This window comes from Halosimplex halobium, from assembly GCF_051414055.1.
Lineage (GTDB): Archaea > Halobacteriota > Halobacteria > Halobacteriales > Haloarculaceae > Halosimplex > Halosimplex halobium.
In genome coordinates this window covers 1-57671 of the sequence record NZ_JBLKNX010000026.1, presented here as the reverse complement: position 1 = coordinate 57671, position 57671 = coordinate 1, and the positions used below count along the sequence as shown (strand labels likewise).

The 57671-nt window shown below is 60.3% G+C and carries 53 protein-coding genes and 3 pseudogenes (1 of these 56 running past the window's edge); 37 read left to right on the top strand and 19 right to left on the bottom strand.

Features of this window, described 5'->3' with window-relative positions:
* On the bottom strand, nt 1-327 hold part of the coding region annotated (locus ACMGFG_RS22225; RefSeq protein WP_436932478.1) for a hypothetical protein (this coding region is incomplete at its 3' end). Its footprint begins 75 nt before the window's first position; 327 of 402 annotated nt are visible.
* Between the two features lie 264 nt (nt 328-591).
* Between ACMGFG_RS22225 and ACMGFG_RS22220 the strand changes: the two genes are divergently transcribed.
* Together ACMGFG_RS22220 and ACMGFG_RS22215 are read left to right on the top strand one after the other, a co-directional pair.
* Nucleotides 592-2874, top strand: coding sequence for a bacterio-opsin activator domain-containing protein (locus ACMGFG_RS22220; RefSeq protein ID WP_436932477.1), 2283 nt, complete (start codon nt 592-594; stop codon nt 2872-2874).
* 62 nt (nt 2875-2936) lie between these two features.
* A complete protein-coding gene (locus tag ACMGFG_RS22215) occupies nt 2937-3602 on the top strand; it encodes a DUF7344 domain-containing protein (protein WP_436932476.1) in 666 nt (221 codons plus the stop codon).
* On the opposite strand, the gene ACMGFG_RS22210 is transcribed toward ACMGFG_RS22215, so the two are convergent.
* Nucleotides 3599-3853, bottom strand: a complete 255-nt coding sequence (locus tag ACMGFG_RS22210; protein WP_436932475.1) for a HalOD1 output domain-containing protein — start codon at nt 3851-3853, stop codon at nt 3599-3601. The genes ACMGFG_RS22215 and ACMGFG_RS22210 overlap by 4 nt on opposite strands.
* A 284-nt stretch (nt 3854-4137) precedes the next feature.
* Here ACMGFG_RS22210 and ACMGFG_RS22205 point away from each other — a divergent pair, with 284 nt between their 5' ends.
* From ACMGFG_RS22205 to ACMGFG_RS22175, 7 genes are all read left to right on the top strand, one after another.
* Entirely contained in the window at nt 4138-4533 is a 396-nt protein-coding gene (locus tag ACMGFG_RS22205) for a DUF7567 family protein (protein WP_436932474.1), read from the top strand.
* Between the two features lie 291 nt (nt 4534-4824).
* The gene (locus ACMGFG_RS22200) at nt 4825-5775 is read left to right on the top strand and encodes a helix-turn-helix domain-containing protein (protein ID WP_436932473.1); all 951 of its coding nucleotides are present in this window, start codon (nt 4825-4827) and stop codon (nt 5773-5775) included.
* Nucleotides 5772-6641, top strand: coding sequence for a hypothetical protein (locus ACMGFG_RS22195; RefSeq protein WP_436932472.1), 870 nt, complete (start codon nt 5772-5774; stop codon nt 6639-6641). Before ACMGFG_RS22200 ends, ACMGFG_RS22195 begins: the two co-directional genes overlap by 4 nt.
* Before the next feature lie 708 nt (nt 6642-7349).
* On the top strand, nt 7350-7577 hold the full coding sequence (locus ACMGFG_RS22190; RefSeq protein WP_436932480.1) for a winged helix-turn-helix domain-containing protein: 228 nt from the start codon (nt 7350-7352) through the stop codon (nt 7575-7577).
* A 297-nt stretch (nt 7578-7874) separates the two neighbouring features.
* Entirely contained in the window at nt 7875-8084 is a 210-nt protein-coding gene (locus ACMGFG_RS22185) for a toxin-antitoxin system TumE family protein (RefSeq protein WP_436932471.1), read from the top strand.
* 3 nt (nt 8085-8087) lie between these two features.
* On the top strand, nt 8088-8492 hold the full coding sequence (locus ACMGFG_RS22180) for an HVO_A0114 family putative DNA-binding protein (protein ID WP_436932470.1): 405 nt from the start codon (nt 8088-8090) through the stop codon (nt 8490-8492).
* Between the two features lie 394 nt (nt 8493-8886).
* Nucleotides 8887-9441, top strand: a complete 555-nt coding sequence (locus tag ACMGFG_RS22175) for a hypothetical protein (protein WP_436932469.1) — start codon at nt 8887-8889, stop codon at nt 9439-9441.
* An 834-nt stretch (nt 9442-10275) separates the two neighbouring features.
* Here ACMGFG_RS22175 and ACMGFG_RS22170 read toward each other — a convergent pair.
* The 5 genes from ACMGFG_RS22170 to ACMGFG_RS22150 all read right to left on the bottom strand — a co-directional run bounded on the left by ACMGFG_RS22170 (nt 10276) and on the right by ACMGFG_RS22150 (nt 14708).
* Nucleotides 10276-12429: a type B DNA-directed DNA polymerase gene (locus ACMGFG_RS22170; RefSeq protein ID WP_436932468.1), complete on the bottom strand. Its 2154-nt coding sequence runs from the start codon at nt 12427-12429 to the stop codon at nt 10276-10278.
* Between the two features lie 5 nt (nt 12430-12434).
* Nucleotides 12435-12734: a DUF8156 family protein gene (locus tag ACMGFG_RS22165; protein ID WP_436932467.1), complete on the bottom strand. Its 300-nt coding sequence runs from the start codon at nt 12732-12734 to the stop codon at nt 12435-12437.
* 2 nt (nt 12735-12736) lie between these two features.
* Complete coding sequence (locus ACMGFG_RS22160) at nt 12737-13675, bottom strand: hypothetical protein (RefSeq protein WP_436932466.1); 939 nt, start codon at nt 13673-13675, stop codon at nt 12737-12739.
* A 300-nt stretch (nt 13676-13975) separates the two neighbouring features.
* Complete coding sequence (locus ACMGFG_RS22155; RefSeq protein WP_436932465.1) at nt 13976-14194, bottom strand: hypothetical protein; 219 nt, start codon at nt 14192-14194, stop codon at nt 13976-13978.
* Nucleotides 14195-14309: 115 nt separating this feature from the next.
* On the bottom strand, nt 14310-14708 hold the full coding sequence (locus tag ACMGFG_RS22150; protein ID WP_436932464.1) for a MarR family transcriptional regulator: 399 nt from the start codon (nt 14706-14708) through the stop codon (nt 14310-14312).
* A 219-nt stretch (nt 14709-14927) separates the two neighbouring features.
* Here ACMGFG_RS22150 and ACMGFG_RS22145 point away from each other — a divergent pair, with 219 nt between their 5' ends.
* Nucleotides 14928-15389, top strand: a complete 462-nt coding sequence (locus tag ACMGFG_RS22145; RefSeq protein WP_436932463.1) for a hypothetical protein — start codon at nt 14928-14930, stop codon at nt 15387-15389.
* 114 nt (nt 15390-15503) lie between these two features.
* Here the strand turns inward: ACMGFG_RS22145 and ACMGFG_RS22140 are convergent, their stop codons facing one another.
* Nucleotides 15504-16532 carry a Cdc6/Cdc18 family protein gene (locus ACMGFG_RS22140; protein WP_436932462.1) on the bottom strand — a complete coding sequence of 343 codons (1029 nt, stop codon included), beginning with the start codon at nt 16530-16532 and terminating at the stop codon, nt 15504-15506.
* Nucleotides 16533-16959: 427 nt separating this feature from the next.
* Here ACMGFG_RS22140 and ACMGFG_RS22135 point away from each other — a divergent pair.
* Nucleotides 16960-17881 (top strand): annotated as a pseudogene (locus tag ACMGFG_RS22135) (ArdC-like ssDNA-binding domain-containing protein).
* 176 nt (nt 17882-18057) lie between these two features.
* Here the strand turns inward: ACMGFG_RS22135 and ACMGFG_RS22130 are convergent.
* Complete coding sequence (locus tag ACMGFG_RS22130) at nt 18058-18267, bottom strand: hypothetical protein (protein WP_436932461.1); 210 nt, start codon at nt 18265-18267, stop codon at nt 18058-18060.
* Nucleotides 18268-18391: 124 nt separating this feature from the next.
* Here ACMGFG_RS22130 and ACMGFG_RS22125 point away from each other — a divergent pair, with 124 nt between their 5' ends.
* Nucleotides 18392-18979 (top strand): DUF429 domain-containing protein, encoded by a 588-nt coding sequence (locus ACMGFG_RS22125; protein ID WP_436932460.1) that lies wholly within the window; start codon nt 18392-18394, stop codon nt 18977-18979.
* Nucleotides 18980-19056: 77 nt separating this feature from the next.
* Here ACMGFG_RS22125 and ACMGFG_RS22120 read toward each other — a convergent pair whose 3' ends face one another.
* On the bottom strand, nt 19057-19245 hold the full coding sequence (locus ACMGFG_RS22120) for a hypothetical protein (protein ID WP_436932459.1): 189 nt from the start codon (nt 19243-19245) through the stop codon (nt 19057-19059).
* On the opposite strand from ACMGFG_RS22120, the gene ACMGFG_RS22115 reads away from it, so the two are divergent.
* A complete protein-coding gene (locus ACMGFG_RS22115) occupies nt 19244-22900 on the top strand; it encodes an Eco57I restriction-modification methylase domain-containing protein (RefSeq protein ID WP_436932458.1) in 3657 nt (1218 codons plus the stop codon). The two genes, ACMGFG_RS22120 and ACMGFG_RS22115, sit on opposite strands and share 2 nt — an antisense overlap.
* A 19-nt stretch (nt 22901-22919) precedes the next feature.
* On the opposite strand, the gene ACMGFG_RS22110 is transcribed toward ACMGFG_RS22115, so the two are convergent.
* Together ACMGFG_RS22110 and ACMGFG_RS24295 are read right to left on the bottom strand one after the other, a co-directional pair.
* Nucleotides 22920-26717, bottom strand: a complete 3798-nt coding sequence (locus ACMGFG_RS22110) for a helicase-related protein (RefSeq protein WP_436932457.1) — start codon at nt 26715-26717, stop codon at nt 22920-22922.
* Between the two features lie 127 nt (nt 26718-26844).
* Nucleotides 26845-27174, bottom strand: a complete 330-nt coding sequence (locus tag ACMGFG_RS24295; protein WP_495849358.1) for a PD-(D/E)XK family putative nuclease — start codon at nt 27172-27174, stop codon at nt 26845-26847.
* 279 nt (nt 27175-27453) lie between these two features.
* Between ACMGFG_RS24295 and ACMGFG_RS22105 the strand changes: the two genes are divergently transcribed.
* Nucleotides 27454-28134, top strand: a complete 681-nt coding sequence (locus ACMGFG_RS22105) for a DUF8081 domain-containing protein (protein WP_436932456.1) — start codon at nt 27454-27456, stop codon at nt 28132-28134.
* Nucleotides 28135-28772: 638 nt separating this feature from the next.
* Here the strand turns inward: ACMGFG_RS22105 and ACMGFG_RS22100 are convergent.
* Entirely contained in the window at nt 28773-29456 is a 684-nt protein-coding gene (locus ACMGFG_RS22100; protein WP_436932455.1) for a homing endonuclease associated repeat-containing protein, read from the bottom strand.
* Nucleotides 29457-29588: 132 nt separating this feature from the next.
* On the opposite strand from ACMGFG_RS22100, the gene ACMGFG_RS22095 reads away from it, so the two are divergent.
* A complete protein-coding gene (locus tag ACMGFG_RS22095; protein ID WP_436932454.1) occupies nt 29589-31013 on the top strand; it encodes a GIY-YIG nuclease family protein in 1425 nt (474 codons plus the stop codon).
* A 55-nt stretch (nt 31014-31068) separates the two neighbouring features.
* Here the strand turns inward: ACMGFG_RS22095 and ACMGFG_RS22090 are convergent, their stop codons facing one another.
* Entirely contained in the window at nt 31069-31329 is a 261-nt protein-coding gene (locus ACMGFG_RS22090; protein ID WP_436932453.1) for a DUF8139 family protein, read from the bottom strand.
* A gap of 170 nt (nt 31330-31499) precedes the next feature.
* Here ACMGFG_RS22090 and ACMGFG_RS22085 point away from each other — a divergent pair, with 170 nt between their 5' ends.
* The 3 genes from ACMGFG_RS22085 to ACMGFG_RS22075 all read left to right on the top strand — a co-directional run bounded on the left by ACMGFG_RS22085 (nt 31500) and on the right by ACMGFG_RS22075 (nt 36544).
* A complete protein-coding gene (locus ACMGFG_RS22085) occupies nt 31500-31940 on the top strand; it encodes a DUF6884 domain-containing protein (RefSeq protein WP_436932452.1) in 441 nt (146 codons plus the stop codon).
* Between the two features lie 207 nt (nt 31941-32147).
* Complete coding sequence (locus tag ACMGFG_RS22080) at nt 32148-34025, top strand: hypothetical protein (protein WP_436932451.1); 1878 nt, start codon at nt 32148-32150, stop codon at nt 34023-34025.
* Complete coding sequence (locus ACMGFG_RS22075) at nt 34022-36544, top strand: phospholipase D-like domain-containing protein (RefSeq protein WP_436932450.1); 2523 nt, start codon at nt 34022-34024, stop codon at nt 36542-36544. The genes ACMGFG_RS22080 and ACMGFG_RS22075 overlap by 4 nt, the downstream gene beginning before the upstream one ends.
* Before the next feature lie 30 nt (nt 36545-36574).
* On the opposite strand, the gene ACMGFG_RS22070 is transcribed toward ACMGFG_RS22075, so the two are convergent.
* Nucleotides 36575-37975 (bottom strand): transglutaminase-like domain-containing protein, encoded by a 1401-nt coding sequence (locus ACMGFG_RS22070; protein ID WP_436932449.1) that lies wholly within the window; start codon nt 37973-37975, stop codon nt 36575-36577.
* A 136-nt stretch (nt 37976-38111) separates the two neighbouring features.
* Between ACMGFG_RS22070 and ACMGFG_RS22065 the strand changes: the two genes are divergently transcribed.
* The 18 genes from ACMGFG_RS22065 to ACMGFG_RS21980 all read left to right on the top strand — a co-directional run bounded on the left by ACMGFG_RS22065 (nt 38112) and on the right by ACMGFG_RS21980 (nt 54325).
* The gene (locus tag ACMGFG_RS22065) at nt 38112-38819 is read left to right on the top strand and encodes a GIY-YIG domain-containing protein (RefSeq protein ID WP_436932448.1); all 708 of its coding nucleotides are present in this window, start codon (nt 38112-38114) and stop codon (nt 38817-38819) included.
* A 149-nt stretch (nt 38820-38968) separates the two neighbouring features.
* The gene (locus tag ACMGFG_RS22060) at nt 38969-39604 is read left to right on the top strand and encodes a DUF6735 family protein (RefSeq protein ID WP_436932447.1); all 636 of its coding nucleotides are present in this window, start codon (nt 38969-38971) and stop codon (nt 39602-39604) included.
* A gap of 132 nt (nt 39605-39736) precedes the next feature.
* Nucleotides 39737-39970 (top strand): antitoxin VapB family protein, encoded by a 234-nt coding sequence (locus tag ACMGFG_RS22055; protein ID WP_436932446.1) that lies wholly within the window; start codon nt 39737-39739, stop codon nt 39968-39970.
* A complete protein-coding gene (locus tag ACMGFG_RS22050) occupies nt 39967-40368 on the top strand; it encodes a type II toxin-antitoxin system VapC family toxin (RefSeq protein ID WP_436932445.1) in 402 nt (133 codons plus the stop codon). Before ACMGFG_RS22055 ends, ACMGFG_RS22050 begins: the two co-directional genes overlap by 4 nt.
* A 198-nt stretch (nt 40369-40566) precedes the next feature.
* Nucleotides 40567-41202, top strand: coding sequence for a DUF6735 family protein (locus ACMGFG_RS22045; RefSeq protein ID WP_436932444.1), 636 nt, complete (start codon nt 40567-40569; stop codon nt 41200-41202).
* Nucleotides 41203-41547: 345 nt separating this feature from the next.
* The gene (locus ACMGFG_RS22040; RefSeq protein ID WP_436932479.1) at nt 41548-41838 is read left to right on the top strand and encodes a toxin-antitoxin system TumE family protein; all 291 of its coding nucleotides are present in this window, start codon (nt 41548-41550) and stop codon (nt 41836-41838) included.
* Nucleotides 41822-42286, top strand: coding sequence for an HVO_A0114 family putative DNA-binding protein (locus ACMGFG_RS22035; protein WP_436932443.1), 465 nt, complete (start codon nt 41822-41824; stop codon nt 42284-42286). Before ACMGFG_RS22040 ends, ACMGFG_RS22035 begins: the two co-directional genes overlap by 17 nt.
* A 407-nt stretch (nt 42287-42693) precedes the next feature.
* A complete protein-coding gene (locus ACMGFG_RS22030) occupies nt 42694-43635 on the top strand; it encodes a transcription initiation factor IIB (RefSeq protein ID WP_436932442.1) in 942 nt (313 codons plus the stop codon).
* Nucleotides 43632-43781, top strand: a complete 150-nt coding sequence (locus tag ACMGFG_RS22025) for a hypothetical protein (protein ID WP_436932441.1) — start codon at nt 43632-43634, stop codon at nt 43779-43781. The genes ACMGFG_RS22030 and ACMGFG_RS22025 overlap by 4 nt, the downstream gene beginning before the upstream one ends.
* A 68-nt stretch (nt 43782-43849) precedes the next feature.
* Nucleotides 43850-44305, top strand: a complete 456-nt coding sequence (locus ACMGFG_RS22020) for an SWIM zinc finger family protein (RefSeq protein ID WP_436932440.1) — start codon at nt 43850-43852, stop codon at nt 44303-44305.
* 607 nt (nt 44306-44912) lie between these two features.
* Nucleotides 44913-45344 (top strand): hypothetical protein, encoded by a 432-nt coding sequence (locus tag ACMGFG_RS22015; RefSeq protein ID WP_436932439.1) that lies wholly within the window; start codon nt 44913-44915, stop codon nt 45342-45344.
* Nucleotides 45341-47074 carry a DUF8186 domain-containing protein gene (locus ACMGFG_RS22010; RefSeq protein WP_436932438.1) on the top strand — a complete coding sequence of 578 codons (1734 nt, stop codon included), beginning with the start codon at nt 45341-45343 and terminating at the stop codon, nt 47072-47074. Before ACMGFG_RS22015 ends, ACMGFG_RS22010 begins: the two co-directional genes overlap by 4 nt.
* A complete protein-coding gene (locus ACMGFG_RS22005) occupies nt 47071-47913 on the top strand; it encodes a twin-arginine translocation signal domain-containing protein (protein WP_436932437.1) in 843 nt (280 codons plus the stop codon). Before ACMGFG_RS22010 ends, ACMGFG_RS22005 begins: the two co-directional genes overlap by 4 nt.
* Nucleotides 47906-49444, top strand: a complete 1539-nt coding sequence (locus tag ACMGFG_RS22000; protein WP_436932436.1) for a TrbL/VirB6 family protein — start codon at nt 47906-47908, stop codon at nt 49442-49444. Before ACMGFG_RS22005 ends, ACMGFG_RS22000 begins: the two co-directional genes overlap by 8 nt.
* A gap of 2 nt (nt 49445-49446) precedes the next feature.
* Nucleotides 49447-50463, top strand: coding sequence for a TraC-like domain-containing protein (locus tag ACMGFG_RS21995; protein ID WP_436932435.1), 1017 nt, complete (start codon nt 49447-49449; stop codon nt 50461-50463).
* The gene (locus tag ACMGFG_RS21990; protein WP_436932434.1) at nt 50460-52478 is read left to right on the top strand and encodes a VirB4 family type IV secretion system protein; all 2019 of its coding nucleotides are present in this window, start codon (nt 50460-50462) and stop codon (nt 52476-52478) included. The genes ACMGFG_RS21995 and ACMGFG_RS21990 overlap by 4 nt, the downstream gene beginning before the upstream one ends.
* A gap of 102 nt (nt 52479-52580) precedes the next feature.
* The gene (locus ACMGFG_RS21985) at nt 52581-54035 is read left to right on the top strand and encodes a lamin tail domain-containing protein (protein ID WP_436932433.1); all 1455 of its coding nucleotides are present in this window, start codon (nt 52581-52583) and stop codon (nt 54033-54035) included.
* On the top strand, nt 54032-54325 hold the full coding sequence (locus ACMGFG_RS21980) for a DUF3006 domain-containing protein (protein WP_436932432.1): 294 nt from the start codon (nt 54032-54034) through the stop codon (nt 54323-54325). The genes ACMGFG_RS21985 and ACMGFG_RS21980 overlap by 4 nt, the downstream gene beginning before the upstream one ends.
* A gap of 47 nt (nt 54326-54372) precedes the next feature.
* Here the strand turns inward: ACMGFG_RS21980 and ACMGFG_RS21975 are convergent.
* A pseudogene (locus ACMGFG_RS21975) lies at nt 54373-54570 on the bottom strand (hypothetical protein); the annotation flags it as partial.
* A gap of 656 nt (nt 54571-55226) precedes the next feature.
* Here ACMGFG_RS21975 and ACMGFG_RS21970 point away from each other — a divergent pair.
* Nucleotides 55227-56132: a hypothetical protein gene (locus tag ACMGFG_RS21970; protein ID WP_436932431.1), complete on the top strand. Its 906-nt coding sequence runs from the start codon at nt 55227-55229 to the stop codon at nt 56130-56132.
* 23 nt (nt 56133-56155) lie between these two features.
* Here ACMGFG_RS21970 and ACMGFG_RS21965 read toward each other — a convergent pair whose 3' ends face one another.
* From ACMGFG_RS21965 to ACMGFG_RS21955, 3 genes and pseudogenes are all read right to left on the bottom strand, one after another.
* A complete protein-coding gene (locus ACMGFG_RS21965; protein ID WP_436932430.1) occupies nt 56156-56923 on the bottom strand; it encodes a CBS domain-containing protein in 768 nt (255 codons plus the stop codon).
* A gap of 351 nt (nt 56924-57274) precedes the next feature.
* A complete protein-coding gene (locus tag ACMGFG_RS21960) occupies nt 57275-57451 on the bottom strand; it encodes a hypothetical protein (RefSeq protein WP_436932429.1) in 177 nt (58 codons plus the stop codon).
* Between the two features lie 124 nt (nt 57452-57575).
* Nucleotides 57576-57671: pseudogene (locus tag ACMGFG_RS21955) on the bottom strand (IS5/IS1182 family transposase); the annotation flags it as partial.

The following is a 57671-nucleotide window of genomic DNA, read 5'->3' as shown; positions in this document are numbered from 1 at the left end:
CCCGTGGCGGGATTCCCGCGTCTTCAGGCGCGGGAGGTGGTCAATGAGATCCATGGTGGTGTAGATTCGTACCTCCTCGGGTGTGATGACGACTCGGTAGCCCCAAATCCGTGTACTTAGATACAGCGGGCGGTCAGAGGTCCAGCGAATGGACTCGAGCACGTCAGTGTTGACCCAATCATCAAGCCGTGTCGATTTCTCAAATATATCAATGTTGGCCGCATGGAAGGCGTTTACTATGGCCACACTCATCTCCTCTCCACTACTGAACGAGTAGCACACCACGAGATCGAGTTGTTTCTCGTTCAATTGCGGTAAGGAGTCCATTAGAAATTGGTATTAACTTAACAATAAAGACACCTTCGTTTTTCATTCAGTTGTTCAATTCTAATAAGATCAATAGATGGCAGACAATGAGGGGCCGCTGTTGGTGTCACCGAAGTGGATGGCTTCGTTGCCCGTGTGTGCAGACATCGTCTTCGCTGCTAGTGGCTTGGTATCGGTTTTGTAGGGTCATCTCGGGTCGATGGTCGCAGACCTGTGATCGGTTCCATCGTCGGAACTTTGTATGATGGTACCGATGCACATATCATGAGTGCGGGGCCAGCAGACGACATCTACGCGGAGACGCTGGCAGTCTTCGAACAGCAGGCGGATCAGTCCGAACCGCTCACGACGCCGGAAGTGGCGTCGGCGCTGGACGCCGAGCGCCGGACGGTGTACAAACGACTCGAACGACTGGTTGACCGCGGCGACCTCGAGACGAAGCAGGTCGGTGCGAACGCCAGAGTCTGGTGGCTGGCTGCTGATTCATCGCCATCGGTTGAAACCCACTCGAACTCCAGTGCTGGCGGTCCTGATCCCAAGCAGTCGAATGAGCGGCAGGCAACCGAAGACACGACGGAGCGACAAGAAGACGCGTGGGCGGGCGACTCGGAGCGGTGGGCACGGGCGATGACCTCGATGATCGACGGCGTGGGAGTCGTTGACGGAGGCGGTGCGTACCGATACGCAAACAGCACGCACGCGGACGTGTACGGCTACGACGACACCGAGGCATTCCTCGGCGAGCATTGGGCGATGTGCTACGGGGAAGACGAACTCACGAGATTCCAAGAGGAGATCATCCCAGTCGTCCGTGAGCAAGGTGGCTGGCGCGGCGAGGCCACGGGACAACGCAAGGACGGCACGACCTTCCCGCAGGAACTCTCGCTGACCGCGACCGACGACGGGGGGATGGTCTGTGTCGTCCGTGATATCACCGACCGCAAAGAGCGTGAGCGACGACTCCGCGAAGCCCGGAAGTTCAACGAGGAACTGGTCGAGAACGCACCGTTCGGGATGTTTCGTCTAGACGAACAACTCCGGATCACCTACGAGAACCCGCGCGCCGAGGAGATCATCGGCCTTCCCGAGGAAATGGAGTCCTCAGATGCCATCGGTGTCCCCATCAACGAACTGCCCCCAATCGTCGAGACGGGCCAAGCTGAGCTCTTCGAACGTCTTCCGGAGGGAGAACCTATCGAGTTCGATTTTCCCTTCGAGTCGATCTACGGCAAGGAGGCGTATTTCACCGGACGGGCCGTGCCCGTGTATCGCGACGACGAGTTCGACGGGGCAATCCTGATGGCTACGGATATCTCGGAGCGGAGGCAATACGAGCGAGACCTCGAACGTCAGCGTGAGCAACTCGCGGCACTCGACGAACTGAACGATGTCGTCCGCGGCATCACGGAAGCGGTCATCGACCAACAGACGCGAACCGCGATCGAAGACGTCGTCTGCGAGCGGTTGGCCGGGTCCGAGTCGTACCGGCTCGCTTGGATCGGGGTGATCGACGCGGACCGCGACTTGAATCCGCGAGTCGCGGCCGGGGTCGGCGGTCGTCTCGATAATGCGACAGTCAGGCCCGGACCCGAGACCGACCCCGAGGAGGACCCGATCGAGCGAGCGGTCGCCTCCCAAACGATACAGGTACTACAGGACGTGCGTGCGGATCCGCCGTTCGCATCTTTGGGCGACCACGCACGCGAATTCGGATATCGGTCGGCGGCGGTCATCCCGATTGTGCATCAGGGCGTGGTCTACGGTATCCTTGGCGTCTGTTCGGATCGGCCCGACACATTCGCCGAAGCGGAGCGTGAGGTGATCGGACAGTTGGGCGATGTAGTCGGCCATGCAATCGCCGCTGTCGACCGCAAGCGAGCGCTCATGAGTGACGAAATCATCGAACTCGACCTTCGGGTCCCGGAACTCGGCGGATCGACTCCTGTTCCGACAGCCGATGGCACGATCTCAACCGACCGGATAACGCCGCTCAGCGACGGTGAGTACCTGCTGTACGGGCGGGCACCTACAGAAGCTGTGGCTGTCCTCGAGACGTTACGAGATCAACGCCCGGAGTGGGGCACGGTCGAGACGTTCGACGAAAGCAGTGAGACGATCCGGTTCGAACAGCGCCTTTCGGACGAACCGATCGCCTCTATCATCGCGACTCACGGCGGGAACTTCAGACAGGGGTCGATCGAAGACGGCGCGGTCAACGTGACTGTTGCACTCCCGCCCGGCACAGACGTTCGGCGGATCATCGAGACGATCCGGGAGACCTATCCGAGCACGCACGTCCTCCGGCAGCAGCAGGTAACTCGTGAAGTCCCCACGACAGCAGATCTAGTGGGTCTGCTTGCCGATGACTTGACAGACCGGCAGCGAGCGACGGTCGAAGCGGCGTATTTCGGCGGCTATTTCGATAGCCCGCGACACCGGTCGGGCGAGGCGATCGCCGCGTCGCTCGATATTCGTGCGTCGACGTTTCATCAGCATCTGCGCAAAGGCCAGCGAAAACTCCTCGAAGTCGTGTTTGCCGAACTCTAATCCTCCGGGACACACAAATTTGAGCGGGTTAAAATATACCACTCTCTGTAGTAATATGACCTATGAACAGACAATCGGGTGCTCCCGTGAGGGGTGGTGGCGACCGGGAGTTGGCGACGGTACTGGGTGATCTTCGACAGCGGCGGGTGCTCTCGATCCTTTACGACCGGTCCGGACCAATCGGCGTTCGGGACCTTGGGGTCAAACTCGCAGCACGCGAGCGTGATGTCGAGCCATCGGCGGTACCCGAGTCGGCCCGTACGTCGGTCGTGGCTGACCTCGAACACCGCTGTCTCCCGAAGCTAGACGCGACCGGGTTGATCGAGCGTGATCAGGAGTCGGTTGTCGCCCTTTCGCCGCTCCCCATCGAGACAGACCTCTCGCTCCCGCCACTCAGCGACCCCGAGCACCGCGACTGGGACCCAATCAGTGTGTTGGTGGCCCGCCCTCTCCGGCAGGGCGTCGTTGCCACGCTCGCAGACCACGAGCACCGCATTACGATGGAGGCACTTGCAACCGCACTCCAGAGCCGCTGTAACCAGACGATAGTTCCGGACGACGACCAGCAACTCCGCACGCAGCTCCACCACATTGGACTCCCGAAACTCGCAGCTGTCGATCTCGTAATGTACGACACGACAGCACAGACGGTCACCCGGACTCGACGAACCGTGGCCATCGTCCGTCGGATGGATCTCAAGACGACTGACGACAGGACACCCAGCTAGGAACGTTCTCGAAGTCGGATCCGTGCCGGTTCGACGACAATCTCGTAGCCCGCATATTCGAAGGTGAGCGACTGAATTTCCGACGAAACCGCGAGCACGTGATCTAACGAATCGACATCGATAGACTCCTGAAGCGGCGGCAACTCGGTGAGCGGCCGATCTGACACATCCGCGAGCGCCCGAAACACAGCGTCGCTGGCGCACTCGTTGCGGCCGACTTCCCACGTTTGGCCGGGTTCAGGGCGATCCATATTTGATGTTTACTAGCGTGATACTTATGTCATTTGTTTAAACCAGTCTGATAATACGCTGAACTACTATTTGCTGGGCTTGCGTCCCAGTGGAAGAGGATACCGCCGAGAGCGGTAGTGACGTCCTCCGCCCCGTGAACGGCGAGATCCTCTCGCTGACTCAAAATTGAGTACGCCCCCGGTGACCACGGGCCACAGTGTCGTGTGCTAACTGGGAAGAACGCAGTCGGAGCGTGTTTTTCCGGGGCCCGAATGGGTGGCCCCTCGAACGGGCCGGGTCACGAATGAGCCTCGAACCGATCGACCGCCACAGCGAAGCACTGTTCGCGTTCCTCTGGTGTCCAGTCTGTGGACACGAGGTGTTCAGCCACATCCCCTTCGAGGGGGTGTTCTGCAAGCACTGCAACACACAGGTCACACTCCAGGAAGCCCACGAGACACGCGGCTACGAGGAGGCCGTCCTCGCCTGCTTCGACACGGCGACGACCTGGAACCTCCACGTCGACGCGAAGTTGCGCCGGGATCTCCCGGACGGGTCGGCCCGGGTGAAGGTCGTCGGCGCACCGGGCGACTACGCAATCGACTGGTGGAGTCCACGGCCCGACGATGACTGGCAGCCGGTCGAGCGCGGCGAGTTCGACGACGTCGAGGAGCCCGAGGAGGTGTCGCACCTGGCCTGACGCTCCGGGTCAGGCACAGCGTCGAGCACCCGGCAGACGACTACTCGACGACAGCCCTCCCATGGCGTCGTGGCGTCCCGAACCACCCGCTTGCCGAGCGTGCCGAGTGACCCGTCACCGTCGGCGACCACTCCGCGTTTTCTCGTGACGCATTCGATCAACGGCGGCTTCGAGCGGGCGAGGTGCAAGTAGGACGAATCGCTCGGTCACTTGGCGTCCACCAGTGAACCGGCGATCGTAAACTAAATTCCAGAAACTTACTTAAGAGAACAAAATAAATAGTAGACACAGATGCTGACCAAGGCCGGCTTCGCTGTCATCGACACGCTGCAGACCGGCCGGGAAGCGACGGTCACCGACCTCGCTGCGGCCACCGACTATTCGGAGACTCATCTCTACGAGGTCCTCGATACGCTGGTCGACGCGGACCTGCTCGACGAGCGCCGCGGGCCAACCAACCAGCGGCGGGTCCGGCTCGCGACGCATCCGGTCGTCGAGGCGTATCGGACGCTGCAGTCGGAGCTGGGCCACGTCGAGTGGGCGGACCTCCTCTCGCCGGCCACGCTTCGCGTCTGCTGGTATCTCGACGAACCTCGTCGGGTGGCCGCGATCGCGGACCGGCTCGACAATACCCGACAGGGCGTCCACAAAGCGCTCTCACCGCTCAAGCATCGCGCGATGCTGTCCCCGTCGGGCCCGGAGTACGCGTTGAGCGATGACCTCGCGCCTTTGCTGACGTTCGCCCGGGCTGTCGTGCGCCACGAGCACCGGGCGCGAGCCCGGGCACTCGCGCCGAGCGCGACCGTCGAGTGGTGTGACCCGACGCGAGCGCTCGTTCGCGTCCAGACATCCGAGGATACGGCGGCACTCGAGGACGCCGCCGAGTGGCAGCTGACCGGGCTCGCTCGGTTCGCCGAGTACGGCCTGGACTTCTTCCTCGCGGACGAACCCGCGTTCTGGTACGCCCCCGACGCGGAGCTCACCCCTGCCGAAGTGGTCTGTCACACGCTCGTCCTCGATAGCGGATCCCGCCGCGTCAGTTACGCGATGCTGTTGATCGAGACGCTGGGACTCGACCGAGCGGCGCTGCTCGAAACTGCCCAGTGGTATGACCTGGACGCCGCGGTCGCGGCGATGTATCGAGCGCTCGATGGGGCGTTCGACGCTACGTCGGCGTCGCCAGTTCCCCTGCCGAGTGAAGCAGAGTATGCGGCGCTCAAAGAGCAGTACGGCGTCTCATGACAGTCTTCACAGGCGGCGAGGCGATCGAACGCTTCCTCGGCGAATTCGACAGCTGGCTCTCGGAGTCGGTGACCGTGTATCTGCTCGGCGGGTCGGCGATGACGGTGCAGGGGCTGAAAGACCAGACTGAAGATATCGACGTGGCGCTGAGTGTTGCCTCCGAGTTCGAGCACGTCTATCACGTACTCCAGGCACAGGGGTTCACAGTTACCAGCGAGCCAACAGCGTCGTTCGAGGGCGTCGGCAGAACAGTCGAGTTACAACACGACGAGCGTGGTCTCCAGATCGACCTCTTCGAGCAGCAGGTCGTCGGGAAGGTCTGGATCTCCGACCGGATGCACGACCGGGCAACAGCGTTCTGGACGGGGGACCAGGCGACGGCATTCGTCCTTGCCGACGAAGATATGTTCCTGTTGAAAGCGGTTTCCGGCGGTGACCTGACCAGTGGTCGGCGCCGCGACATCGAGGACATGCGGATGTACGCCCAGCGTGGGCTGGACTACGACGTGATGCTGACCGAAATCGACGAGCAGCGACCGTTCAATACGGGCGCAACCGAAGCACGACAGATCCGAGACCGCTCGCATCCGCTGTTCGCGATCGAAATGGCGGTGACCTCACTCTCGGGGCTGCCAGCCACGTTCACAGACAGGATCGAAGCGTTCGCGACGGCGTTCGAGGTCGAATACACTGTTCTAAGCGCCGTCGACGATGGGCTCGACGGTATCGAACCGATCCGTGACCGAGTGCGCTCGAACGTACAGACACTGTCGGACGACCAGCACGAGGGCGTCGACGACGCGATCGACCGCTTGGTCGCAAAGCAGGTCCTCGAGCGTGACGGCGAGACGGTCCGGCCTCGGTAAGCTGGCGCATTGCGAGCCCCCGTAGACGAACCGTCGCGATGGAGCCCTGGTCGAGGGGACCGTATGCTAATCCCGCGAGCGGTCCAGTGGGATGTATCGTCGCACGAAGCCGTGCTCGAATTTTAGCCGGTGCCGGACCGGTCCCACCCCGCCGCCCCACCCACCGCTCCGTGCTCACTCCCCGCGAGTCGTTGCGCGCGCAGCCACGACCGTATTCGGTCGATTCCACGGTACGGACTGCGAATTCAGTTTCCCACTCGCATCGGACCGACCCTTCGAGAGGGGTCGCTGACCCGTTACTGGACCCTAATTTGGTGGCCGCACGGAAGCGCACGGCGGTCGGTCGGGCCGCGGATCTCGATCCCGAACAGCTCACAGCCACACTGAGGACACTGTCTTGCCCGCTGGTCAGTTCTCGATGTCCGACGGTCTCCGTTAGGGAGCGGATTCTCGGCTGTCACGGACTCTCCCTCCGACGGACTGCGCAACGGTGAGGGGATCTGATTGCGCGCTCTGTAATAGGGTCATCCGCGGGGCCGGATCGCGAGATGTTTCGCACGGGGTCAGCACATGGATTCATGATACCCCGGTATAAAAATTCTCATTAAATAATGTGGCTAGCCACACGAATTTATTATTAGAACCTGATAAGTCCCTGCTCATCGATGTAGAGTCACCGTGGCCGACCGTCGCACGCCGCCGGGCTGGATGCAGTTGCCGATAGACGATCGTATCCTCGAATGTCTCTCGTCGTCGGGGTTGATTCTCTCGCCCTCGGTCATCGCCATCAACATCGACAAATCCCGAGACGAAGTGAATCGTCGACTGTCGACGCTCACCGACGAAGGATACGCTGAGCGCGTCAAACGGGGGTACTATCGGATTGCCGAGTCGGGCGAGCAGTACTTGCAGGGCGACCTGAATGACGAATCCTAGTAGCATGTGGAATTGGTCACCTGGGCCGATTTTTGAGTCTGCAAGGGATTGGTCACTGGCTTCGTGGGTATTGTGTCGGCAGTCCCGGTGAACTACTTCGGACGGGAGCACGTGATTGGTGGAAACCGTTGACCCGAGCAACTGGGTTGGTACCCCACCGATGGTGTAGATACCAACATTTTTATTTTGATGGCAAAGAGACCATCAACTGAGGATGGCGGACGATGATGATGTCGCGGTCGTTCGCGACCGGCGTCGCGACTTCGGCGATGGATCGTCCAGATCAGAGTGCTACGTGTGCCGGAATCCGAAACGTTTCCCGAGGGAATCAAGTATGCGTTCCACTACGGCCGGAAGGACGGCGACGATCCGATCCTCCGGTACGACAACCATCACGGCGTTCACGAACGCCATAGCGGTTCGGACCTCGAAGAGATCGACTTCCCGGGTACCGAGGCGCTGCTCCGACGATTCATTAGCGAACTTCCCGATCACATTTCACCGTAACTCATGACCACGAACACGCTCCACATCACGGTCGAATCGACGGCGGCATTCTTCGAGGCGGCCCTCGACGATGTCCGCCAACTCGAAGCCGACGAGGACCTGGAAGACGAGTCCGTCCTCAGCCTCCCCGACGAAGAAGCCCTCGAACGAGTGCTGAGTGAAAAGAACCTCGAGCTCATCCGAACGATCGCCACCGAGGAGCCCGCGAGCGTTCGCGAGCTCGCTCGCCTCGTCGACCGCGACATCAAGAACGTCTCGACGGCACTGAACCGGTTGGCGGAGCTCGGGCTCGTCGACCTTGAAGACGAGGGTCGTGCGAAGCGGCCGACGGTCTGGTACGACCACATCGAGATCGACATCCAGGTGACGCCCGACGAGACCGACGATTCGGATGTCGCTCTCGTGTAGGACGCCCGCTTTAGGGCCAGATGACGGTTTGCATACACATTCTCAGATCCCTCGATCCGCTCAATTCAGGTGGTTCACCTATCGATGGGAGCCTCGAACTATCGGAGCCTCGTCAATCAACCGGTGCGAGATATAGGGAGTCTATGCAGCACTAGGTTGAGATAGCGAACTCGATCAGTTTCGGGATTTGTAGTAAACTACGATATTCGCTAGATAGTACAACACTTTTGAATTTTATCTTTTTGTTCCGAAAGAAAGTAAAAACCTGAAACATCCTAATATTCGGCACCAAAGGGCTCGAATATTAATTCCCGGTGTGAAAATAACCTTTCTACTGCGCCCTCATTCTCAATATCCGTCAAGGCTACAAACCTCTGTATTATACTCACTATGTATGAAAGACTACCTCAACCGATTAAAAGATACAGTTACTGGGACTGAAAACGAAGAAAATAACCCCTATTCGAAAAGAGAAGAATTCAGTCCAAAAAAAGTAAGGTCAGAAGTAGAACACATGTTCGAAAACGGTATGCTAGTTGACGACTATTTCCCCCAAGAATCTCGTGCCGATATTATCGATAATATAGAACAGGAAGCCCGTACATTCGAAACCAAAATAGATCCTGCCCTGAGTAAAGGGCCGTTCGATGTTTACAATTCAGGCAGCTACTGGAATTTTGAGCAAGATGAAAAAGATAAGATCAATAAATGGCGCGAAGAATATGTGACCGCCGAATTGGAAGAGATTGTTAACCGGGTTATTGAACAGATAATCCCTGTAGTCAATAATGCGTTCAAACTATCCGAAGAAAATACAGTTGATCGTATTAATGAATTAACACAAAAATTGGCAGAATATCCAGCGTTACATTATATGTGGAGGTCACTAGTGTTCGCATATGATAAAATATTCCCTGATAAACAATTGGAATTCTCCTATAACGTATGAATGAGCTGGAGTAATATATCGTCTATTCTTCGTCAACGCTCGGGTTCGGGGCATCGAACTCATCCCGGTTGCACGACCAACGCGGGAGATCGACATTAATATCCCAACAATCGCAGTCGTCAAATCTTGTAGATGATCCATATGCGCTGTGTATACAGCGGGGCGTTCTCAATATAATACGTCTCTGACAGAACCGTTGGCGATCAATTCGCAAGTCTACTTATACGCTGAACAGGTGCAATACCACGGCGTTCACGCCGTGGATACGCGCCGTCACTTGGGAGAAAACCCACGTTCGACAGCACTCTGAGTTTCGGGATACCGACGTTTAAGTGACAGGCAACCCTAGTAATGGAGAGGAATCGGTCGGAACGGAGCGGATTCCGAACCGTCCTTCGGAGGTGGTCTGTCCACCCATCTAATGAGACAGTATCCGAAAGAGCGGGCGGTGAACGTCACATCCTCGAAGGGTGTGCCCATGTGCCGACTGCTCAAAGCGAGTCAGACGATACCCCCAAGTCCGGTGACGCGTGCCGGCGTCCCCGTGGCAAAAACAACACCGGGACGCCGTACACGGTCGAGGAGAGGGGTAACGGCGGCTTGGCACCGCCACCAGTCCACCAGTCCGATACCGTGGGACTACCCGTGCCCGAAAGGGCTTGGAGTCCGGTGACTGGACTGCGAACCTGAAACTCCCACCGCTCGGGATTCCTCCGCGTTCACGCGGAGGAGGATGTCAACGGAGTACTCAGCCAATCAGACGATGAAAACAACGATCCTCTATCTGCTCGGTTGATTCCGGTATCTGACAGTATTCAAACCAGAAGCGGCTGTTCACCCGTCGAACGCGGCGAGCGTCCCGTCGACGGTATCGGCGAGCCACTGGCGAACGTCGGTCCGGTCCCACCCCAGCGGTGACAAGACACTCTCGACACCACGAACGAGCTGGGTCTCGTAGTACGAGGCGTCGTAGGTGTCGATGTCCTCGTGGGCAAGGGCGACGCGGTCACGCGATGCCTTCGCGTCGTCGACGACGACGTATCGGATATCCTGGCCGGGGTGGACGGCCAGGCCCTGATCGCGAGCGCGTTCGAGCGCTGCGACGGTGTGGGTGTACTGCGTGTAGGCGTCGACCGGCTTCGAGACGCGAACCCGCTCGGTGAGTCGGTCGGGGTCGACCCGGCCCGCTCGCAATCGCGTGATCGCTGCCTGGAGGCGTTGCAGCACCGGCTCGGGTGCCTGGGCTTCGTCGAGGCGGTCGAGACAGTCCCGCTGGACGGCTTCGACGAACGGCGGGGTCGACCGCTGGCGGGCTTCGATGCCGCGGATCTTGTATTCGCCCGTGTCGGCGAGCCGGCCGAAGTACTTCGTCAGCGCGCCGGCCGAATCGTCCCGTCGCGGGACGAACGCGACCCAGTCGTAGGCGGCCTCGTACTCCAGTTCGATCCCGACGGCGTCGGTGATCTCGGCCGCGAGCGTGTCGAGGTCGGTCCGGTCGCTGGCCGGGACATCCGGTGCTGGCCGCACCCAGATCGAATCGACGATGCCGTGCACCACCTCCCAGCCGCCGGCCTCCAGTCGCTGTTTGGCGTCCAGGAGGATCTCCCGGGCGAAGGCGTTGATCGCCTCGTGGCACTCGATCCGGCCGAACTTGGCGTTCGCGAAGCCCTGGTAGCCGAAGCAGGCGACGAGGATCCACTTCAGCGCGTCCGAGCGGCCTTCGAGGGCAGCAAGTCGGTCATCGTCGGGGGCGTCGGTCGCACGCTCCTCGCGGATGGCCGCCTTGATCGCGTCGCGGTCCTCGATGATCGGTTTGAGGACGTCGACGAGATAGCCCCGCTCGTCACAGATCGCGTAGTCGAGGCCGGGCACGTCCGCCCGGTCGCGGTGGCAGCCACACCGGATCACGTCTGGCGAGACGTTCCGCGTGCAAATGATGTTCGGATACAGGCTGGAGAAGTCCAGTTCGTGGACGTCCTCGTGGACCCCCATGTCGGGCGCGAAGATGAACCCGCCGCGGTCGGCGTCGTGCAGCGTGTCCATCGACTTGAACAGCTCGTGGCGCCAGGAGTTCCACGGGACGAGGACGCCGCGGGCGGTCGCCTCCCGCACCTGGATCGCAGTGAGGACGGTGCCGATCGACGCCCAGGCGAGTTCCTGGACGGGCTTGTGCGAGCGCTCGACCAGGTCGAGGACGCCGGCGAGGTTGGTCTCGTCGTACAGGAACGTGGCCGACTCGTCGACGATCGCCCGTCCCGGAACGTTGTACCGCGCCGGCGAATGGCCCACCCGGCCGTAACTCGTGTAGGTCGACTGCCCGGCGAGTTGCTGGGAGTCCACGCCGGGCCAGCGACTCAGCGTGAACTCCCCCATGTCGGCCCGGGCAGCCATCTCGTAGAGCGTCGGCACGATCTCGGCCGTCGAGCAGACGAGCACGTCGGGGTCCCGTGTCGCGACGGCGGTCGCCACGGCGTCGAGGATCGTCGCCGGGTTACCGGTGACGGTGTCGCCACCGACGGTCAGCGTCTCGTACGTGTCGGTGGCGGTTTCCGTGAACGGGACCGACAGCGAGAGCGTCGTCAGGTCCCCAGTGGGCGTCGGGTCGACCCCGCGTTCGAGACAGTAGCGGAACTCCCGGGTGAAATCGACGTTGTAGCAGGCCAGCTCGCCCACGGGGTAGGCGTCGAGCTGGCGGGCTTGCCGGGCGAGCGACGCCACGCGGTCAACGTGGGTGGCGTCGACGGCGAGCAGGCGTTCGGGGTCGCGCCGGAAGCCGGGACGCCGCTCGACGACCTCGACGCCAGCCACGGCCGGGTGGCGCTCGTAGCACTGACGGAGCCGAGCGAGGTCGATATCGGCCTCGGGATCACGCGGCCCGACGAAAAAGCGGGGCGTGTAGTCGTCGACGACGGTGGGGTCGGCGCCGTCGTCGGTCACCGTCCATTCGAGGACGCGCCCGTCGTCGAGGAAGTCGAAGGCAAACGGCATTGCGGTCAGCAGTCGTCCTCTTCGGTAGATTCGTCGGGGCCCGGTTCGACGGCCGCTTCGAGCGTCTCGACCCGCGATTGGAGGGTCTCGATCGCCCGTTGCTGTTCGAGCGCGATGCTCACGAGCACGGGATACATCGGGTCCTGGTGGTTCAACAGCCCGCTGGCGTCGGCGTGCTCGCGGGCGTGGGTGAACAGCTGATCGAAGTACGGCTGGTCACCCCGGCGCAGCGCACGGCGGTAGTCGTCCCAGCGGCTTTCGAGCGCGGTGAGCGTGTCCCGGAAAGTTGGGTTGGTGCGGCCCATCGTCAGTACCCTCCACCGGGCTGGCCGGCCCACGTGTCCAGCAGCGGGGCGCCTGGCTGGCGGGCGGGTGTAGTCGTAACCCCGTCGTCCGTGTCGGCATCGAGCGACGGGCCCAACGGGCTGGCGGGCTGGCACCCGGCCCCCTCGGCGCGGGCGGCCAGCAGGTCCGCCCAGTAGGCCAGCGTCGTCTGATAGGCGTCGCCACCGGCGACGGGGTACCACTGCGGCTCGAAGCCCTCGCCGGTGATCCGCGGGCCCATCCGCGTCGCCTCGCACGTGTAGCGGTGGGTCGCGGCCGCCTCGACCGGGTCGGTCAGGCCGTCCTGCTTCGTTCGAGTGCAGAGGACGGGCACGTCGTAGGCGTCGGCGTACTGCCGGAGGCGAGCGAGACTGCGCGCCAGCAGCCGGCGCGTCTGAGCGTCACCGAGTGTGTCGTCGGCCCGGTAGAGCGCGTCGACGGCAGGGGCGATGACGAGCGCCGGCGTCGGCTGGCCATCCGTGTCGTCGGTGCCAGCGTCGTCCCGCTGGAACGCGTCGGTGGTCGTCGCCGCTTTGACGTGGGCGTTGACCGCGGCGGGCAGGTCCGCGAGCGCGCTGAAGTGCTGGTAGGCGGTGAACCCGCGGGCGACGTGGATGCGGTCGAGGAGGCGCCGACTGGGCGCGATCTGGGTCAGCGTCGCCGTCGTCGCGTAGCCCTGTGCGTCGACCCAGAAGGCGGGGCCGTCGGTTCCGAGCAGGTGGTCACAGACCAGTGCGTGGACGACCGGGACGTTGCGGTCGGCTTCGATGTCGAGGAGCGTCAGGCCGGGATCGAGCGACGGGAGCAGGCCGTCGACGCGCTGGTCTGGGGCGTCGGTGACGGTCGACCGGTTGCGTTGGGCTGCCCGCGTCGGCCTGCCGGTCCGTCGTGAAGCATCGTGATCGTCGGTGGTATCGGGCATACCTGATCGGTGCCGCCGACACTCGGTAAGGGCTCGCGTGTCGCTTCCGGAGTTCAGGAGAGAGTCAAAACTGCAGGTTTACGGCTGGAACATCCGATCGCTGGCAATCCGCCGACTTCCGGATCGGTTCCCGAACGAGTATCACGGCCAGTGAACTACTTGATCTCTCTCACTCGGTTCTGGGCGCCCGCGAAGGGAGAACCATCACCCACCCCCGAACCAGCTGATCTCTCGGGATGGGACATCAACTCCAAGCTGTCACGGCTGCTGAGTAGTGAAAAGCCAGTGTTCAGCCAGCCTCTACACCTTGAACAGCGAGATGAGAGCCCGCTTCACGAGCTGCTCGCCGTCGTCAGTCAGTTCGCCTCGACGGGGCGGTATCAACGTCCCGGGTGCAATCGTGTACAACGCCCACGGCAGCAGGTACTGGGTCCTTTCGAACGAAATCCCGCGTAGGTGTTTGTCCTCAAGTTCGGGCGCGTAGTGGTCGTACTCGTCGGCGTTCGTTCCAATGCACATTACGGTGCATTGAGTTTCATTGAATGGCCGTTTTTCGTGGGACAGAACGACCACGGGCCGTTCAGGATGCGCATTTGTCGGGTCGCTCGCCCAACACACCGTTCCCACAGGGAATTTACGCATCCTCGAAATCGGCCTCTAACTCGTTGATTTCGGCGTCAAGTTCGTCTTCATCGACCGCTTCGGGGTTCTCGTTCCACTCCGTGGTTTCCTCGAACTCGTCCGCGTCGAACAGCCGCTGTACCTGGTCGAGACTGCTCACGTATCGGTGGAGGTCCTCACGGTGTTCGAGTGCGTGGTAGTGGCTGTCCGCGGTTTTCCCGACGAATCCCTGGTCGGAGAGCCGTTTGAGGGTCGTGGTGACTGTCCCGTGTGGGAGTTCGAGGTAGTCCTCGATCTCATTGGGTTTGAATCCGAGTTCCGGGTGGCTGTAGAGGAATGCCACGATGTCGGATTTTGCTGTTCCCGGCGTAAGATCAACGTCGGGTTCGTGGGAATCGAGGTGGACAGGCACGATTGTAGCTCGATGTAGCTCGTTGTGTCGTATAGTAGTTTCGGCGGAGGAGACAGGATTACCCGGACAGACGAGGTTTTGTTTGGAGTTCGGCCAGTTCATCTCAATTTGTCTCTGATACGGCCTCGGTAGGACGGTGTCGCTCAGTATTCGTGCATATTGAGCGCCGAGTTCATATTAAAAAAAACCTTTAGTATCAACTCGGTGTGGGTAGCGTATATGTTTGACCGGATCCGCGAAATGGTCGGCACTGAGGACAACACCAAGAGCTACGAAATAAATCCTCAAGAGGTGATTTCCGCGTTCGAGAGGTTCCTTGAGAGAGAGGGTGTGGCAGTGAACCAGGAGAAATCAGATGTTATGGACGAGTTTGTTGAAATAGTTAATAGATACGATAATATTGGATCTGAGCTACAACAAGCTCAGGAAAACATAGGGGACGAGAATGGGATCTCGTTGCTTGATCAGATGGATAACGACCAGTTTGACCGGTGGCAGAAAAACCATGAGCACACCATCGAAGAGGTCGAATCACTAAATGAAGATATAATAGAACTACTGAACAAGATTGATGTGGATGAGTCACGGCTTGACGAGTCAGGCCCATTTTCTGAAGTGACTGAATTTATCCAACGGGTGAGTGATGCTCATCTAGTATTCAGTGACACGTCCAACACGTAGACTACTATAAGCAGAGAACCTGCGGGATCTCTTTAATCGTATCCCTGTACTGAGACTCCCGAGCAAGCCTGCAACGTGGACGATGTGCACTGAGCAGAAGCCACTACCCCGCACTCACTGCGTCGGCGATGTCGTCGCCGGATCGACCAGCGCGTATTGGCGGTCGCGGCTCGTCCCCTCGGCGGTGAGGAGATTGTACTGGGTCATCTTCGAGAGGTAGTTCCGAACGGTCCGCTTCGTGCGCGGATCATCGACTTCGTCCGTGTAGTACTCGTGAATCTCCCCGGGCCCCAGCGGGCCGTGCTCGCGGACGATGTCGTAGACGACCCGCTGGTGGGGCGTCAGCGAGTCGAGGTTGGTCTGTCGGATCGAGTCGCGGGCGTCGCTCGCGGCGTCGAGGAGCATCTCGTCGGTGATGCGGTCAGCACCGCGGCGGTCGGCCGCACTCGCGGCGGTCCGGAGGATGCCGATGGCGAGGCGGGCGTCGCCGGCCGCGGCGTCGGCGATCCGGCGCAGCTGGGCGTCGGTGATCGCGTCGGGGTCGAGCCCGCGCCGGACACGGGCGGCAAGGATGTCCTGCAGCTGGTCGACGTGGTACTTGTCCATCCGGACGTGCTCGCTCGACCGGAGGCGACTGACCAGCCGGTCGTCGACGCGGGCGATGAGGTCCTCCTCGCTATTCGCGATGCAGATCAGCCCGAACTGCGGGAGGCTATGCAGGTCGTAGAGCACGTCGGGATTCTCCAGCTGGTCGGCCTCGTCGAGGATGACCACGGTCCGGGGCCCGTCGTACTGCTGGAGGCGCTCGACGAGTTCGTCGTGAGGCGTCGACTGGCGGTGGATGTCGATGGTCTTGCCGAGCGTATCCAGGATCTGGTAGAGCGTCCGGAAGCGTGTGTAGTTGCGCCAGCAGTTGACGTAGACCGTTTCGATGTCCAGCACCTCCTCGCGCAGCCGTTCGGTGACGAACTTCGCGAGGCAGGTCTTGCCCGCGCCGCTCGGCCCGGTCACGAGGGCGGTGTCGGCAGGCTCGCCCTCGGTGATCGGGTCGAGGACGCTGGAGAGGTGGTTGACTTCCGCGTCGCGATGCTCGATCTCCCGCGGGACGAACCCGGCGCGCAACACGCGAGCATCGCGGATCATGTCTGGTACGGAAGTGATCCGGCTTCGACTACTAAAACGTGTGCGGGCCGTTTCCGGAAAGGGCTGTGCGGGACGGTGTAGCGGGTAACTAGGCTCGCTTTCCGATGGTTCTGGGTTGGTTCGGTCGTCGCTTTCCGGAAACTGCTTCGGGGATCGGCGGGGCCAGCATTGGGCCGGTGAATCAGGCCGATTCCCGTCTTATGTAACAACTGCTCTTCTGAACTCGTGAAATATTACATAAGACCGATCGAGCCATCGAGAGGACTCCCATGGAGACACGTCTGACCGATAATTGCCCGTTCCCGTCCGGTGTCCCGAAGTGCAGGTATCGTTGGAACCCGAGTGAGCGCTCGCGTGAGTTTGTGTGCGCCCCGGAGGGGTGGGGCGCGTCCTGCCGGATGCGCTCCATCGAACGGAGTCGCTATTCATGGAGTCGACTGACTCGTCGGTCTCGTTCGACGAGGCCGACACGCGAGACGCCGAGATGCACAGTGCGACCGACGAGTGGATCGACGACCTCACCGAGGCCGTCGACGAGGCACGGGCCAGCCAGCAGTTCCAGGAGTGGCTGGACGTCCAGCAGCGCTTCCACGACTACTCCTATCGGAACACGTTGCTGATCAAGCGGCAGTGTCCCGAGGCGACGAAGGTCGCCGGCTATCGGACGTGGCAAGAAGAGTTTGACCGGCACGTGAAGGAAGGCGAGTCGGCCATCTGGATCTGGGCGCCGATCATCACGACACGGTGTCCCGAGTGCGAGAATTCGCCGAGCTACCACGAGCAGATCGGGTGTGAATACGACGAGACAGAGCCCGAGGAGTGGGCCAAGGGACTGGTCGGGTTCAAGCCCGCCCCGGTGTTCGACGTGTCGCAGACCGAGGGTGAGCCGTTGCCGGAACTGGAGACCGACGCAACCGGGGATACCAGCGATCTCGTCCCGCAGTTGACCGACCTAGCTGACGAGGTTGGTGTGACGGTTCGGATCATCCCCGACCGCGAATGGTCACATGGTGACGCGGACGGTGTGTCAGTGGGCCGATGGCGAGACCGAGGTTCCGGTTGTCGAGATCCGGGATCGCGAGCAGCGGGCAGCAGTCGCCGGGACGCTGCTTCACGAATACGCCCATGCACTCTTGCATTCCGGAGATCTTGACGAACCTGAACGGGCAAAGCGTGAGGTCGAAGCGGAGGCTGTCGCCTACATCGTCGGCCGTCATTGCGGGCTCGACATGAGCGGGTCAGCGTTTTACCTGGCGGCGTGGGAGTCGGAATCGGAGGATGCGATCCGGGATCGGCTGCAGCGGATTAGTCAGACCACATCCACGCTCCTTGGCTACCTCAAAGAGTGAAGTGCCGTCCCAAGTAACCGGGAGATTGATTAAATGGATTCCAAGTTAGAGTATCTGAATCTACGCAAACCGCGTATTTGAGCGAAACTGTTATTGATTCCTGATTTCTTACTCGGTTGTCTACTCACACTCTGTTGTCTGCCGATATAACGAACTGAATTGACTGCATAGATACCTCAAGAGAAGTACTGTGATGAGTAGTTGTAGCGCCGATACAGCAGAAGCTTGCAGAGGAACTCAATTGCGTTCCCAACGAGACGATGGCCGTAGCCGTTGTTTTCGACCTGCAACTCCCCCTCCGGATTGATTCCGGGGTTCGGGTATGTGGAGCCGTTCTCCTGTCTGACCTCGTCGATCTTGATGAACTCCGTGACGCCCGTCGTCATTCTCGATGGTTGTGGCTCGGTTTCGTGTCGATAAATAAGTGAATGGCCGCGCGGTGGGGTTTGTAGTCCAACTTTCCCCGCTCATTCCCCAAATCTGTAAGTCACATCCCTTGGATGCCGAAGTATGTACGCCGGTGTGGACTGGGCCGGGAAAGGCTGGTTCGCTGTGTTCCTGACGGACGATGGAGACTGTGAGGGAGACTACTACCCGACGCTCTGGAACCTGTGGCGAGAGAGGGGAGACGACATCCGGAGGATGCTCGTAGACATTCCGATTGGACTGTGTGAGGACAAAAAGCGAACCTGTGACGTGGCCGCGAAATCGTACATCGGCCGGGGGCAACAGAGCAGTCTCTTCTACACCCCGATTCGAGAGGCAGTCTACGCCAGGAACATCGAGACGGGAAAGGAATATCACCGGGAGGCAGACACCGACTTCAGCATTCAAAACCAGGCGTGGAGTCTCGTCCCCCGGATTCGAGAGACGGACGCGTTCGTCAAAGATGCCGAAGGGAGCGACAGAGTCCTCGAAACCCATCCAGAAGCTTGCTTTGTCGCGCTCAATGACGACGAGTATCTCTCTCACTCGAAAAAGACCAAGAAAGGTACCGAAGAACGTCTGAAGTTGTTGGATAAGCATCCGATTTCGACATACGAAGATTCTACGAGGTCGCCTGTTCCACGTTCCGTGAGCCATCGTATGCACCGATGATCGGCGACAAAGACGACATCATCGATGCGCACGTGGCAGCAGTCTCGGCCGCCTCGACAGAAGACGAGCTGCCATCACTACCACGTGACGTCGAAGCGGACTACGACGAAACCCTCGATCGAGAGGTCGAGATCAAACTTCCAGCCGTTGAGTAGCGTGGATGGAGCCGCCACGTTCGAGACCACGATGTATTCGACCGGATGGTCTACGTTCGCCGGCGACTCGTCGTCGGGTTTTATGTTTGGTGCGCAGGAGGTCTGATTCATGACTCTCCAGCAAATCACCGCGGACGACATCGCGGGCTGGGACTCCCTCGATGAGATTGCCGCCTCATTCGAAGAATTGGGGTTGGAGCGCCGTCCGAGCGTCGGTGAGAAAGACGAGATCGTCCTGCAACTGGCTGATACCGAGTTCATCAAGTTGGTCGAGGCCGACTCGGGTGAATCCGCGTCCGACCACAAACCGGAAGGGAACTGGTATCAGAGAACGAACTTTGTCGCCACAAACGACTACGATGAATTCACCTTCCTGACCTACGACCGAGACCGCCAGCATGGGCGCCAAAAGTATCGGAAGCTCTCGTTCACGAAGGAGCAGATGACAAGCGAGAGCGGGGAGAAGCACACCATCTTGCAGAAGCTCAACCGCTTCGAGCATGGCTCAAACAAGGCACTCCGAGAACTCTACGACACCAAAAAGGTAGTCGAGGACTTCTACGAGGAGTTCGAGGAGCTGCGCATCGACCTTGTTGATGAGGTCACTGGCATTCCGGACGACCGAGAGAACGCCAAAGAGCGGTATGTACAGGTCATTTTCGATCGCCTGATCTTCCTCTACTTCATCCAAGAGAAGCGACTCCTTGACACGAACACAGACTACCTCCACGAGAAGCCGGCAGAAGTGGCGGGAGAGGACGGCGACCACTACGAGAAGTTCTACAAACCGCTGTTCTTCGACTACCTCGCAGAAGACAAGGACGACGTCGAGAACTTCGGCGACCTGCCTTATCTAAACGGAGGACTGTTCTCAAAGAGCCCCGTCGAGGAGGAGTTTGAGGACGCACGCCTCGGTGATGGGCCCGAGCGAACGAACGAACTTTTCGGAGAGATTCTAGACTTCCTCTCGGACTGGAACTGGAACGTCGCTGAACACCTAGACATCGCGGATCCAAAGAACCTCTCGCCGGCCATCTTGGGCCACATCTTCGAGCGAACGGTCAACCAGAAGGAGATGGGAGCGTACTACACTCCGGAGGAGATCACGAGCCACATGGCAGAGGAGACCATCCATCCGAACCTGCTTGACCGGCTCAACGAGTTAGTCGATGCCGAGTACGACGAGATCGACGAGGTGTTCTCACTCTCCGGAATTGAGATGGGCGAGGATGGCAAGGTGGCGGTCGCCGACGGGGGTATGACGCAACAGGCGCCCGTCACCGATGTCGACACCAACCACGTCGAAACACTCTACCACGACGTGCTGAAAGAGACAAAGGTACTTGACCCAGCCGTCGGGAGTGGTGCATTCCTACTCGCCGCCCAAGAGGTACTTTTGGACATCTACATTCACTGCATCGAGCACTTCCAACGACTCATAGCGGAAGAGAAAGTAGGTGAACTAAGCGGCGAGACCCGGGACGAAATAGAGGCAATCAGGGACAGCGAAGGCAACGAAACGCTGTACATCAAGCGAGAAATCGTCCTCAACAACCTCTATGGAGTAGACATCGACGAGGGAGCAGTCGAGATTTGCAAGCTCCGACTCTGGCTCTCGATGGTCGCCGACATTGAGGGCGAGCCTGACGATGTCGAGCCGCTGCCGAACATCGACTTCAATATCCGCTCCGGCGACTCGCTTATTGGCTTCGAGAGTACAGAGGTCGCGGTCGACGGCCAGAGACTTCTCATCGCGGAACGTCTAAAAGAAGACCTCGAAGAGTACCGAGAGAGCATCAAGACGTACAAGTCTGCCGAGAAGGATATCTCTCAGCTAAGGAGCGAACTTGACGCTCTACACGACGAACTGCAAGCGCAGTTGAACGAGTGGTTTGCTGACCTGCCGGACATCAAGGTGGAGGACGACATTTTCGGGCCCGAGGAGCTTCAGGAGATCATCTCGGTCTCAAACGAGGATGTCAAGCTCAAACTCAAGTTCGCCGACCCAATCAACGATGATCTCGACCAGGAACTGAACGACCTGGGCTTCCGCACGTGGAAGAAGGCGGCGAACCTCGAGATGGGTAACCACGATGTTAGGGCCGGGAAACCCGAGAAGATATTCGACAAAGTCCCAGCGGATCAGCTGACTCGCTCCTTCGTGGAGCGGGGCCTCCTCAAGAAGGACATCAACCAGCTCGATCCGTTCCACTGGGTGATGGAATTCCCAGACGCGTATGACGCAATTGGAGATGGCGACAAGGATGACGCCGCCAACGGATTCGATGTCGTCCTTGAGAATCCTCCGTACGTTCGCATCGAGAGCGTCGACGAACTTCAGCGGGACATCTACAAAGACCTGCACGAAACCGCGACTGGTCGGTGCGACCTCTATGTCCCGTTCATCGAACGCTCGTTCGAAATCCTCAACAAAAAGGGACGGAACAGTATCATCACCTCCAATCTGTTTATGAAGACGGAGTACGGCGAGTCAGTACGCCAGTTCCTACCTCAGAACTACGGCCTTGAACGAATCGTCGACTTCACGGCCTACTCCCCATTTGACGAGGTCACCATCTACAGCACAATCCTGTTCGGAAGCATGGAGGTCGGAACTTCTATCGACTGCGTATCCGTGCGTTCTGCGAACGCAGTCGACGAAGTGAAATCCACCTCATTTGACTGGGACGAGTCCGATGACATCGTGGAGTTCACATTGTCTTCTGACGTACTCGGAGCAGACCGGTGGCTGATCCTGACCGACGAGGAGCGGTCGGCGCGAGAGAAAGTTCGACAGGGGAGCGACACGACCCTCAGTAACGAGGAATTGTTCACTGTCGGCAGTCCGCTGAAGACTGGTCAGAACACTACTCTGCAGGCGGACATAGTGGCCGAGGAGGATGAAGGCTATACGATTGAGAACAGTCGGATCAGCGGCACCGTGAAGCCCGGAATCTGGAAACGAATTATCACTCCAGACTACGTGAATCGGTGGAATGTATCAAAACCCGAGGAGGTCACTTTTTTTCCTTACGAGGCAATCGACAGAGAGTACGAACTGATCGACGAAGACTGGTTTGAGTCGGAATACACCACGACCTACGAACTGCTGGAGGAACACAAAGAAAAACTCCTCAGTCGGAAAGACTCTCGGAGGACGTGGAAACAACTCGGTCGACCGTGGTACTCGCTGGCCCGCATCGGCAGCCCCGACTACTTTGAGGAGACGAAGGTCGTGACAGACATCGTGGTAAACGAACCCCACTTCTGCATCGACAAGAACGGCTACCTCTTCTCTACGGGGTTCATCCACGGCATCACGCCACACGAAGACGACCCCTACTACCTGACGGGGCTACTGAACACGCGGGCGATCTTCTCCTACCTGAAGCCCATCTGCCCACCGAAAAACAACGGGTACATGAAGATGGAGGTGGAGCAACTGAAAGCAGCACCGGTCTACCTCCCAGATATTCGAGAGGAGCTCTGCGCCGAACTCAACGAGATGCTGGAGGAACACAAGGGGGACTACGAGGAGTTGGAACAGCTGGTCAAGTCACAGAACATCGGAGAGTTAGTGAACTCCTCCGAAGAACCTAAAATGGTCGCAGCAAACATGTTGCGGGAGGTTTCGAGAAATATCATTGAAGAGTATGAGTCGCTCTCGGACGACGACATCGAACAGTTGGAGAAGGTGAACGATCGCCTTTCGGGGATCCTCTTCGACTTGGACGAGAAGGAATTGGAGGCCCTCTATCACATCTGACAAAGAGGGTTAGGCAATCTTATTGTCCCAAGATACCCCAACAGACTACCCGAGCACGGACGTCACTCTCGCTGACGAGCTTCGCCTGATACTCTGTGGAGTCCTCAATGTTCTCCTCGATGAATGTATCAAGCTCGGCGAGGAACTCTTCTGCGGGCCATTCGGCATATTTGTCGTATCGGTCGCTATGGCGAAAGGTGTCTCTGAGAACCCGATCCTCGTCGGTGTCCTTGAGTCCAACCATCATGAGTTGCTGGTGTAGGGTCTGGCCCCACTCCGCAAGCGTGTCGTACTCGTCATTCGGCACCGATTGATCCTCTTCGTTCGGGATGATTTCGTGACCCAGATGCGATAGGATCATCTCCTGCTCGACAGAGAAGTCTTCGCCTTGGTCGATCATCGCACCCACTTGCCCACCTCGCACAGTCTCAAGTTTGTCGTCGAGCCTGTCTTCAATTGCTCCGCGACTCGACAGCACACTGGTCGAAGCATCGGCGAGAGGCTCCCCTTTGGTCTCCGGATCGATACCCAAGAACCGGACTGACCGCTCGTTAATCTCTCCGTTGAACGGTTTATAGTAGAGGGCGCGCCTGACGCGCCCGAGCGGGGCGTCTTCTATCTCGCTCTCGTCCTCGAACCACAGGTGGGCGAGCGCGAACACGCCGGGCCGTGGCCCGGTGTCGTGGTCGACTGCGCTCGTGTAGAGGAAATCGCGTTCGTCCGGCTGATCGTCAAAGTAGTCCTCCGCGAACGTGAAGTCATCTGCACCAAGCCCGTATTCCTCGTTCAGCTCTAGTTTGAGACGGTACCGCTGGAGGGCGTCACTCTCGTCGCTGCCTGCATTCCGCAGTAGCGGATTCTTCGAGGTGTCGTCAAGATCGTTGTAGTCGTCGACCGCCCGTGACTCGCGGAGTGATTGCTCTATCTCCTCAACCTCCAACTCCCCAATGGTCTTTTCGGTTTCGACGCCGGCCCGCTCCAGCACGGCGTTCTCCTCGGGGTCAAGGATGTTGTTCTCCTTGCCGACGATGAGCGCGATGTCGTCGATCTTCGCCTGCAGGCGCTCCAGCAGCTTGATCGCCGCCTCAATGTCCCCGTCCGGGAAGAAGTTGTGTATATGCTTCTCCGCAGTCGAGCCAATACGGTCGATGCGTCCGACCCGCTGGACGATCCGCATCGGGTTCCAGGGCAGGTCGTAGTTGACGGCGACATGCACGTCCTGCAAGTTGACCCCCTCGCTGAGCGTGTCCGTGGCGACGACGTACTGGAGTTCGGTCTCATCACTCTCTGCGAGGGTCTGCTGGTAGCCGGACGCCTCGGGCGCGAACCGTTTGATGACGTCACGCTTGTTCTCGTCGCCGCCTTTGACCACGGCACTATTCCCCTCGGTGAGCGGCGAGTCGGGATCGCCGACGAGCGTCCGGTGGACGTAGTCTGCGGTCGCACGGTATTGGGTGAATATAAGTACCTTCTTGTCGTGGTCTGTCAGCACCTCGGCCAGCCGATCGATCTTCGGGTCGCGGAAGTCATGCGTGGTGAAAACTGCCTCGTAGAAGTCACGGGTGGCCGCGTCGGCGTCAGAGAGGTTGGCACTGGGGTAGATGATGGGGTTCAGCTCCTCCTCTGGAACGTCCGGCACGCGGTTGGCTCCGCGATCGGCGAGCCACTGCTCCAGCTGCACCTCGGCGTCGGCAACGCCGCCGTCGTCCTCGGCAACCCGGCCGATGAACCGCGAGAGGAAGTGCGCCAATAGAGTCAGATCCTCGCGGATGTACGTCTTCACCTCGCCGACCGTCGCGTCTGCAAGTTCGACCTCGTCATCGGACTCGCCACCATCGGCGCGGACGACGCCGGCGTCGAATCCGAACTCCTCGAGGGTCTGCTCCAAGTCCTCGGCGGCATCGCCGCCCTCCACGAAGTCGTCGAGGGTCGTCGGGGCGTCGTCGTCCTGCACAGCTCGGAGGATGTCGATATCCCTGTCGTCCGGGAAGTCGTCAAGGAAGCCGAGAAGTGACCGCTCGCTCTCGTGGAGCGTCTGGATGGACTGGACGAACGCATATGTGGATGATTCCAGCCGCTTCAACAGGTTCAACTTGTAGAGTGCCTTCAGCGTGCTGCCAGCCTCCGGGTTCTTGATAGTGATGTGAGGGAGGTGGAGTGCATCCATCACGTCCGGAAGCATCCGATAGATAGGCTGGTACGCCGGTGGGAGATCGTACTGTTCAGTGTGAAGGGTCGGTGGCTGGAAGCTCATCTCGAAGTCTTCATCCTCTCTGATGGTGTCCTTGACATGTTTGCGTGTCCGCAACACCATGACCTCATTCAGAATGTCCGAAATCTCTTCTGAGAGGCTCTGCAATTCTCGGGTTAGTTCCTCCTCAACCCCCTCGCTGACCTCTTCCTTCCCTGCAGCGATGCGCTTCCGCCGCTCGGATTTCTCGATGTACTCCTCGAAGGCCCCGAAGTCAAGTGACGCCTTGTTCTGCAGTTCCTTCGCACTGGTGAACAAACTGAGGAGGTTCTCAAGGTCTTCTGCCGAGTTGTTGATCGGCGTTGCCGTCAGCATAATTATCGTCTGCTTTCGGAGCAGCCGGAGGTTTGCGTGGCGACGCGTGCCTTTGTAGCCGTCATCGGGGTTCGGCCGCCACTTACCGTGGTTGCGGAAGCGGTGGGCCTCGTCGATGAGCACTACGTCGAAGGTCTCGTCCAACTCCTGCACCTCGTCGTATGAGAGATTCTGGAACTTGCTGATACTCATGACGCGGAGGTGCGTACTGTCGACGTCCAGTCCAAAGTAGGGGTCGCCGTCCTCGTCGGTGTCGTCCTGCAGAAGGTCGCGCCACTGGTCGGTCAGATTCGCCGGCACGACGAGCAGGCAGCGGTCGCCCCGCTGGCGGTAATCGTAGAGTAGCTCGCCCCCGATGAAGGACTTCCCGAGGCCGACTGAGTCCGAGATGATGCAGCCGTCGTACCGGGCAATCTTTTCCTTGGCACTCTCATATCCGAGCGTCTGGAAGTAGTAGAGCGGGCTGTCCCGCGTGCCGACGTTGCCGTTCAACTCGTCGTAAGCCAGCAGCTTGTACATCTCGAAAGGTTCGAGATACGTCCCAAGGTCGTCGTCTCCTTCGTCGTCATCCTCGATCTGCTTCTGCTTCCACTGCTTGTACCGCTCGCTGTTCTCGATGATGCGGATGATTTCCTCGGAGAACTCCTCGGCGTTTGCCCACTGGTTGTCGTACCATTTCTCGAACGCCTCGGCATCGCCCCGTTCCTGACTCGTCAAGTTGAGTTCGATGTTGTTGCGTTGGCCGCTCTGCGAGAAGTTCGAAGACCCGACAATCGTCACCCCCGCACGGCGGTCGGTCTCACCCTCACGGATGCTGGGGTCGTCGACGGCCTCGCGGAAGCAGGCGCCCTTGGCGTGGAAGTAGCCCTGTTCCGGGTTGCGCACGCGGATGTCGACCAGATCGTTGGCGATGAAGTCCCGAAGACGGTCAAGCCGCTCCAACTGTGCGTTGTTGAGCCCCTCGATATCTTCTTCAAGGTCACGCTTGAATTGGTCGCGCAGAGACTGGCCTTCGGCGATCTCCTCGGCAGTTGTTTGGTTCGTCTTCCGGCCCATCAAGATGCGGAGCGGGGCCTGCTCCATCGTTTCCGGGTCTCGGAGGTTCTCAAGATCTTCCTTGATGAGGTCGAAGCCGGAGAGATAAAAGTAGCCAGTAGCGATGCGGATTTCCTCACATTCGGGAATGACCTTCTTATACGCATCTTCAAGTGTCCCATCTGTGTTGTCGACGAGAGGATCGAGGCGTAGCATTAGTTACTCGGAAGTAGAAGGGAGGTATGTTGAAAACTTCGCTCGTACACCTATAATCCGAGAAGCTTCATCGTACACTCTTGAAATTCGATCTGTTCCGTCTGCTTCAACGGCTCGAGCATAATAGTCAGATCCCCGAACAGGAGGGGGTGAAATGTACGTTAGGGATCATATAGCATACGAACTCCCCTGTGTTAAGATACGAGTATTGGTACTCGACGACACACGACTTGATCCCGACGGGCTCGTCCGACTGCATCCGCGCGTCGTGCCACGAGCTGTGATCCTCGACGAGGTCATACTCCTCAACGAGAAATTGCTCGGCTCGCCGCCACGGTGCTGGTGGATCGCGGTATTGTGAGCGTCGTTCTTTCCACGAGTAGAGTGATTCCCTCGTCTCACCTCGTACTGTTCGTCTCGAATCGCGCGTCACTCCGACGCGTGTATGGACAGACATGCCTATCTTCCTCCTGTCGCAGGTGCTGAGCTGCCGATCCCGTGGCACTCGCCGACGCTGTGGCTGGTGCCGACCTCGAGGATCTGTGCCGAGTAAATAAGAATTATGTCAGGTTCGCGAGTTCGTACGAAGTGACCAAGTATAGCGATGGGGAATAACGAATCAAACACCTCTCAGCTGCACTTCGAGGACGGCTAGCTCGTCGAGAGAGCAGACGAAGAAGCCGTTGGTGAAGAGCCTGCAGCCGACCCGGTCGAACCGGGTGAGTAGACCGGCTTCGTGGTCGAGGTGAAGTCCGGCGCGATCGAGGTCAACAGCGGACTTCGGGAGGAGGTCGAGTCGCACGGCCACGCTCTCGATTTCGGGTCGAGGTCGCACGCCGAGGACTACGCTCGACAGGAGTCGGCGTCCGATGGCGAATTAAGAGTCCAAGCGGCACCTGAAAACGAACCGCGAGATGTCGACGCGTACCTGCTCGCCGACCGCAGCCCCTCGATAGCCGAGCCAGCCGAAATCGACGGCGAAACGTTGGCCTTCGACGTCGGCGCGAACCTCTACGGCGCGCTCGGCGAGGCGATCCCCATCCACGCGCCGAAACCACACGCGCTCGTGTACTTCGTCCGGGAGGATCTGGACATCGGCGACAACAACCTCGAATGGGGGCTGAACGTCGACGTCGAGCCCGGGAGGCTGCTCCCGATCGAACGAGGTGACGAGAGAAGGCGATGGACACCCGACTGCGTCGTCGAAGCCAAAGCCGGCTGGAGCGGCCGGATGCTGGAACGGTACTACTGCGAGATCAGGACCGGCGACGCGTCCTTCGAGCGAGCGCAGGTAGCGACGATGGAGGAGCTGGCGAAGGAAGAGCGAGTGCTGAAGATCAGGGTCGACATTGACTCGCTACCCGACCAGTACTCGCTCAGGAGTCACGAGGTGGAACCCACAGAACAAGATGAGTGAATCCTACAACGGAGATTGCTCCCCGGTAGAGACGGGGCCGGCGTCCTCGACAGACCATCGCTGCTCTCGATAATCCTCTTTCGAACTGGCAAGCTGTCGTTGTAGCTCCAACCACCAATTTGGAACGACTTCCTCTGGCTCGAATTCGCTCTCGCCGACTAGCCGCAGGTGATTGGTTGCCTCTTGCTCCGTTGCACGGCCCAGATCGATTCCGCCTCTAAGACACGCCGTCTCGGCCTGAGACACTGAGGTGTGCCCGCGCGCCAACTTAGCGACGAGCGGCCAGTACGTGACGTCTGAGATCTCCGGAAGCGACGGGAGCCGCTCATCGCGCAGCTCGCACTATTCACCGTCCAGAGCGAGATCGCTGTGAAAAGGTAGGTGCGACGATGCATGTGTAACCCTACCCATCTCGCTGCCCTCATCCGCGGGGTAGCGGCAACTGATTACCTCGGGGATAGATGCCCGACAGTGACGCCGAGGCAGTGATCGATTCCTACGTGAGACAGACAGACTGGTTTTCCCTCCCCACACACCCCTCGGTTCCGATGAAACCCCCAACTCAAGGGGGAAACAATGCTCTGTTGGAATCCCCGACTAATAAGTGGTGACTTCGTGCTGATCGTCTGCAACTCCCATCACACTTCCACATTCGACATCGCGGACTCAACTAGCTCCTGAGAAGGAATATTGTAACGAGTAGTGATTGCTCCAGCACTGGTATCTTCAGAATGTTTCGCGTGACACCGAATTAAATTCTCGACAGCATCCATCAACCACCCGGGATTGCTGTCTGGTCGCGCCCCGCTAGCATGCACAGCATCGTGACACTCCCGACAGAGGTAGCACCCAGCTTTGTTCTCACCATATCGCCAATGATGAAAATCCAACCCGGCATCGGGAGATGTACCACACAACCGGCAGGCATCCGGGGGTTCTTGGAATGCAAACTGTGAAATTTGCTGATTCGGCTCTAGCCCCGCTTGACGGACTGCCTCGTTCCAACTCCCGAATCGCTTTAGATAACTTTGTCCGTAATACTTTCCTCGATCATTGAGCTGTTCTTTCGTCGGTGTGCGGTTGAGTTCCTTGGCAAGTCGCCTGATCTCGTTCAATAAATCGTCCGTCGGGATTTTCCTCGGCTGATTCGGTTCAAACCCCGCCTCACGAAGGGCATCATTCCATCCCCCAAATTCATCTTGATACTGTGATGCCCAATACTCTCCTCGAATATTCATATCCGTAGATGTCGGTGTTTCACCGACTTCCTCCGCGAGTCGCTGAATCTCATCAAGCATATCCTCTCGCCTGTCCTCTTCCATGCTGTAACCAAATCGACACGCCTCAATTTATTACTTCGGTTTCGGAAATAAATGTTTGTTGTCCTCAGAGGATGCAGAAGGAGTCACTTGGTAGCCGGAAGATTCAATGAGAGATACCGACTGCGTTCCATCGTGTCAGCTGTCGGGCCAACCGAGCGGTGGCAGTGGTGGGCGACAAGATACATACTCAACAATATTCAGTCAGCAACGTCGCCCCATCCCATTCCCTTGTGTTCGACGGACGGGCAAGCAGCCGAAACCACGAGTCGGGAACTCGACCGATTCACGACGGGGCTCCCGTCTGAAGATGCCTATCTCTATGTCCTCTATACCGATGACCAACCGTCAGGAACGACCTGGACACCGAGCCGTCTGCGGCCAGTCTACGTTGGCGAGACGACCGACATCGCGGGGCGACTCGCTACACACGTCGACAAGCTTCGCGGACGCAACCCAAATCACGATAGCGGTCGGTGGGGCAAATACGACCACCTCGCGACCGTTCGCGACCGGCCGGACGGCCGACTGTACGTCTGGGCACGGCCCGTCACAGCAATCGAACGTGGCCCTTACGGCCACGACTGTGCCGCCAAGGAGCTCGAAGCGAAACTCGTCGGACTTCTCCACAGGATCCCCCCGTTGCGACGAACACTCGCGAACCGCGAACACGTCCCTCACTGGAGTCGCTACACGCGAAACTCCGAGCGAACTGCCTGGGTGCAATTCGATCCCCTCGCCGACCACTTCGACCAGTCTCCCACGCAGGGGACGGCGCCAGCGACCGAGCGCTCGAAAGCGGCGCTCTGGCGGGACTGGATCGAGCAGTATCTCGTTGCTGACCTCACAGCGGACACAGCGCCCGATCCGATCCCGTTGTTCGACACGGCTCCAGACGGGGAGACGGTCCACGTCACGCCAGACGAAGTACTGGCCCGCAGTCCGCAGATAGAGCAGCGGATTCGGACCGCAGCCACCCGGTGCCTCGACGGTGAGACACCGGTCAGTCGAGACCGGGAGGGACTGCTGTATCTCATGTACCAGTTCCAGGACGGGGCCAAGCCGTCGGATCCCGCAGCGATCCTCCCGCTCTATCTCGGGAAAGCGGAAGTGTGGGGCAAACAACGGACAGTGAGTACGAACTTTGACGAGTTCCACCCGAATCACACGGGGACGCGAATGTTCGCCCGCTGGGGCGACGGTCCCGACTGGCACATCGGGCAGCTGTCGGCCGCTGTCCGGACGGGCGAGGAGGGCCACGTCCATTGGGCGGATGCTCTGTTCGAACCGGAATCGCGGCGGTTACGCGACCCAACCTACCTGTGGGTCCACGTCTGGGACCGTGACGACGATATCGGCCCGTATGGCGACTCAGTCTCACTGCCCGTCGTCGAAGCGCAACTGATCGCCCTCGCGTACGACGTAGCGCCGGCCACGCTCTTGAACAAGGACGGCGTTCCCGCGTCGGCCCCGATCAAGCAAGCGGAGTCTCACTTCGCTGCCCCAGCCGACTGGCCACGTGGCGGGAGTCGACAGCAGAATCTGGACGACTTTCGGTAACCCGTCGTGAGGTACAGTCCGGGGAAGAACCCCCACTCTCCGGACCCAGAACGGATTACTGGTCCGCTTCGACAGGGACGAGATCGCGGTGACGGAAGGGCACCGAGAGTTCACGGTCCGAGTCAACCGCACGGAGGTCGTACGCGTATGCATCCAGGTCCCGATCCGTTTCCGCACCGAGATCGTCGACGAACACGTCCACCACTTCACAGACCGTCCCGTGTAATTCCGCATCAGGGTCGTCGGCATCGAGGTAAATCCGAACTCTATCACCGACCGAATACGGGTCCGTCGCGGGCTGGGGGATATCTTCCATGAATCCGGGGTAGCATCACCGCTCGTATCAGTCCACCGCTCCCGCTGGACCGCTTCCCTGGGACTCCCGTTCCGTACGGATCGACGGCTTCCCACATTACACGCTGTGGCCGAAACACCTCGCTGAGATACACTAAAGTAGCAGCGACACCGGGGACGAGACAGATCAGCATGGAAGTCGGCTTGGTCAGCTGTACGAAGAGCAAACGGGAGACAGCAGCGGCGCCACAGGAACTCTACATGGCGTCGGCGTTCTTCCGGAAGGCGCGCGAGTACGTCGAGACAAACCACGACACGTGGTACGTCCTGTCCGCGAAACACGGTGTACTCGAACCGGACGGCGATCCCATCGAACCGTACGACGAGACGCTCAGCGAGGCGCCGGTGAGTAGGAAGCGTTCGTGGGCGGAATCCGTCTTCGAAGAGCTTCGCGAAAGGGGTCTGTTTGCCGACGGGAACCGACTGGTGTTCCACGCCGGTCGCGATTACTACGACGAACTGCTCCCACTGCTGGAGGAGACAGCCGTCGAAACCGCGACACCGACCGACGGACTCCAGTTCGGCGAAACGCTGTCGTGGTACAACAACCGAAGCGAACCAACCGATCTCTGAGACGCGCATTTAGTGAAATTGAGTGCAACTCATCTCGGGCTACCATTTTCCTCGTAGCCAGCTTCCCAGAATCATCTGCTTCGATATCGTTCGCAGGGACGCTGCTTGCTGGTCGAGACGTGATCTTCACGTGCTACATTATCCGCGGGAGGGGTTCTCTTCAATTAACCCACAATCATATATTTGAAACGCTTGTCTGTTCGGGCTATGGTCTTCGATCCACAGTGGTCGGAGCGACTCACTGCATCCGGTGGGCCGACGCAACCACTCCATGCGGCCTCTGTCCGGAACGGTATTCTCGGTGACATCACTCGTGCAATTACGACTGACGTGACGCTTCGCGGTCGCTATGCATCTGTCTTTACCTGGGGCCAACAGCTTGTCACAACACATCCAGAGTTTGCGGACACATCGATGCAGACGAAAAAGCAGGCGCTCTATACACTCGAGAAGGTCCTGGCACTCACAACGCTACGCTACCAGCAACACGACGATGTCGAAGCCGGGACAAGCGGTCTTGTCGGGAAGAACCGGCTCAATGCAAGTGATCTTTTGGAGTCTGACCCAATCGATCTCTCCGCATTTACTCTCCGTGATGGTGCAACTGCTGTTCGCCTCTCGAATACAAATCGGTACTATCTCTACCTTAGAAGCCGCGATACCGAACTCGGGCTCACGGGAGTCGGAGAGGCGCTTGCCGCGGTGCTTGACAGCCAGATAGAACCGTACCGGGACCAAATCGTGGAGACTCTGGTTACCGAATCCGTGACCCAGGCCGATCTGGACCAGTTTGCTGATACCCTGAGTTTACAGAGTCTCTACGCCGACGCCGAGGCCCACGCGGATGAATTAGATATTCTCATGAACGCTGTCCTCGGGTATGTGTCATGGGACTCCGACCGCGAGACGGTGACCGTCGATACAGTCCCTGACTCGATCGACGTAGACGTGTTTCCGTACCTCCGATACGAAACATCCGATCGGCGGTTCGAGAACGAGTATCGCGATACAGTCGCAAGCGAGATTCACCGACTACAGCGGGCCTGGACGATATTCATACTCCAGACCATTGAAACATATCAGACCACTGCCGACAGCCAGTATCGTCTCGATGGGACTGCACGCGACGTGTTTGCGGAGTTCCGACTCATCGCTCGTGGCTACTGGCTTCAGGAATTCGCGGCCGTTGTTCTCCGACTCCAGTTATGGTTATTCTGTGAGTATCTCGAGCGTGCACTCCCACAGGCAGTTCCATACGACCGCGTTTTCACGGATCTGTCGACGGAAACAGTCGAAGCAAGCACCCAGGCAGCATTCGATATCGAACTCGCGCCCGGATCTTCCTCGGCAGACCAGGCCCGCGTCGCACGAGAGCTGGCACTGTACGGGCAGACGCCGGTTACGACGCCAACAGTCCAGTTACCGAGCTCACCGGAAGGGACAATTGCCGATCTGGGAACGCTTCGCGACGAAGTTACGACCCAGCTTGCCAGCGGGTGGGATGAAACGACAGCAGCCGCACGAACCAGCACACTCGTTCGAGCACTCCAATCGATCGTTGACCCGCTCGATTCGGTTTCGCCACAGGACTCGGTAATTGAGACATGGCAGCGAACACTCGGTTATAGTCTGACATTACTGATGATGATTCTAAAGCGATACCGGGATCTCACAACGTCTCATCCGGTTGTCGATGCGTATCTGCGACAGGAGCATGGCGATGACCGAGTGTCGCTTCCACAGCTGGATACCTATTTTAGCGGGTTTGACGATCAGCTCCCGATCACAGATGTCGGTCAGCGTGTCATCTCGGACCTCGTTATCGATGTCCACGAGCGTGTTGTCAGGGACCGGCTCCGAAACAGTAGCCCGAATCGATTCTCGTTTTCGTACGACGCCGAGCAGGACGCGCTCCGGTACGTGAGCGGCACGTCACCGCTCGGCCGCGAGTATCTCCGATACGGGCTCATGCAACAACTTCTCCTCGACATCGGACTTGTAACGACAGTTGACGACGATGCACAGCTCACGGCTCGCGGGTCGGATCTGCTTGCACGCGCTCGTCAAGGAGGGACTGACGAGTGAACCTTCTCGACGCGGTCACACCGTCCACAGCTGAATACAGCGTCGTTACTACCTATCCGTTTGATGCCCGCTTCTACACCGAGTACGTAAGTCACGAGTTCAATGATGCGGGTATCGCGACGCCCGTGATCTTGATGGACCATGACCGGTATCAGCAGAACTTCGAGGATGGGACTTGGCAGGCAGGATCTGTCGGGAACGGATATTACCTTGAGCCGATCGAGGTTGCAGAAACATTCCATCCGAAAATTGCGCTTAGCACTGCAGAAGATCACGCCGAGTTCGCTATCTCCTCTGCAAATATGACGCTCTCCGAGATGACGTCAGCTGCGCAGCTGGGTGCTCAGTACCGACTCGAACGCGACACTGTCGATACGGATCCGGCACTTGCTGTCGTACAGGATGCTATATCGCTTGTCGACGCTCTCCGAGAGCAGTATGTCGGTCGTGATACCGGGACACAACTCGCGCGCCTCGTCGAGACCGCATCCTGGGTAACAGAGCGCCCGCGGCCGGACCCCGAAACAACGACGACTCAACTGGTACACAACATCGGCGAGCCAATATTACCACAGGTCGCCGCGATCTTGGGTGACGTGGATCGGCTCCAATTGGCCGCCCCCTTCTTCGGTTCGCCCGAAGCTGTCTCCGAAATTGTCGATATCCTCGACCCAAGGAGAGTTGCTCTTCTTATCGATGCTGGGTCTACACACATCGACTTGGAGGGCGTGGTCAATACCATGGAGTGCCCAGTTACCGTTCACGAATTAGCGTATTCCGACTCTCGTTGGATCCACGCGAAGTTCATGATCGCTACCGGGCAGGACTGGAGTGCCTGTCTCTATGGCAGTCCCAATCAGACCGGGGCCGCGTTGCTTTCCTCAGCGAGTGATGGTAACCTCGAAGTGGGGATGCTCCGTGTCGAATCCTCGCCATCGTACTTCGGAGCTGGGGAACCGCTGTTCGGCTCTGAGAACTTCCCCCTCGACATCAGCGATCCCGTTGACCCGTCGTCCGTTGTGACGAGTTCGTATGCGGACCTCGCTTCGACAGCTGATACGCCCGAACGGGATATCCGACTGAAGGATATTTTCATCCGGTCCGAAAGCGACGAGTCCGCGCACGTCGACTTAGTCGTCGACCCACCAGCCGAGATCTCACTGGGGGCAACTCAGTCATGGCTCACGGCACTCGATCACGAGAGTCAGCCACAGATCTCGTGGCTCGACGCGGCGGATACGACTGTCGATCTCGACTCTGCAGAGCGACAAGGAACAGCGGCAGTCCCAGCGACCTGGCGGAATGCGATCGTGCAGGTGGAGACCGCTGACGGCGTAACATCCAATTATCGGCAGGTGACCACCGAACCGACGCCGTATACACGGTCACAGGGGGAGATGCTCAGTTCGGGCGGACGCGAGGGGATGGAAACGCTTCTCTGGAACTTCCTGTTCGAGAGTGACGGACGTGCCGGCAACTCCCTCTCGGAAGCCGCTACTGACATTCGGGATCGGCTGCAGGAATCTGACGGCAGTGGTTCACAGGTGATCGATACCGATAACGGTGGCAGTTGGACCATCGGGGGGAGTCGCACCAGTGGTGGGTCAAATCGGTCCCCCCACCTGCAGCTCAAGGACAGCCTCGACCTTTCGTATACCAATCTTCAACATTTCATCAAGCAAGAACCCTCACCTGAGTTCGTGCAGGAAATCATCGACCACTTCGAAAACTACTGGCTGGCCCTCGAAGCGGGATATCTGCGCGCGTTCGTCTCAACTCAATTATCAAGTGAGGACGAGATGGAGACTCTCGTCGACGCTGAGCAGCTGCTCGCCGTCACACAAGAGTACTTTGCGAAACTCCACGACGATCGACTATTTCAGGATATCGGCGAGTACGTCTCTACGGGGCTAGCAGCAGTGAGCGGGGACCATTCTGAGTACATCGATGGACAACAGGCGTTTGACTGTTTTTTCGTCCATCCTGCACTCTTGCTTGGGCTTGATGCCGAGTCTGAAGAACATGGAATTTCGCCCTTCTACTTCGCCAAAGACATCTACCAGATGCTGTCATGTTCACAGCCGATCGTCTCTCAACGGCTGCTTGACCCGGAAACCGTGGCTGACCAGTACTCGGAACTTCTCCATCGATACCGGGAGGGCATAGCCGTCCTCGAAGACACGTACGGATGCTCACTCCAGCTCCCCGAATCCGTCACAAACTCTCATTATGTCCTCCTCTATGTTGTCTGGTATCAGGAACTGTCGGTGCATACTGAAGGGCCGGATCTATTCCAGTGGCTCGGCGAGTTCGAGCGATACGAGACGGACCAACTCGAAGCACTCGGCGAGCAGATGCTTACTGGTCGTGAGTCGCTCAATCAGTATGACAGGCTCTCCGAGTTCAGAGACGGAAGCCTGAACGCGCTTGCACAGTCGATGCTGGGAGGAAATGGGTCGGCTGGATCCGGAAGCCGAGAGCAACAAATCGAAGCCCTCGCGCAAGGGGAGTACTGGTAACAGAAGCAGTATTCTACAACCTGCAGGCCACTATGGCGACTTGAATTCGGTTTTGTCCATGTCGTTGAGTGTCCCGTCTAACAGCGCGCCAACGCGGACTCGAAGCGGTGCATCAACGGGTGGTTGCAGCGTCAGCGTCTTCTTGATACCCTTCTGCTCGGGAATCTTGGGCAATGTAGTCCGGTCCTGAGCAACGACGCCTTTCCCCTGCTGTTCGATATCGACCTGCACAGCGGCCTTCGTCGCCGGGGCATCGCCCCAGTTCGAGACGGTCACGTCGAAATTGATCCCCTGGGCGGGCATCGCGTAGGACTCCCACTCCAGCGCGAGTGACGGCGACGTGTCCACCTCCTCGATCTCCGCGTTCGCTCCCTGTTCTTTCACATCCTGGGGGACCTCTCCAACGGTCCAGCCGGACCCGGTCGTTTCGACGTAGTAGTATCGCTGCCCCTCGTGTTCGTAGTAGGACCCGGAGATGTCGTCTTCACCGGCCACGCCGACGGCCATGTGACTGGCATCCGGAAGCAAGAGCAGGACCACCCCATAGCCCATCGCCTGCAGGACGGCAGCCAGCAGGATCGCGGTGTCCTCACAGTCGCCACCGCGGTCGACGAGCGTTTCGAACGGATATTTCGGGTACTCGTTGTAGCCCGTCGCCGGCTTGTCCTGTGTGTACTCCATTCCCTGGACCCACGCGATCGCATGGTCGACCGTCTCCCGCGTCGAGAGGTCGTTGCGGTCGCCGAATTGCTCGATCGTGTCGGCGAGCCCAGCGATCGACTCGTCGTCGAAGTCGTCGGAGACGTACGCCCCGTAGTCGCCGATCCGCGGCCGCGTCTTGTAGTAGCGGTACTGTGCCTTCGGGATCGAGAGCGTAAACTCCGTCTGCAGCCCGTGGGCCTGTTGCGTAAAGGTCCGCTCGTGGACGCCATCGACAGATGGATCCGGAAGCGTGCTCCCCGACAACCCATCGAGGTGGTCCGCCTCCGGCAACGGGGTCGCGCTCGTCCCGACGATGTGGTCCGAGACCTTCCGTGTCGTCCCGGCAATATCGGCGTGGAGCATCGTGCCGCCCTTGAGCAGGCCAACGTCGGTATCCTCGCCCGCGATGGTGTGCCGACCGTTGTTGGTGAGTGTCACAAGCGGCGTTCTGGGGTCCTCGTCATCCGTATCGATCTTGATGACTTTGATCCCCGGCGCGCCGTCGAGCGTTACGTCCAGCGTGACCCGGAGCTGCGACCGTGCGACCCGTGTCTCAGACCACGTGAGCGACGGCTGCGGTTTAGCCGTCGGCGTCGACTGGACGGGCTTTGCTGTGTCCTGCGGTGCTTGGTCCGGGGTCGGCTGTGGATCTGCCGTGTTCGAACAGCCTGCGAGAGAGAGGGGAACTGCAGCACCCGCAACCGAACGAAGTAGCGAACGGCGGTTCACGACCCGTCAATCATCCTGATGGTGCTTATAAGTTCGTTTTACTGATCACAAAGTCGCGGACAATGGGATCAGTCTCCGCTGTCCAGTTGCCGATCAGCCCGAGGTTCTATCCCGACCACCGACGAATGAGGGTGATATGACTCGCGACACTGATCTGGACCGCTTCTACGACCTTCTGGCCGACCTCAAAGCGGCCGTCGGCGGGATGCAGTATCTGCGCGACTGCGACGGCTACATGGACTGGCCAGAGCGCGGCGTCTACTTCTTTTTTAGTCCCGAGGAGACCCGCGCTGGCGGCCAGCGTCGACTCACCCGGATCGGGACCCACGCCGTCTCCAGCGGGAGCGGCACCTCGCTGTGGGACCGGCTGCGAACCCACCGCGGTATCAACAGCGGGACCTTCGCCGGTGGGGGTAACCATCGCGGGTCGGTCTTCCGCAAGCGCGTCGGCGAGGCGATGCGCGAACGCGACGGGCTCCAGGATGTCTACCCCGAGTGGGGCGAAGGTAGTAGCGCCGACCGCGAAATCCGACTCAAAGAGACGGGCCTCGAACGCCGCGTGACAGAGTACATCGGCGACCTGCCGTTCCTCTGGCTCGATGTCAACGACGAACCCGGCCCCGAGAGCGACCGGGCGTACATCGAGCGCAACGCGATCGCGCTGGTGAGCAACTATCGAACGGACCCGCTCGATCGCCGGGCGGGTGACTGGTTAGGGATGCACTCGCCGGCGCCCGCGATCCGTCGCGCCGGACTGTGGAACATCAACCACGTCGACGAACCCTACGACCCGGCGTTTCTCGATCTCTTCGAGGAACGCGTCGCAGAGACAGCGCCGTTGTAGCCTACCACTTAGCAGGCTCAGGACAGTGTCCTACTGACGAACCGGGACGGATCCAGAGCCAGTGCTGGGATTGTCGCTGGTCAGTCTCCGCGCGATCGGTTTGTCGCCCCCAGGAGGGGTGCGGGGGCACCAAGCCCTCGCGGAGTACAATGGCACATCGCGCACTCGTCGCCTACGAACGACCGGATAGCACGTACAACCTGCACTACTCGGAGATGGGCGGTCGGAATCTCCGGCTCAAACGGGCCATCACCCAGGAAACGCCGTTCGGGAGCGACCACCCGTCGGCGACGCTCCGGACGGTCCACGACCAACTGCTCGAAAGGGATTCGCATGGGGAAGCCAATCGCATCCTCGACCGACACGACTGCCCGTCACCACAGGTCGATATCGAACCGCGCGGGCTCGGCTGGACGCTCGACGAGATCATCACCGACCTGCTGGACTACAAGCTCTACGACGCGTGCTACGTCGTCGACGACGACTACCGGGTGACCGCCTACCGCACGCACTGGTTCGGACTGCAACACGACTGCGAGACGGTCGATGACTCGCCTACAGTCGGTCACGGTGCTCTCCGAACCGTCCGGTGGCACGAGGGCGAGCCGGCTGGCGACGGCTTCGCCCGCGGGGAGTTCCACGGGCTCAAAGCCACCGTCGCCGACATGCTCGACCGCGGTGTTTTCACGCACCTCGAAGCGATCGTATATATGGCCCGCAAACTCGACGAGTGGACCACCGAGTCGCAGGCGCTGCTCGTTCGACACCCGCAGATGAATCGATAGACCTGGCGGTTCTCAGCGGCTCCACTGTCACCACCGCTGTTGGCTTCCCTGCTCGGACAACCGATTGTCTGGCGCCCTCTCACCGGGACAGTTCACCGAAAGGCATAGACAGTACATGACGTACATGCATACATGGGGACGACGACAATCTCGCTCAGGGACGAGGCGTACGAACGGCTCAAGGACGCCAAGCAGGAGGGCGAGAGCTTCAGCGATGTCGTCCTGCGGCTGACCGACTCGCCGGATACCGAAGCACAGATCGCCGACCTCGCGGGCGGCCTGGGGACCGAATTCGCCGAGGCCGTCGAGGACTCCTCGACCGACGTGAGCGAGTCACTCGATATGGAGTCGAGCAGCTACGAATGAGACTGCTGGATACGAACGTCCTCGCCAAGTGGGGTGACCCAGCGGCGAGCGACGAAGTCGTCCCGTATCTGCAGGCCCACGCGGACGAGCAGTTCGTCACCTCGTCGTTCGTCTACTTCGAGTTCTGTCGGCCCGCGACGCGGCGGGACAACGCCGAGGAAGTCCACGCGTGGCTCGGCCGAGTACTGGATGGCGTCGAACCGTTCACGCAGAGCGCCGGGGTGGCGGCCGCGAACGTCGAGGCGAAACTCCAGACCCAGGACGTATCGCTCCCGATGCGAGACCTTCTGATCGCGTCCCATGCCAGCGACCTCGGGGCGACGTTCGTCACCGTCGACAAGAGTGACTTCGCGGCCGAGCCGGTCCAGCAGTTGCTGGACGTGGATCTCGTCCGGTAGACCGCTGACCAACAGGAGAGCTGCTGGCTGGCGGACGCGGTTCAGGGTACGGTGCCCGGACCGGACTGACCGAAAGGGGATCCCTGCGTAGCTGGCGAACCGATCAATTCGTTCATTCGAACTCCGGTGTGCAACGGCACGGTTCGTTTGTCGCCCCCTGGGAGGGGTGCGGGGGAACCAGACCCCCGCGGAGTACCAATGGGACATCGCGCACTCGTCGCCTACGAACGACCGGATAGCACGTACAACCTGCATTACTCGCACTGGGGCGCCCAGGACCTCCGACTCAAACCAGCTATTACCGAGGGGACGCCCTTCGGTGGCGACGACCCCGAGGAGACACTCCGAACCGTCCACCGACGACTCCGCGTAGCCACGACCGACCGCGGCGTCGACCGCGTCCTCGACGCCCACGACATCCCGCCCCGACAGGTCGACATCGACCCATGGGCGGTCGGTATCACCATCGACGAGCTCATCGACGACCACCTCGACTTCCTCCACCACGAGGCCTGCTACGTCGTCGACACCGACTACCAGGTCACGGCCTACCGCACCCACTGGTTCGGGCTGCAGTACGACTGCGAGACGGTCGAGGACGCACCCACGGTCGGCAACGGCGCACTCAGAACCGTCCGGTGGTACGAGGGCGAGCCCGTCGGCGACGGCTTCGCCCAAGGGGAGTTCCGCGGGCTCAAGGACACGGTCGGCGACATGCTCGACCGCGGCGTGTTCACCTGGGCGGAAGCCATCGAGTACATGGCCCAGAAACTCGACGCCTGGATCGACGACACCGAGGAGCTGATCGTCCGTAAGCCGCGGCTCGTCCAGTAACGGCCACGATACACTCGAAGGCCGGTGTGTCGCGACGGTCGGGTTTGTCGCCCCCTGGGAGGGGTGCGGGGGCCACCAGACAGGCCTCGCGCTGACTTCCGATGGCGACGACAGATCCCTCCGAACGTGGCTTCGACGAACAGCACGGTCGAACGATCCCAGCCGACGATACCCCGAAAGGCGACAGGCGACTCAGAATCGGTGGCGGTGAGACGCGCTGTACCGACTGTCTCTTCGTCGTCGATGCCTGCTGCGTCTCCGACGGGGCCCGGCATCTAATTGGGCGAACGCTTAACATTGTTGGGGCCGTACCCCAACACTACGGAGACGACGCCAGCGACGGAGCTGTACCGGGACTACGGTGAGAAGCCGGACGGCAGCGAGTACGAGCTGGTCGCGTGGCAAGTCCCGGTCAGCGAGGAGTTCCCGGAGGGGCTCAAATACAGCTTTCAGTACACCAGTGCTACGGGCGAGACGCTCCTCCGGTTCGACAACGCGCCACACCACCCGGATATCGGTCGACATCATCGGCACCCGCCCGATGGGGACATCGAGCCCCTGGAGTTCACGAGCCTCTCGGACCTGATCGACGACTTCCGGAACGAGGTGGATGACATCTATGAGCAACGAAACTGACACCGAACCCACACACGAGGAGTTCACGCCCGACGCGGACGACATCGAGTACCCGTCGACGCTTCGGATCACGTCGCTTCCGTCGGACCAGGCACAGGCAGCGGCTGTCGAGCGCGCCGAACGCTGGGAGCAAGGAGAGGCAGTGCCCCACGTCGTGAACTTCGAAGACCGCTCCCGGCTTCGCGAGCTGCTCACCGACCGGCGGATGGAGCTCCTCGAAGCGGTGATGGAACAGCCACCAGAGAGTATCCGTGATCTCGCCAGCCGTCTCACCCGCGATGTACACGATGTCCACGACGACCTCCATCTGCTGGCCGAGTACGAGATTATCCACTTCGAGGAGAACGGACGCGCGAAGCGGCCCTACGTTCCCTACGACACCGTCCGGATCGAAGTCGAGTTCGGACTGCCGCGCGGTGACGGCTCGGAGTCGACTGCTTCAGGATAGGCCCAGGGATTCCCGCACGCGCTCCGAATCGAGCTGACAGGATATCGTCGGGGAGGTTCGTTCGGTTCTGGCCCCGCTCGAAGAACCACAGCTTGTCCGGATGTATACACACCGCCATCGCGAGGAAGGGTGGACAGTCCGGACGGGACTGGACGACTTCGGTCTCGCCCGGGGTACGACCGGCAGCGGCGTCAACCGGGTGACGGACGGAGCATCATCGAGGGTGGCAGCGACGATGGGGCATCCTTGGTCACCGGTGTGACGACACGCCGCAGTAACCGTCTACAGCCCGGAGAGTGCGTCGTCGGCGCCTGATTCACTCGAAGGCCGGTGTGCCGCGACGGTCGGGTTTGTCGCCCCCTGGGAGGGGTGCGGGGGCCACCAGACAGGCCTCGCGCTGACTTCCGATGGCGACGACAGAACCCTACGAACGTGGCTTCGACGAACAGCACGGCCGAACGATCCCTGCCGACGACTGTCCCGAGTGCGACGGGCACCTCCGAACGGACGGGGGCGAGACCCGCTGCAGCGAGTGCGGCCTCGTCGTCGACGCCTGCCGGGTCGACCGACGCGGCCCGCGCACCTTCGACGAGGACGACACCGACCGGCGCCGGACGGGCGCGCCGCTGACCGAAGCGCGCCACGATCGGGGCCTCTCGACGAAGATCGGCCACACGACCGACGGCAAGGGCAACCAACTCCCCGACCGGAAACAGCGCCAGCTGGGCCGGTTGCGCCGCGAGCACACCCGCGCGAAGTGGCGGTCGAAGGCCGAACGCAACCTCGCCCACGGCTGTACGGAGATCGCACGGCTGGTCGGCGCGCTCGGCCTCGACCACGACGACCGCGAGCAAGCGAGCTCGCTGTTCCGCAGCGCCCAGCAGGCGGATCTGCTGCGCGGGCGCTCCATCGAGGCGTTCGCCGCGGCCGCGGTGTACGCGGTCTGTCGGTGTACCGAGGTCACCCGGACGCTCGGCGAGGTCGCGGCGGTCGCGCAGGTCGACCGCGAGCGGGTCACCAACGCCTACGACGTGCTCAACGACGAACTGGGCCTGCCGGCCCCACCGCAGCGGCCGCGGGCGTTCATCCCGGCGCTGGCGTCGGCGATGGACGTACCTGCCCGGACGGAATCCCACGCCCGCGCACTCGCGGAACGGGCGTGGGCGGCCGGCGAAAGTATCGGTCCCCATCCCGCGGGGTTCGCAGCCGGGTGTCTCGCCGTCGCCTGCCGCGACCACGGCGTCGACATCGTCCAGCAGGACCTGGCCAGCGAGGCCGACGTGGCGCCGGTGACGGTCCGCACCCACCGCGACACGGTCGAAGCCGACCGCGCCGACTGGCCGCGATGATACGGGCCTGGCTCCGCGCCCGCCTGCTGGCCGACCGGCCCGAGCGGGTCCACGAGTGTCGCCGCTGTGGCGCCACCGTCGACGCCGGGTGCGAGCGCTGTCCGACCTGCGGCCATCAGGGCATCGCGACCTACGAGGTCGGGTAGCGCTGCCCGCGTCGTGTTTGTCGGCGCCCTGGAGGGGCGGGGCGCTCACCAACGGGCGCTCCGATAGCATGCACCCGCTCGAACGACTGGAGTTTTCGACCCGCGTCGCAAAGCGCGCCCAGTACGAAGCCTTCGAGTTTTCGCTCGTCGACGGTGGCATCCGCGTTCGCAACGGCAGCCACCCCGACCCCAGCGACCACGAGTATCGCGTCCGCGTCGACGAGGGCGTCCCGGCCACGTGTGAGTGCCCGGCTGACGAGCAGTACGAGGGCGCCTGCAAACACCGCGTCGCCGTCGCGATCCGACGGCCGCTCCTCGACGCCGTAACATCTGACTCGCGATCAGTCGCCGCGGACGGCGGCCGCGTCGGCGCTTCGGGACCACACTCCGACGGGCCAACCGACGGGCAACCAGCAGGGGACGATGCCGTCTCTGATGCCACAGCAGCCCACTGCGCGGAGTGTCTCGATGAGTTCCCGTGCTGGGACTGTGTCCGTACTGGCCGGAAGGAGTTGCCCGACTGAACTCAGAGCGCCTGGTTCGCAGATCCGCTGCAGGAGGGGACACTCATTGTGTGCTTGGGGCCGGTCGGTGATCAGCCTCCCATCCCCGGTGGATTCAACTCCGTCACAGTATGTATCGGACCGGGTTCTGACTATAGTGTCACTGCAGAAACGGATGGATGCCTGGGAGCCCTGATGCCCAACGGGTGAGACGCATGGTTAGGAGGGCAGGTCCGGGCCTCTGACATCCGAAGTGGTGGTGACGGTGTCCGCGTATGCGGACGACTCTCAGTGTGGTGGATTGTCACATAGCAGTTGTGACTGCGGAGGGACTCGCTGCGATCCTAAGTCGATGCAGCCCAGGTCGCTGTTGACGGACCAAACGGATCGCTAGGGCAATTTGTGTGACCGTTTTGCGGGAGATTCGAGACGGGACTCCCGCTGTTGGGGGTTCCTCGTTCGCTGCCCATACTTTCAACCCACATTCACATATCGCAATTACCACGTCGATAAATGACTGTGAGAAACAAGTTATTTATGACAAGACGGGCGAACTATGCAATGACAATCGCCCGCCACCGCCTGTCCGGGGGGAGAGGCGGACCCGGTCCGTGGCGATGCTCGAACAATGTTCGACACTAGCGAGGCTGGCAGACAGGGGGAATCGAACGACACGAACACTCGGACGCGTTGGGGGCGCGTCGCGACGCTCGCGCTCGTCGCCGGGTCGCTGGTCCTGTTCGCGATCGAGCCGGCGAGCGCGCAGACGACGGCCAGCGGGTCCGGCGTCGGGAGTAGCTTCTGCGAGACGAATCTCGCGGACACGATCCGGAACCTCTTCACGCTCATCCAGTTCGGCGGCCCGCTGGTCGGCGGCCTCGTCGCGCTGGGGGCGACGATCGCGATCCCGCTGTTCCGGCGCGCGGACACGAAGAAGGAACTCAAATCGATGCGCATCCAGGCGGTCGTCTGGGGGGTCCTCGTCGCGCCGCTGGGGACGACGATCCTGCAGTTCCTGCTCACGTCCGTCGTGGCGGGTGGGGCGAGTTGCAGTCTTTGACCCGCTCGCTGGGCGTGGGAACGACGCTGGCCGCCCTCCTCGCCCTGAGCGCCGTCGTCGCGACCCAGTCGGTCGCCCGGCCGACCGACAGCGTCGTCGCACCCAACATTACCGCCCACCACGACACCGACCCCGCCCTGTGGTCGCGGGACCGCGATACGGTCTCCCGGGCGACGCTACGCAACCACAGCGGGTCGGCCACCCGGTCGCTCGCGGCGACGACCGACATCCCGTTCAACCGCCCACCCGAGGCCGTCGCGGAGTGGAACCGCGAGCAGCTCCCGACGGTCCCGGCCACCGGGCCGGGGACAGCGATGTATCCGGCCGCCGCGACGCCGACGGACGGGACCGTCGTTCGCGACGCGTACGTCGAGATTTTCACCGTGCAGCCGTCGACACGCGTCCGGCTCACGCCCGACCGGCAGCCGCTGTACGTCGCCAAGCAGGGGCAGGTGTTCGCCACCGTCGACTACCGAGTGCCGGTGCCCGACGACTTGGACACTCGGTGGGAGACGATCACCTGGGCGCGGACCAACCACACCATCGCCAACACTACGCTCCGCGTCGACGGCGAACGCGAAGCCAAGACCGGTGGGGCCCACGCCCAGCGGCTGGCCTACGACCTCCGGGACGACCGCGGAGCGACCAACACGCTGCAACTCCAGGCGAACATCTCGGCGTCGCTGACGCGGACCCGTCGGTGGTGTGCGAACCGGACGGTCGTGAATCGCACCGGGGACGGTGATTACAAAATAACCTGCGTCGCCTGGGAGACGAACACGACGACCGTCGAGGAGACGGTGACCGTCACCGACGCGGTCGACGTGAGAGCGCATGCGCTGCTGGCCGGCGGCGCTTACGCCCGGTATCCCGACGGCGACCTGGGCCTGATGATCGTCAAGACGGGGCCCTGGCTTGGCTATCGGCTGCCCGAAGGCCGCGTCAGCGGCGTCTGGCGCTTCTATTCGGCTCGCGACCCCGGCTGGGACACGATGGTGACAGCGACGGCCGAGGGACGGAACACGTCCCACTCGCCGGTCCATCCGTTGCAGATCTCGGCCTACCCGATCAAGACGGGGCCGACCGTCGCGCCGGCCGACACCGTCTCGCTGCTCGATGTCAGGGGCCGCCAACGGCGTCCGCCGACACTTCCGTCCACGGTCCACCTGGATGTCCTCGAACAGCCGTACACGGCGAGCTACCGGCTGGCGACCCGCTTCGAGACGCCGAACGCGACGATGGACGACGTGCGGATCTCCGGATTGGTTCGAGGCACTCAGTGGGATCTGGACCCGCAGTATTTCACCGAAATCACGATCCACCGCAGTAACCTGACGCTGACGGTCCTGAACACGACCGCGCGGACGGCGACCGTTCGCGTGACGCTCCGTGACGCCGAAACAGGGACGCCGATCCGGACCACGGACACCGAGGGCTACGTCCGCGTCGCCGGCAACCGCGTCGAGACCGGCGCCGACGGCACCGTCACGACGACCATCGACCGGCCAGCCGGTGCGATCACGGCTCGCTTCGAGCCATGGGACTGGTGGCTGCGGCCGACCAGCTACGTCGCCGACACCGACTCCACGAGCGTCGAGGGGACGGCACTCATCCTCGTGCGCTACCTGTATCGGGCGGGCGTCCCGGTCGGGCTGTTCCTGCTGGCCGTGTTCCTCATCGACCGGATCACAGGGATGCCGATCTGGCCACCATGGAGGGGATTGCAATGACCGAAAAGCGTTCGCGACGGCAGCTGTTGAAGGGTGGCATCGCAGTGGCAACCGCGGGTGTCGCTGGCTGTTCGAGTCTCGGCCCTGTCGGAAACGTCGCCAGCACAGCCACGATCCAGGAGACCTCCATTTCGGGGTCCGCGCTCGCGGTCGAGTTCAAAGAGGACCACGACGTAACGAAGCTCAACCTCATTGGGCCGTCCGGGAGTCTCTTCAGGTCAACCGAAGTCGCCACAGGGGCGACGAGCGCAGAGCTCGGCCTCTTCGATTACAGGCGCGGCTGGCACTATACGCCCGGTGAGCATTCGCTCGTCGCAATTTCTGACGACGAAGAAGTCGCCTCCAAGACGTTTCCACTGGAACCTCAACTCGAAATCACCGAGGTACAGCCGTACTCGGGTGGACGGCCGACGCCGTCCAATCGAGCAAATCTCCTCGTTACAGTCGAGAATACAGGCACCGGCCCAACGTGGGTCTACTACGTTGGGTATGAGGATGCGTTAGATCGGGATGCAAATCATATCCCCACGAATGATTACGCGAAGACAGTCCCACTCCAGAATTTAGAAAAACCAGAGTCCAAAGAAGATGTACTCTTGGAACCAGGAGTCTCTTCGGAACTACTGGGCACTGATTCACCGTTCCTTCTTGCCAACGAGGATCATTGTGATAGCTATACAGTAGAGCTCTCAGTCCTTGTTCTATCGGGAATTGGGACAAATGCTAGGGAGCGATTGAGAGCAACTCTTACTGGTGAACAGATTAGCGCCAACTTCGCGAGTACCTGCAGCGAAATCTCAGTAAAACCCTTGAAGAAGCCGTCGGAGAACAATGAATAAGAGCTCAAAGTGGGTCAACGGGATTTTCCTCTGTATAGCATCTCAGTCTCTGATTGGTACTACTCAGGCACAAAGTGGGAATAACGGTGGTGGGGGTGCTCTCGGCGACACGATCGTCTGGGCGATCAAAGAGGCTCTGAGGGTTCTATTCAACCCATTTAGAAACCTCATCGAAACGTATGGAAATGACGTGATTTCAATTATTGTAGGGACACCACATCCAAATTCGATTTTTGACACACCGTCGAATAGTTCCTGGCCGGATCTCTATGCCTTCTACTGGGATCAAATCATCCCACTTTCGCTATTGCTATGGACACTTTCTATTGGTATTGTTATATTTTTAGAGTCGACAAGTTATCTCTTTAGTGGCTATCATAAATCTAAGCTCAAGAGGCGATCATTCGCCGGATTATTGGGAATATTGTCTTGGTGGTGGTTGGATGCCCTTGCACGCCAGTTCATAAACGAACTAGCAATATTTGTTGCACCGGACCTTTCACAGATCTCCCTATTCAAAACGATTTCATTTGGTTCAGTCGGTGCTCTAACGACGGCGATAGTACTTTCTGTTGACTTCTTTCTCCTATGTCTGGTAATTGCTATCTATTTCATTCGAATCGTCGTACTGTACCTATTCACCCTGCTGATGCCGATTCTAATCGCGCTTTGGATCCCTGGAGTCGGTCCATTCTCTCTCGTCTCAAAGTTCATGAAACGGCTGTCTGGATTCTACGTCCCATTTCTATTCATGCCGGTCCCAGTCGCATTCCTATTCCAACTAGCTCAAATCCTTGGACAGAATTTTGGATTTTCTACACAAGGACTGACGACTTGGCTTGCCGGCCTTGTCATCCCAATCGTCGCCATCGCTTCGCCGTTCGTCCTGTTCTGGCAGGCCGGGTCAATCTTCTTCATGGCGCAGAGTGCGTCCCGCCATGCATCGTCGCGTCGTGCCCGAGCGCGGTTCAGCCGGACACGAGAGCTTGGCCAGTCTGCAGTCCACAGCGGTCGGAATTTCGTCCGGGGGACCCGTGGACAGGCGGCGGTCAAGCCCGACGGGCAGGCCGTGTTCGACTCCGGGGCCTCCCGTGTCCACGCCGCGGGCTCACGACTCAACGACACTGGATCGCGACTCCGGGGGATGTTCCAGAATTCCGAACGGGGAGGTGCCCAGATTGGGAACGAGAACACGGGTAGACCGACGCGATCGATGAGTGGTGATTTGACTCTTGATGACACCGGCTCCAGAGACACGAGTGACAGGGTGCAGCGGACCGACGAGTTCGACGCAGGTCCGGAACGGGTTCGTGAGGACGACCGTTCGACCGGCGATTTTGACGCACGCCCGGAACGGGTTCGTGAGGAAGACCGTTCGACCGGTGATTTTGACGCACGTCCGGAACGGGTTCGCGAGGAAGACCGTTCGACCGGTGATTTTGACGCACGTCCGGAACGGGTTCGCGAGGAAGACCGTTCGACCGACGGCGAACAGCGCAGTGGAACCGACGAAGAGTCACGCTATAATTGACGATGGAAGATCGCAACCCCGCAAGACGCATCCCGAAATCGCTCGGCACCGGCACGAAACTACTGGGCAGCTACACGCTGACCGACCTCGCTGTGGCGTTGTGCCCGGGCGTCGTAGTCGTCCTCCTCTTCCAGCTGGTGATCCCCGCGGACGTGGCCATCCGCGGGTATCGGGTGGACGCGCTAACCGTCCCGCTGGCAGGCGTGCTGATCGCGGCCGGGGCAGTGTTCGTCTACCTGACGCCGGCGTACACCACCAGCGCCGACTGGGTCACCTCGATGTTCCGCTTTCACGCCCGGGCCGACGAGATCGACCACGAGGCGGCCAAAGCATACACCCACGTCGAACGCGTCTACCCCGACCGCGATGCGGTCGAGCGGACCGACGGGGCGATGGTCGGGCTCGTCCAGGTCATCCCGCCGACGATGGCGCTGGCGACGGACGAGGAGTGGGGCCGGAAGGCCGAGTCGTTCCAGGACTTCCTGAACACGACCGTCGAGTTCCCCATCCAGATCTACTCGACGACCCAACCGTTCCCCGTCGACGAGCATCTCGCCCGGTACGAAGCCCGCCTCGACGACCCCGATGTCGAGGCCAACCCTCAGCTCGAATCGCTCATCGAGCACTACGTCGAGTGGTACGAGCAGGAGCTCGCCGAGCGGCGGATGACCATCCGCGACCACTACGTCGTCGTCCCGGTGACGCCCGCGGAGGTCCAGTTCGACGAGGCGAGTCTCGCCGAGCAACTCGCCGGCCTCCCCGTGCTCGGCCTGTTCGTTCGCGAACTGTTTGCGCCCCGGGAAGCCGTCGAGCGGGCGGCACTGCTCGACGAACTCGACGACCGCCTCGACCGGGTCCGGGCGGGGCTGCGGAACATCGAGGGCTGTACAGCCCACCGGATCGACGCGACGGAGGCCAGCAAACTCATCGGCGAGTACTGGAGTGACGGATCCCAGACGTACGGGAATCTCGACCAGGTGCTGCGGACCCGTGGGATCGTCAGGGGGCCGGACCGATGATCGACGCGCTCCTGTCGGTGATCCCGACACGAGACGAGACGGCAACAGCGAATGACGATGCAGACGGCCGGGCGGAGTCCACAGACAGCGCCGAAGACAGACCCGAAGCCGACGTCCCAGACGAGGGGGCGCCCGATACGGATCGGGTCAGCGTCGACTACGACCCGGCGGAGAGTGACGCGTCCGATCCGGTCCCCGAGATCCCCGACATCCACCAGACCGTCGTCACGCCGTCGAGCATCGAGCCCGAACCCAGCGCCGTGCGCACCGGCGACCAGTGGGCCCGAACCCTGTGGGCCGGTGAGTTCCCCGACCGGCCGCGCGACGGGCTCTTCGAGACGCTGTATTCGACCGCAGCCACCCGCCGGACGGACATCAGTCTCCACATCGCGCCACGGGACACGAACGCGACGCTGGACACGCTCGAAAACACCATCGAGGACCTCGAAGCCGACCGGGAGTACCTCGAGGAGAAACGCAAGGCCGGCGCCCGCGGCGTCGCGAAGGACCTGCAGGACTACCAGGCGCTGTACGACGCCCTCCGGAACACGTCGATGACCGCGTTCGACGTGTCGATGTACCTCGCCGTGCAGGGCGACTCGAAAGACGACCTGCAGACCGACGGCGTCACGAACACGGCGCGGCAGTCCCCGACGAACCTGACGCCCGTCACGCCGCGGTGGACGCAGCTCGACGCGTTCGTCTCGGCCAGCCCGGTCGGCATCGACAAACTCGACGAGTCGCTGGACACGGCGACGCCGATGCTCGCCGGCGCCGTGGGGGCGATGTTCCCGTTCGTCGCCGGCGCCTTCGCCGAACCGGGGATCGAGTACGGCACCTACGCGCTCAACGAGAGCCCGCTCATCCTCGACCGGTTCGAGCGCGAGACGGGCTACTGTGCCATGGTCATCGGACAACTCGGTGCAGGCAAATCCTTCTCGACGAAACTCCAGCTGCTCCGGCGGGCGATGTACGACCAGGACACGGTCATCATCATGCTCGACCCGCTGGGCGGGTTCGCCGGCGTGAACGACACGCTCGGTGGTGAGCGGATCACCGTCGGCGGGACGCGCGGGCTCAACCCGCTCGAACTCCGGGCGACGCCCGACGAGGTGCTGCAGGACGTCCCGGATCTGGACCCGTGGGCCGAGCAACTGTCGTGGGTGCTCACCTTCTTCGAGACGTTTTTCGAGCACATCGCGTCGAACCCGCTGGGCGACCGCAAACAGACGTTGCGGCGAGCGGTCCAGGAGGCCTACGAGCGACAGGGGATCACTCGGGATCCGTCGACCCACGACAACGAATCGCCGACCGTTCGGGACGTGATCGGCGTCCTCGAAGACCTGCTGGACGCCCCGGGCGAGTTCGGCTACGCGACCGACGCCGAACAGGAGAAGGTCCGGAGCGACGCCCAATCACTGCTAACGGATCTCCGCCCGTCGTTTCGGGAAGGTGGCGACCTCGCCAACCTCGCCGAGCAAACGAGCTTCGACCTGGATTCGTCGGTGCTGTATCTCGACCTTCATCAGGAGGAGGGCGCCACGGGTCGCTCGGAGACGAGTCTGATGATGCAGGTGCTGTTCAACGCCGTCTACGAGCGCGCGAAGGGCACGGACAAGCGCGTCGTCTTCGCCATCGACGAGGCGCACTACCTGCTGAACGACGCCACCTCGCTGGAGTTTCTGGAGACGGCGGTCCGGCACAGTCGCCACTACGACCTCTCGCTGCAGTTCATCACGCAGACCGGCGGCGAGTTCGCGCTGACGCCCGAGGCAAAGACCATCGCCGATCTCTGTTCGCTCACGCTCATCCACCGCGTACAGGAGGAGACAGACAAACTCGCCGACTGGTTCGGGCTGAGCGAGCGCGAAGTGAACTGGATCCGGACGGCGAAGGCGGGCAACGACGAGGACGGCTTTTCCGAGGCGCTGCTGGGGATCGACGAGGAGGGGTGGTTCCCGCTCCGGGTGCGTGCGAGCGGGTTCGAAGCGGCACAGGTTGATGCCAGCGATTGAGCTCGTATCCGGTCGCTGACCGACACAGTCCGGTCGAGTTGTAAATATGTCATACGATACCAAAACACAAGACTGTTCCATGCGACGCACCTATCGAGCGGCGTGACTCGTCGTCGCTCGCTACTCGTGGGCTGGTTCGTCGTGCTCGTGGTTCTCTCGGGCTGTGTCGGACTAACCCAGTCCGATGCTGGCCCCCCAGATACCTCGGCACTCGAAACCAGCAGCGATCACCCAACCCCGACGCCAGCAGCGACCACGACCCAAACGGCGACGACACCGAACGGGACACTGGAAGTCCACTTCATCAACGTCGGCCAGTCGGTGAGTACGCTGGTCGTCGGGCCGACGAACGAGACGATGCTGATCGATTCCGGCGACTTCAGGACTGACGGGGAGCACGTCCTGCAATACCTCAAACAGCACAACATCAGCCGGATCGACCACTTCGTCGTCACCCACGCCGACGCGGACCACATCGGCGGCAACGCGGCCATCATCGACTATTACGAGACCGAGGCCGACGGCATCGGCGCGATCTACGACCCCGGGATCGCGGCGAGTACCCAGACCTACGAAGCGTACCTGGATGCCGTCGAACAGCACAACGTCACGCTCTACGAGACGCGTGCCGGGGATCCGTTGCCGTTCGAGGGCGTCTCGGTCGACGTACTCGGCCCCCCGGAACCGTATCTCGACAACCGCGACCGCAACGAGAACAGCATCGTGCTCACGCTCACCTACGGGGAGACCCGGTTCCTGTTCACCGGCGACGCCGAGGCCGACCAGGAGCAGTACCTCCTCGACACCTACGACGAAACACTTCGGGCGACGGTGCTGAAAGCGGGCCACCACGGCAGTCAGAGTAGCACCGGCCCGGCACTGCTCGACGCTGTCGGACCGAAGACGGTCGTCATCTCGAGCGCGTACGATTCACAGTACGGCCACCCGCACGAGGAAGTCCTCCAGCGCCTCGCCGACCGCTCCATCCCGGCCTACTGGACGGCCACCCACGGGAACATCGTCCTCGCCAGTGACGGCGAGCAGGTCACCGTCAAGACACAGCAGGCGGCGCCGACCGACCCGCTCTCGATCCGCGACGGAACGCCGATCGAACCGGGGGCGGCTGGATCCGTCGCGCCACGAGCGACGTTCAACGGCAGTATCGACCCGTCACAGGAATCCCCCACCGCAACTGACGGGGAGACCGAGACTGCAAGCGCCGACCCGGCGCTCGCCCTCGAAGCTGTGCACGCGGACGCTGCGGGCGACGACCAGGAGAACCTCAACGACGAGTACGTCGTCTTCCGGAACACCGGCGATGAGACGCTCAACCTGAGCGGGTGGACTGTCGCGGATGCCGCCGATCACACGTATACGGTTCCCGACGGCGTCACGCTCGCCCCGAACGCGACCGTGACGCTCCACACCGGGAGCGGGACCGATACCGACAGTGATCTCTACTGGGGCGCGGGCACACCGATCTGGAACAACGGCGGCGACACAGTCATCGTGACGACCAAGGACGGCGAGGAAGTTCTCAGGGAGACATACTCATGATCCCGGACGGCACCTACACGGCAGTTGTCGACCGCATCGAAGACTCACTGGCGACACTGGAAGTGGACGGCGGTGACGAGCTGTATGATCTCACCGTCGACGAGCACGAGCTTCCGGACCCAGCGCGCCACGCCGACGCGATCGTGGAGCTCGAGGTAGTCGACGAAACACTCGTTGGAGTGGCCTACGACGAACAAACCACTGCAGAGCGCAAAGAGCGGGCACAGGATCGATTCGATACACTGTCAAAGCGGCCACCACGCGACGACGACCCAGACGAGTCTCGCTAGGATCTGCTGGTTCGAATAGGGGTCCGACGGTCCAGCAAGCTTGATCGGATGAAAGTCACGTCCGGGTTGAGGTAGTTCGTCTCGGTCATCAGATCCGCCATCGTCACCTGTTTGTAGTCGTCCTGATGGTCCCGGGTGGTCAGCGAGACACCGGTCTCGTGGGGGAGCCACACCTCCCGCGAGCCTTCGTCGATACTCACCGGCCGGTCCCGGAAACTGACGAACGGCATGTGGGCGTTCCACATTCAGAAACTACTAGTAGGCAAGAAAACTGTGACAATCGGACGAAAGCAGCTCACTTCCGACACTACATTCTAAATATCTTATAGGAGTTTTGCGGTCTGCTGAATACAGAGCGCGAATTCAGCAGGAACTTTCCCGAAGTGAATCATCTTCGATTCGACTAAGGCATCGTACCGGTCCGCCGAATCTTCCGGCGTGATCTGGAACACGTACCGGTTGCACGTAGGTGTGTGGCGATGTTACCGTCCCGGTAGGATGACGGAGCGGGGTACGGGACGGAGGGGTATGTCGATCCGTACCTGCTGGGCAGCGGTGACGCGGGCGGTGACCGGTACGGCATCGGCGCCGTGGTCTACGCGGACGCGGACGAGGCCTACCGGGCGCTGCTGGACGGCGCCAGTCCGTACGCGTACACGGGGTCGACGGCGCGATATGGTGGTGGCGCGAGCCGAAGGGTCTTACACCGGTCAGTACGCTGACGACGGCCACAGGGCGGGCTACTGGCTGGATGATTTGGAATGGTAGGGCACTCTGAAGCGTTGGACTGGTGGTATACGTAGGTAGTAGAGACCAATCGCCGACGCTCATTCAAACCATCTCTCTTTTCTAAATCGAGTATCATGATGGAATTCAATAGAGCGGGGGATTGATCCTGACTATGGTGATTGACGAGAATACGGTTCGCTGGGACCTCGTGTCGCAAATCGATGAGGGTATCCGGTCCTGGAGTCCCGATGAACTTGAGGGAGAACGGGACAAGTTCTTCGAGACGATCTTGGAATGGCTTGAGCGGTGGGTTGACAGCCTGGATATTCAGTCGGTTGATTTAGAGACGCACGAGTGTGATGATCCTCGACGATACCTGATCACGATGGAGGGGGATCGAGGATACGTGGTCAATATACATGACCCGATGCAGGGCGGTGTCGGCAGTGCCGAAAGTGTCACCGGAGCCGACTACTCGGTTCAGTATCCTACTGGACCCGAGGAAGAGAGATTCCTGTTCGTCCAAGCGAAACGTGACAACTACCCGGTGAAGCCAAAGCAATACTTCGCGTTTGGCGGGCTGTACATGTTCCTTCAATATATCGTGAAAAGCAACTGGTGGCGGACACGTCTGAAGCAGGAAGGTGAGTACGTTACTAAGCGTGGAAAACCGCATCAGGAGCCATTCTTCATCAGTGTGTATTTCAACGACGATGATGAAGAGGTGTATATCCCGCTCAGTTCGATTCTGCGGACCTTTGGGAAGAGTACCTATGGAGTCAAGGACCAACTCTCGAAGAAGGACCGCTTGTGGGTGGCGAAGCATACCGGGCCGTTCGCCGAATTCTCAAATACGAAGCAACACTTGGCTCCTCTCAGCCGTTCATTTGACGACTTCGTCCGTGCTGCTGAACGGGGATCAATCGGAATGACGCACTTATCAACGGTCTCCGTGACCGAGCGGAAGATGGAGGGAGTACTGTATTTGGCAGAGGCGACGATGCGACCCAATGTCAACATCATAGAGATGGATCTTGGTGAGATTGGAACGTATGTAGACACCCTCACGCAGTTCTAATCGTAGATTTGATTGCCCGGATATTATATCGAGTTAGCGATGCCGGTGAAGTAGCTGTGGGCCATATCTAACTCGTCACGGTCGACCTCGTCAGCTTCGGCCCGGAAGTGGAGGAGGGCGTTGCGGATGTCCCGTGTGTCTTCGAGCAGGTCTTCCACCATTTCACGCTCCTGCGAGATGCGTCGCGGGAGTTGATCACGATTCTGCATCATAAACATCCTGTACTCGTCGAAGGAGAAATCCTCCAGTTTTTCTGGTGGTTCGTATCCGTCGTCGTGTTCCGCCCGGTCAGCAAACGTCTCTTCGATCCGCTGGTCCAGATCATCGAACGACTCGCGGAACAGGTGGCGGAGGGCATTCTCGATTTCGCCAATCTTCAGGAACGGCTGCACTTGGTGCTCAAGGAAATAGAACACATCGTACCGGGTCAGGATACCTTCCAGATTATCCCGATCACCGAGGAGGACGTAGTCATCTTCGGCAAGAGTTTCAAATAGCTCGAAGATATCGTGATCCAGATCAACAAATTCCGCGTTCGTGTTCAAAGCGATCTTGACCGTGGTTTCCTCCACCTGGGGATCGTCCATCGATTTCACGAATTTGGCGATCGACGTGTAGGTGACCGTCCCCTCAACTCGGTTGTCATTCATCACAGGTAGTTGGTCAAAATCGTTCTCCAGCATGATCTCCAGAGCGTCCTGGATTGAATCATCGAGATCGACCGTCACCGGTTCGTCTGGGGTTGACGCCGTGCTATGGCTGAGTACATCGTCCGCGGTGAAGAACTTCATAGATTGAGCAACGGCTCTGAGTTATTTGATAGTGGGGGATAGCATCCGGCAATTTAGCTGGAATTATTTATTCCTAGAGGCCGGTTACACCGGCTATGACCAAGTTCGTGCTGAGCGATGCCCACCTGTTCCAGACGTATCTCGATTGGACGATTCGGTGGCAGATTTCGAACGCGCCGTCAAGAACTGTGCAGACGAGGAGCCGGAGTCACCTCTAAGGAAGGTATCCAGACCTGCCTGGTGATGTGCAAATCGAAAGACATCAAGGAGCACTAAGAAGTGCGCGAGCAGATGGCGAACTCCGAGATTTACCGGCTGAAAGGGATGAACGAGATCAAGAACGAGGTGCAGTCAGCGGATATAGACGCGATTATCGGCTCTTGTTGATTCCCCAATACGATTATGCCCGTCGAGGTTGTCGAGCATATCCAGTACGGTCCCCTCGACCGATACCTCACTGTCATACTGGTCCAGGTTGTGCTCCGCGGCCGCTTCCATGTCGTCCTCGCTGTAGTTGATCCAGTGCATACAGGCGGGGAGACGACGGGGTTCCTAGTTAGTAGAGTGAATTTTCTGATAATAGATGGCGTTCTATCGGTAGAACGTCGCAGGATAGCAAATGAATCGATGGGCCCTGTTTAGACGCGTGATTTCACGGTGATGAGTGGCTAACGCTAAGTTCGATGTTTCTGACAGCGCATTTCAGGACGAGTTCGCGGAACTGACCGAACCAGGTTCGAGCACGAAC

Bases quoted from the DNA above. Each gene is read 5' to 3' on its own strand.
- ACMGFG_RS22130 (WP_436932461.1), bottom strand. From the start codon at position 18,267: ATGACGACGGGCGTCACGGAGTTCATCAAGATCGACGAGGTCAGACAG.
- ACMGFG_RS22055 (WP_436932446.1), top strand. From the start codon at position 39,737: ATGGGGACGACGACAATCTCGCTCAGGGACGAGGCGTACGAACGGCTC.
- ACMGFG_RS22145 (WP_436932463.1), top strand. From the start codon at position 14,928: ATGTTTGACCGGATCCGCGAAATGGTCGGCACTGAGGACAACACCAAG.
- ACMGFG_RS22170 (WP_436932468.1), bottom strand. From the start codon at position 12,429: ATGCCGTTTGCCTTCGACTTCCTCGACGACGGGCGCGTCCTCGAATGG.
- ACMGFG_RS22025 (WP_436932441.1), top strand. From the start codon at position 43,632: ATGATACGGGCCTGGCTCCGCGCCCGCCTGCTGGCCGACCGGCCCGAG.
- ACMGFG_RS22020 (WP_436932440.1), top strand. From the start codon at position 43,850: ATGCACCCGCTCGAACGACTGGAGTTTTCGACCCGCGTCGCAAAGCGC.
- ACMGFG_RS21990 (WP_436932434.1), top strand. From the start codon at position 50,460: ATGATCGACGCGCTCCTGTCGGTGATCCCGACACGAGACGAGACGGCA.
- ACMGFG_RS22015 (WP_436932439.1), top strand. From the start codon at position 44,913: ATGTTCGACACTAGCGAGGCTGGCAGACAGGGGGAATCGAACGACACG.
- ACMGFG_RS22160 (WP_436932466.1), bottom strand. From the start codon at position 13,675: ATGCCCGATACCACCGACGATCACGATGCTTCACGACGGACCGGCAGG.
- ACMGFG_RS22110 (WP_436932457.1), bottom strand. From the start codon at position 26,717: ATGCTACGCCTCGATCCTCTCGTCGACAACACAGATGGGACACTTGAA.
- ACMGFG_RS22175 (WP_436932469.1), top strand. From the start codon at position 8,887: ATGAAAGACTACCTCAACCGATTAAAAGATACAGTTACTGGGACTGAA.
- ACMGFG_RS22035 (WP_436932443.1), top strand. From the start codon at position 41,822: ATGAGCAACGAAACTGACACCGAACCCACACACGAGGAGTTCACGCCC.
- ACMGFG_RS22080 (WP_436932451.1), top strand. From the start codon at position 32,148: ATGGTCTTCGATCCACAGTGGTCGGAGCGACTCACTGCATCCGGTGGG.
- ACMGFG_RS22215 (WP_436932476.1), top strand. From the start codon at position 2,937: ATGAACAGACAATCGGGTGCTCCCGTGAGGGGTGGTGGCGACCGGGAG.
- ACMGFG_RS22090 (WP_436932453.1), bottom strand. From the start codon at position 31,329: ATGGAAGATATCCCCCAGCCCGCGACGGACCCGTATTCGGTCGGTGAT.
- ACMGFG_RS22060 (WP_436932447.1), top strand. From the start codon at position 38,969: ATGGCACATCGCGCACTCGTCGCCTACGAACGACCGGATAGCACGTAC.
- ACMGFG_RS22205 (WP_436932474.1), top strand. From the start codon at position 4,138: ATGAGCCTCGAACCGATCGACCGCCACAGCGAAGCACTGTTCGCGTTC.
- ACMGFG_RS22050 (WP_436932445.1), top strand. From the start codon at position 39,967: ATGAGACTGCTGGATACGAACGTCCTCGCCAAGTGGGGTGACCCAGCG.
- ACMGFG_RS22180 (WP_436932470.1), top strand. From the start codon at position 8,088: ATGACCACGAACACGCTCCACATCACGGTCGAATCGACGGCGGCATTC.
- ACMGFG_RS22100 (WP_436932455.1), bottom strand. From the start codon at position 29,456: ATGGAAGAGGACAGGCGAGAGGATATGCTTGATGAGATTCAGCGACTC.
- ACMGFG_RS21980 (WP_436932432.1), top strand. From the start codon at position 54,032: ATGATCCCGGACGGCACCTACACGGCAGTTGTCGACCGCATCGAAGAC.
- ACMGFG_RS24295 (WP_495849358.1), bottom strand. From the start codon at position 27,174: ATGTCTGTCCATACACGCGTCGGAGTGACGCGCGATTCGAGACGAACA.
- ACMGFG_RS22030 (WP_436932442.1), top strand. From the start codon at position 42,694: ATGGCGACGACAGAACCCTACGAACGTGGCTTCGACGAACAGCACGGC.
- ACMGFG_RS22165 (WP_436932467.1), bottom strand. From the start codon at position 12,734: ATGGGCCGCACCAACCCAACTTTCCGGGACACGCTCACCGCGCTCGAA.
- ACMGFG_RS22220 (WP_436932477.1), top strand. From the start codon at position 592: ATGAGTGCGGGGCCAGCAGACGACATCTACGCGGAGACGCTGGCAGTC.
- ACMGFG_RS21960 (WP_436932429.1), bottom strand. From the start codon at position 57,451: ATGCACTGGATCAACTACAGCGAGGACGACATGGAAGCGGCCGCGGAG.
- ACMGFG_RS22000 (WP_436932436.1), top strand. From the start codon at position 47,906: ATGAATAAGAGCTCAAAGTGGGTCAACGGGATTTTCCTCTGTATAGCA.
- ACMGFG_RS22140 (WP_436932462.1), bottom strand. From the start codon at position 16,532: ATGATCCGCGATGCTCGCGTGTTGCGCGCCGGGTTCGTCCCGCGGGAG.
- ACMGFG_RS22005 (WP_436932437.1), top strand. From the start codon at position 47,071: ATGACCGAAAAGCGTTCGCGACGGCAGCTGTTGAAGGGTGGCATCGCA.
- ACMGFG_RS22120 (WP_436932459.1), bottom strand. From the start codon at position 19,245: ATGAATCAGACCTCCTGCGCACCAAACATAAAACCCGACGACGAGTCG.
- ACMGFG_RS22045 (WP_436932444.1), top strand. From the start codon at position 40,567: ATGGGACATCGCGCACTCGTCGCCTACGAACGACCGGATAGCACGTAC.
- ACMGFG_RS21995 (WP_436932435.1), top strand. From the start codon at position 49,447: ATGGAAGATCGCAACCCCGCAAGACGCATCCCGAAATCGCTCGGCACC.
- ACMGFG_RS22210 (WP_436932475.1), bottom strand. From the start codon at position 3,853: ATGGATCGCCCTGAACCCGGCCAAACGTGGGAAGTCGGCCGCAACGAG.
- ACMGFG_RS22065 (WP_436932448.1), top strand. From the start codon at position 38,112: ATGACTCGCGACACTGATCTGGACCGCTTCTACGACCTTCTGGCCGAC.
- ACMGFG_RS21970 (WP_436932431.1), top strand. From the start codon at position 55,227: ATGGTGATTGACGAGAATACGGTTCGCTGGGACCTCGTGTCGCAAATC.
- ACMGFG_RS22155 (WP_436932465.1), bottom strand. From the start codon at position 14,194: ATGTGCATTGGAACGAACGCCGACGAGTACGACCACTACGCGCCCGAA.
- ACMGFG_RS22200 (WP_436932473.1), top strand. From the start codon at position 4,825: ATGCTGACCAAGGCCGGCTTCGCTGTCATCGACACGCTGCAGACCGGC.
- ACMGFG_RS22190 (WP_436932480.1), top strand. From the start codon at position 7,350: ATGCAGTTGCCGATAGACGATCGTATCCTCGAATGTCTCTCGTCGTCG.
- ACMGFG_RS22085 (WP_436932452.1), top strand. From the start codon at position 31,500: ATGGAAGTCGGCTTGGTCAGCTGTACGAAGAGCAAACGGGAGACAGCA.
- ACMGFG_RS22195 (WP_436932472.1), top strand. From the start codon at position 5,772: ATGACAGTCTTCACAGGCGGCGAGGCGATCGAACGCTTCCTCGGCGAA.
- ACMGFG_RS22115 (WP_436932458.1), top strand. From the start codon at position 19,244: ATGACTCTCCAGCAAATCACCGCGGACGACATCGCGGGCTGGGACTCC.
- ACMGFG_RS21965 (WP_436932430.1), bottom strand. From the start codon at position 56,923: ATGAAGTTCTTCACCGCGGACGATGTACTCAGCCATAGCACGGCGTCA.
- ACMGFG_RS22125 (WP_436932460.1), top strand. From the start codon at position 18,392: ATGTACGCCGGTGTGGACTGGGCCGGGAAAGGCTGGTTCGCTGTGTTC.